Source organism: Paenibacillus sp. OSY-SE, from assembly GCF_000283315.1.
GTDB classification, from domain to species: Bacteria; Bacillota; Bacilli; order Paenibacillales; family Paenibacillaceae; genus Paenibacillus_B; species Paenibacillus_B profundus.
Genome location: NZ_ALKF01000193.1, coordinates 57672 through 115342 on the forward strand (window position 1 = coordinate 57672; position 57671 = coordinate 115342).

The 57671-nt window shown below is 48.1% G+C and carries 66 protein-coding genes and 1 pseudogene (2 of these 67 cut by a window edge); 11 read left to right on the forward strand and 56 right to left on the reverse strand.

Annotated features, from left to right (window positions below):
- Together A372_RS0121100 and lpdA are read right to left on the reverse strand one after the other, a co-directional pair.
- Positions 1-756, reverse strand: partial view of a thiamine pyrophosphate-dependent dehydrogenase E1 component subunit alpha gene (locus A372_RS0121100; RefSeq protein WP_019422889.1) — the 5' portion only. Its footprint begins 276 nt before the window's first position; the window shows 756 of its 1032 coding nt (coding positions 1-756); its start codon is at positions 754-756; the stop codon falls past the left edge of the window.
- A gap of 143 nt (positions 757-899) precedes the next feature.
- Positions 900-2327, reverse strand: a complete 1428-nt coding sequence (lpdA, locus tag A372_RS0121105; protein WP_019422890.1) for a dihydrolipoyl dehydrogenase — start codon at positions 2325-2327, stop codon at positions 900-902.
- A 242-nt stretch (positions 2328-2569) separates the two neighbouring features.
- On the opposite strand from lpdA, the gene A372_RS0121110 reads away from it, so the two are divergent.
- Entirely contained in the window at positions 2570-2869 is a 300-nt protein-coding gene (locus tag A372_RS0121110) for a DUF2627 domain-containing protein (protein WP_019422891.1), read from the forward strand.
- Between the two features lie 115 nt (positions 2870-2984).
- Here the strand turns inward: A372_RS0121110 and A372_RS34460 are convergent, their stop codons facing one another.
- The 3 genes from A372_RS34460 to A372_RS0121125 all read right to left on the reverse strand — a co-directional run bounded on the left by A372_RS34460 (position 2985) and on the right by A372_RS0121125 (position 5807).
- Complete coding sequence (locus A372_RS34460) at positions 2985-4499, reverse strand: VanZ family protein (RefSeq protein WP_019422892.1); 1515 nt, start codon at positions 4497-4499, stop codon at positions 2985-2987.
- A 160-nt stretch (positions 4500-4659) separates the two neighbouring features.
- Complete coding sequence (locus A372_RS0121120; RefSeq protein ID WP_019422893.1) at positions 4660-5361, reverse strand: AIM24 family protein; 702 nt, start codon at positions 5359-5361, stop codon at positions 4660-4662.
- Between the two features lie 11 nt (positions 5362-5372).
- A complete protein-coding gene (locus tag A372_RS0121125; RefSeq protein WP_019422894.1) occupies positions 5373-5807 on the reverse strand; it encodes a cell envelope integrity protein TolA in 435 nt (144 codons plus the stop codon).
- 390 nt (positions 5808-6197) lie between these two features.
- Between A372_RS0121125 and A372_RS0121135 the strand changes: the two genes are divergently transcribed.
- Positions 6198-6482: a hypothetical protein gene (locus tag A372_RS0121135; protein WP_019422896.1), complete on the forward strand. Its 285-nt coding sequence runs from the start codon at positions 6198-6200 to the stop codon at positions 6480-6482.
- A gap of 109 nt (positions 6483-6591) precedes the next feature.
- Here A372_RS0121135 and A372_RS38740 read toward each other — a convergent pair whose 3' ends face one another.
- On the reverse strand, positions 6592-6735 hold the full coding sequence (locus A372_RS38740) for a hypothetical protein (protein WP_019422897.1): 144 nt from the start codon (positions 6733-6735) through the stop codon (positions 6592-6594).
- 72 nt (positions 6736-6807) lie between these two features.
- Here A372_RS38740 and A372_RS39640 point away from each other — a divergent pair, with 72 nt between their 5' ends.
- Complete coding sequence (locus A372_RS39640) at positions 6808-7008, forward strand: Lrp/AsnC family transcriptional regulator (protein ID WP_443146845.1); 201 nt, start codon at positions 6808-6810, stop codon at positions 7006-7008.
- Between the two features lie 234 nt (positions 7009-7242).
- Here A372_RS39640 and A372_RS0121145 read toward each other — a convergent pair whose 3' ends face one another.
- Entirely contained in the window at positions 7243-7548 is a 306-nt protein-coding gene (locus tag A372_RS0121145; RefSeq protein ID WP_019422898.1) for a hypothetical protein, read from the reverse strand.
- A 2-nt stretch (positions 7549-7550) separates the two neighbouring features.
- Entirely contained in the window at positions 7551-7922 is a 372-nt protein-coding gene (locus A372_RS0121150; protein ID WP_019422899.1) for a hypothetical protein, read from the reverse strand.
- Positions 7923-8224: 302 nt separating this feature from the next.
- On the opposite strand from A372_RS0121150, the gene A372_RS34465 reads away from it, so the two are divergent.
- Entirely contained in the window at positions 8225-8797 is a 573-nt protein-coding gene (locus tag A372_RS34465) for a GNAT family N-acetyltransferase (RefSeq protein WP_019422900.1), read from the forward strand.
- A 24-nt stretch (positions 8798-8821) separates the two neighbouring features.
- On the opposite strand, the gene A372_RS0121160 is transcribed toward A372_RS34465, so the two are convergent.
- From A372_RS0121160 to A372_RS0121305, 30 genes are all read right to left on the reverse strand, one after another.
- Positions 8822-9280 (reverse strand): hypothetical protein, encoded by a 459-nt coding sequence (locus tag A372_RS0121160; protein ID WP_019422901.1) that lies wholly within the window; start codon positions 9278-9280, stop codon positions 8822-8824.
- Positions 9281-9499: 219 nt separating this feature from the next.
- Positions 9500-9967: a hypothetical protein gene (locus tag A372_RS0121165; RefSeq protein ID WP_157259640.1), complete on the reverse strand. Its 468-nt coding sequence runs from the start codon at positions 9965-9967 to the stop codon at positions 9500-9502.
- Between the two features lie 197 nt (positions 9968-10164).
- Positions 10165-10410 (reverse strand): DUF4318 domain-containing protein, encoded by a 246-nt coding sequence (locus tag A372_RS0121170; RefSeq protein WP_019422903.1) that lies wholly within the window; start codon positions 10408-10410, stop codon positions 10165-10167.
- Between the two features lie 449 nt (positions 10411-10859).
- Positions 10860-11684 (reverse strand): sporulation transcription factor Spo0A, encoded by an 825-nt coding sequence (gene spo0A, locus A372_RS0121175; protein WP_019422904.1) that lies wholly within the window; start codon positions 11682-11684, stop codon positions 10860-10862.
- A 170-nt stretch (positions 11685-11854) separates the two neighbouring features.
- Positions 11855-13267, reverse strand: a complete 1413-nt coding sequence (gene spoIVB / locus A372_RS0121180; RefSeq protein WP_019422905.1) for a SpoIVB peptidase — start codon at positions 13265-13267, stop codon at positions 11855-11857.
- Between the two features lie 117 nt (positions 13268-13384).
- A complete protein-coding gene (gene recN, locus A372_RS0121185; RefSeq protein WP_019422906.1) occupies positions 13385-15106 on the reverse strand; it encodes a DNA repair protein RecN in 1722 nt (573 codons plus the stop codon).
- Between the two features lie 23 nt (positions 15107-15129).
- Positions 15130-15579, reverse strand: a complete 450-nt coding sequence (ahrC, locus tag A372_RS0121190; protein ID WP_019422907.1) for a transcriptional regulator AhrC/ArgR — start codon at positions 15577-15579, stop codon at positions 15130-15132.
- A gap of 66 nt (positions 15580-15645) precedes the next feature.
- On the reverse strand, positions 15646-16101 hold the full coding sequence (locus tag A372_RS0121195) for a hypothetical protein (protein WP_019422908.1): 456 nt from the start codon (positions 16099-16101) through the stop codon (positions 15646-15648).
- Positions 16102-16237: 136 nt separating this feature from the next.
- Complete coding sequence (locus tag A372_RS0121200; protein ID WP_019422909.1) at positions 16238-17068, reverse strand: TlyA family RNA methyltransferase; 831 nt, start codon at positions 17066-17068, stop codon at positions 16238-16240.
- A gap of 45 nt (positions 17069-17113) precedes the next feature.
- A complete protein-coding gene (gene dxs / locus A372_RS0121205) occupies positions 17114-19012 on the reverse strand; it encodes a 1-deoxy-D-xylulose-5-phosphate synthase (protein WP_019422910.1) in 1899 nt (632 codons plus the stop codon).
- Positions 18993-19619: a hypothetical protein gene (locus tag A372_RS0121210; RefSeq protein ID WP_019422911.1), complete on the reverse strand. Its 627-nt coding sequence runs from the start codon at positions 19617-19619 to the stop codon at positions 18993-18995. The genes dxs and A372_RS0121210 overlap by 20 nt, the downstream gene beginning before the upstream one ends.
- Before the next feature lie 764 nt (positions 19620-20383).
- Positions 20384-21295: a farnesyl diphosphate synthase gene (locus A372_RS0121215; protein WP_026011195.1), complete on the reverse strand. Its 912-nt coding sequence runs from the start codon at positions 21293-21295 to the stop codon at positions 20384-20386.
- Positions 21291-21557 (reverse strand): exodeoxyribonuclease VII small subunit, encoded by a 267-nt coding sequence (gene xseB / locus A372_RS0121220; RefSeq protein WP_019422913.1) that lies wholly within the window; start codon positions 21555-21557, stop codon positions 21291-21293. The genes A372_RS0121215 and xseB overlap by 5 nt, the downstream gene beginning before the upstream one ends.
- A gap of 5 nt (positions 21558-21562) precedes the next feature.
- Positions 21563-22918, reverse strand: a complete 1356-nt coding sequence (gene xseA / locus A372_RS0121225) for an exodeoxyribonuclease VII large subunit (RefSeq protein WP_019422914.1) — start codon at positions 22916-22918, stop codon at positions 21563-21565.
- A gap of 31 nt (positions 22919-22949) precedes the next feature.
- Positions 22950-23807 (reverse strand): bifunctional methylenetetrahydrofolate dehydrogenase/methenyltetrahydrofolate cyclohydrolase FolD, encoded by an 858-nt coding sequence (gene folD, locus A372_RS0121230; protein ID WP_019422915.1) that lies wholly within the window; start codon positions 23805-23807, stop codon positions 22950-22952.
- A 69-nt stretch (positions 23808-23876) separates the two neighbouring features.
- Positions 23877-24359: a transcription antitermination factor NusB gene (gene nusB / locus A372_RS0121235; RefSeq protein WP_019422916.1), complete on the reverse strand. Its 483-nt coding sequence runs from the start codon at positions 24357-24359 to the stop codon at positions 23877-23879.
- A gap of 159 nt (positions 24360-24518) precedes the next feature.
- Positions 24519-24749 carry a DUF2273 domain-containing protein gene (locus A372_RS0121240; RefSeq protein ID WP_019422917.1) on the reverse strand — a complete coding sequence of 77 codons (231 nt, stop codon included), beginning with the start codon at positions 24747-24749 and terminating at the stop codon, positions 24519-24521.
- A gap of 14 nt (positions 24750-24763) precedes the next feature.
- A complete protein-coding gene (gene amaP, locus A372_RS0121245) occupies positions 24764-25303 on the reverse strand; it encodes an alkaline shock response membrane anchor protein AmaP (protein ID WP_019422918.1) in 540 nt (179 codons plus the stop codon).
- Between the two features lie 70 nt (positions 25304-25373).
- Positions 25374-25784 carry an Asp23/Gls24 family envelope stress response protein gene (locus A372_RS0121250; protein ID WP_019422919.1) on the reverse strand — a complete coding sequence of 137 codons (411 nt, stop codon included), beginning with the start codon at positions 25782-25784 and terminating at the stop codon, positions 25374-25376.
- A gap of 99 nt (positions 25785-25883) precedes the next feature.
- On the reverse strand, positions 25884-27227 hold the full coding sequence (gene accC / locus A372_RS0121255) for an acetyl-CoA carboxylase biotin carboxylase subunit (protein ID WP_019422920.1): 1344 nt from the start codon (positions 27225-27227) through the stop codon (positions 25884-25886).
- Between the two features lie 48 nt (positions 27228-27275).
- Positions 27276-27776, reverse strand: a complete 501-nt coding sequence (gene accB, locus A372_RS0121260; protein WP_019422921.1) for an acetyl-CoA carboxylase biotin carboxyl carrier protein — start codon at positions 27774-27776, stop codon at positions 27276-27278.
- 140 nt (positions 27777-27916) lie between these two features.
- Entirely contained in the window at positions 27917-28729 is an 813-nt protein-coding gene (locus A372_RS0121265) for a SpoIIIAH-like family protein (RefSeq protein WP_019422922.1), read from the reverse strand.
- Positions 28730-28775: 46 nt separating this feature from the next.
- Positions 28776-29441: a stage III sporulation protein AG gene (gene spoIIIAG, locus A372_RS0121270; RefSeq protein ID WP_019422923.1), complete on the reverse strand. Its 666-nt coding sequence runs from the start codon at positions 29439-29441 to the stop codon at positions 28776-28778.
- A gap of 206 nt (positions 29442-29647) precedes the next feature.
- Positions 29648-30466: a stage III sporulation protein AF gene (gene spoIIIAF / locus A372_RS0121275; protein WP_019422924.1), complete on the reverse strand. Its 819-nt coding sequence runs from the start codon at positions 30464-30466 to the stop codon at positions 29648-29650.
- A gap of 33 nt (positions 30467-30499) precedes the next feature.
- Positions 30500-31750: a stage III sporulation protein AE gene (gene spoIIIAE, locus A372_RS0121280; protein ID WP_019422925.1), complete on the reverse strand. Its 1251-nt coding sequence runs from the start codon at positions 31748-31750 to the stop codon at positions 30500-30502.
- A gap of 13 nt (positions 31751-31763) precedes the next feature.
- The gene (spoIIIAD, locus tag A372_RS0121285; protein WP_019422926.1) at positions 31764-32153 is read right to left on the reverse strand and encodes a stage III sporulation protein AD; all 390 of its coding nucleotides are present in this window, start codon (positions 32151-32153) and stop codon (positions 31764-31766) included.
- Positions 32154-32206: 53 nt separating this feature from the next.
- Positions 32207-32410 carry a stage III sporulation protein AC gene (gene spoIIIAC / locus A372_RS0121290; protein WP_019422927.1) on the reverse strand — a complete coding sequence of 68 codons (204 nt, stop codon included), beginning with the start codon at positions 32408-32410 and terminating at the stop codon, positions 32207-32209.
- Between the two features lie 11 nt (positions 32411-32421).
- Positions 32422-32970, reverse strand: a complete 549-nt coding sequence (gene spoIIIAB, locus A372_RS0121295; RefSeq protein WP_019422928.1) for a stage III sporulation protein SpoIIIAB — start codon at positions 32968-32970, stop codon at positions 32422-32424.
- Positions 32939-33946, reverse strand: a complete 1008-nt coding sequence (gene spoIIIAA / locus A372_RS0121300) for a stage III sporulation protein AA (RefSeq protein ID WP_019422929.1) — start codon at positions 33944-33946, stop codon at positions 32939-32941. The genes spoIIIAB and spoIIIAA overlap by 32 nt, the downstream gene beginning before the upstream one ends.
- 163 nt (positions 33947-34109) lie before the next feature.
- Positions 34110-34379, reverse strand: a complete 270-nt coding sequence (locus A372_RS0121305) for a YqhV family protein (protein ID WP_019422930.1) — start codon at positions 34377-34379, stop codon at positions 34110-34112.
- A 268-nt stretch (positions 34380-34647) separates the two neighbouring features.
- Here A372_RS0121305 and A372_RS0121310 point away from each other — a divergent pair, with 268 nt between their 5' ends.
- The 3 genes from A372_RS0121310 to A372_RS0121320 all read left to right on the forward strand — a co-directional run bounded on the left by A372_RS0121310 (position 34648) and on the right by A372_RS0121320 (position 36828).
- A complete protein-coding gene (locus A372_RS0121310; protein ID WP_019422931.1) occupies positions 34648-35469 on the forward strand; it encodes a phosphosulfolactate synthase in 822 nt (273 codons plus the stop codon).
- Between the two features lie 61 nt (positions 35470-35530).
- Positions 35531-36253: a 2-phosphosulfolactate phosphatase gene (locus A372_RS0121315; protein ID WP_019422932.1), complete on the forward strand. Its 723-nt coding sequence runs from the start codon at positions 35531-35533 to the stop codon at positions 36251-36253.
- 113 nt (positions 36254-36366) lie between these two features.
- Positions 36367-36828 (forward strand): DUF441 domain-containing protein, encoded by a 462-nt coding sequence (locus A372_RS0121320; protein ID WP_019422933.1) that lies wholly within the window; start codon positions 36367-36369, stop codon positions 36826-36828.
- Positions 36829-36857: 29 nt separating this feature from the next.
- Here A372_RS0121320 and A372_RS0121325 read toward each other — a convergent pair whose 3' ends face one another.
- The 5 genes from A372_RS0121325 to A372_RS0121345 all read right to left on the reverse strand — a co-directional run bounded on the left by A372_RS0121325 (position 36858) and on the right by A372_RS0121345 (position 42096).
- Positions 36858-38111: an aspartate kinase gene (locus A372_RS0121325; protein WP_019422934.1), complete on the reverse strand. Its 1254-nt coding sequence runs from the start codon at positions 38109-38111 to the stop codon at positions 36858-36860.
- A gap of 997 nt (positions 38112-39108) precedes the next feature.
- Positions 39109-39666, reverse strand: a complete 558-nt coding sequence (efp, locus tag A372_RS0121330) for an elongation factor P (RefSeq protein WP_019422935.1) — start codon at positions 39664-39666, stop codon at positions 39109-39111.
- A gap of 124 nt (positions 39667-39790) precedes the next feature.
- Entirely contained in the window at positions 39791-40867 is a 1077-nt protein-coding gene (locus A372_RS0121335) for a M24 family metallopeptidase (protein ID WP_019422936.1), read from the reverse strand.
- A gap of 30 nt (positions 40868-40897) precedes the next feature.
- Positions 40898-41362 carry a type II 3-dehydroquinate dehydratase gene (gene aroQ, locus A372_RS0121340; RefSeq protein ID WP_019422937.1) on the reverse strand — a complete coding sequence of 155 codons (465 nt, stop codon included), beginning with the start codon at positions 41360-41362 and terminating at the stop codon, positions 40898-40900.
- A gap of 116 nt (positions 41363-41478) precedes the next feature.
- Positions 41479-42096, reverse strand: a complete 618-nt coding sequence (locus A372_RS0121345; RefSeq protein ID WP_019422938.1) for a YqhR family membrane protein — start codon at positions 42094-42096, stop codon at positions 41479-41481.
- Between the two features lie 179 nt (positions 42097-42275).
- Here A372_RS0121345 and A372_RS0121350 point away from each other — a divergent pair, with 179 nt between their 5' ends.
- Positions 42276-43223 carry a DUF1385 domain-containing protein gene (locus A372_RS0121350; RefSeq protein ID WP_026011198.1) on the forward strand — a complete coding sequence of 316 codons (948 nt, stop codon included), beginning with the start codon at positions 42276-42278 and terminating at the stop codon, positions 43221-43223.
- Between the two features lie 24 nt (positions 43224-43247).
- The gene (locus tag A372_RS0121355) at positions 43248-43541 is read left to right on the forward strand and encodes a hypothetical protein (RefSeq protein WP_019422940.1); all 294 of its coding nucleotides are present in this window, start codon (positions 43248-43250) and stop codon (positions 43539-43541) included.
- 59 nt (positions 43542-43600) lie between these two features.
- Here the strand turns inward: A372_RS0121355 and A372_RS0121360 are convergent, their stop codons facing one another.
- From A372_RS0121360 to mntR, 3 genes are all read right to left on the reverse strand, one after another.
- Positions 43601-44578 carry a patatin-like phospholipase family protein gene (locus A372_RS0121360; RefSeq protein WP_019422941.1) on the reverse strand — a complete coding sequence of 326 codons (978 nt, stop codon included), beginning with the start codon at positions 44576-44578 and terminating at the stop codon, positions 43601-43603.
- Between the two features lie 152 nt (positions 44579-44730).
- Positions 44731-46317, reverse strand: coding sequence for a family 10 glycosylhydrolase (locus A372_RS0121365; RefSeq protein ID WP_019422942.1), 1587 nt, complete (start codon positions 46315-46317; stop codon positions 44731-44733).
- Between the two features lie 97 nt (positions 46318-46414).
- Complete coding sequence (mntR, locus tag A372_RS0121370; protein WP_019422943.1) at positions 46415-46840, reverse strand: transcriptional regulator MntR; 426 nt, start codon at positions 46838-46840, stop codon at positions 46415-46417.
- A 201-nt stretch (positions 46841-47041) separates the two neighbouring features.
- Here mntR and splB point away from each other — a divergent pair, with 201 nt between their 5' ends.
- Positions 47042-48124 carry a spore photoproduct lyase gene (gene splB / locus A372_RS0121375; RefSeq protein ID WP_019422944.1) on the forward strand — a complete coding sequence of 361 codons (1083 nt, stop codon included), beginning with the start codon at positions 47042-47044 and terminating at the stop codon, positions 48122-48124.
- 62 nt (positions 48125-48186) lie between these two features.
- On the opposite strand, the gene A372_RS0121380 is transcribed toward splB, so the two are convergent.
- The 4 genes from A372_RS0121380 to A372_RS0121395 all read right to left on the reverse strand — a co-directional run bounded on the left by A372_RS0121380 (position 48187) and on the right by A372_RS0121395 (position 51718).
- The gene (locus tag A372_RS0121380) at positions 48187-48903 is read right to left on the reverse strand and encodes a cytochrome c biogenesis CcdA family protein (RefSeq protein ID WP_019422945.1); all 717 of its coding nucleotides are present in this window, start codon (positions 48901-48903) and stop codon (positions 48187-48189) included.
- Positions 48904-48962: 59 nt separating this feature from the next.
- Positions 48963-49766 (reverse strand): metal ABC transporter permease, encoded by an 804-nt coding sequence (locus A372_RS0121385; RefSeq protein ID WP_026011199.1) that lies wholly within the window; start codon positions 49764-49766, stop codon positions 48963-48965.
- A 143-nt stretch (positions 49767-49909) separates the two neighbouring features.
- On the reverse strand, positions 49910-50656 hold the full coding sequence (locus tag A372_RS0121390) for a metal ABC transporter ATP-binding protein (RefSeq protein ID WP_019422947.1): 747 nt from the start codon (positions 50654-50656) through the stop codon (positions 49910-49912).
- Positions 50657-50716: 60 nt separating this feature from the next.
- Positions 50717-51718: a metal ABC transporter substrate-binding protein gene (locus A372_RS0121395; RefSeq protein ID WP_019422948.1), complete on the reverse strand. Its 1002-nt coding sequence runs from the start codon at positions 51716-51718 to the stop codon at positions 50717-50719.
- Positions 51719-52003: 285 nt separating this feature from the next.
- Between A372_RS0121395 and A372_RS0121400 the strand changes: the two genes are divergently transcribed.
- Entirely contained in the window at positions 52004-52816 is an 813-nt protein-coding gene (locus A372_RS0121400; protein ID WP_019422949.1) for an undecaprenyl-diphosphate phosphatase, read from the forward strand.
- Between the two features lie 346 nt (positions 52817-53162).
- On the opposite strand, the gene metG is transcribed toward A372_RS0121400, so the two are convergent.
- The 6 genes and pseudogenes from metG to A372_RS0121420 form a co-directional block, all read right to left on the reverse strand.
- Positions 53163-55172 (reverse strand): methionine--tRNA ligase, encoded by a 2010-nt coding sequence (gene metG, locus A372_RS0121405; RefSeq protein WP_019422950.1) that lies wholly within the window; start codon positions 55170-55172, stop codon positions 53163-53165.
- Between the two features lie 96 nt (positions 55173-55268).
- Complete coding sequence (locus A372_RS39130) at positions 55269-55391, reverse strand: hypothetical protein (RefSeq protein ID WP_272943475.1); 123 nt, start codon at positions 55389-55391, stop codon at positions 55269-55271.
- A gap of 179 nt (positions 55392-55570) precedes the next feature.
- Entirely contained in the window at positions 55571-55837 is a 267-nt protein-coding gene (gene yidD / locus A372_RS36550; RefSeq protein ID WP_083858907.1) for a membrane protein insertion efficiency factor YidD, read from the reverse strand.
- Positions 55834-56295: a Fur family transcriptional regulator gene (locus tag A372_RS0121410; RefSeq protein ID WP_019422951.1), complete on the reverse strand. Its 462-nt coding sequence runs from the start codon at positions 56293-56295 to the stop codon at positions 55834-55836. Before A372_RS0121410 ends, yidD begins: the two co-directional genes overlap by 4 nt.
- Before the next feature lie 226 nt (positions 56296-56521).
- Positions 56522-56932 (reverse strand): annotated as a pseudogene (locus A372_RS0121415) (glycoside hydrolase family 3 C-terminal domain-containing protein); the annotation flags it as partial.
- A gap of 149 nt (positions 56933-57081) precedes the next feature.
- A protein-coding gene (locus A372_RS0121420) for a stalk domain-containing protein (protein ID WP_019422953.1) crosses the window boundary here: on the reverse strand, positions 57082-57671 show its end. Its footprint extends 1561 nt past the window's final position; the window shows 590 of its 2151 coding nt (coding positions 1562-2151); the start codon falls outside the window, past its right edge; it ends in the stop codon at positions 57082-57084.

Genomic DNA, 57671 nt, shown 5'->3' on the forward strand with positions numbered 1-57671 from the left:
CATCATCGCTTCGATCAGCGTCGGTCCTTCACCGCGCACCGCCCGTTCACGCGCTTCTTTCATGACGCGAAATACTTCCAGCACATCACAGCCGTCGACGCGCACTCCTGGGAATCCGTAGCCTAGCGCCCGATCGCTAATTCGACCGGCCACCTGCTTGGCGATAGGCACCGAAATCGCATATTGGTTGTTCTCAACCATGATGATAGCCGGTACTTTGTGGACTCCCGCAAAGTTGCAGCCTTCATGAAAATCTCCCTGATTGCTAGAGCCTTCTCCCAAGGTGACGAAGGACACCGAATCTTCCTTACGCATCTTGGCGGCAAGCGCTATGCCTACAGCGTGCGGAACCTGAGTCGTTACCGGACTGGAGCTGGTAACGATACGCAGCCGTTTGCAGCCGAAGTGGCCCGGCATTTGGCGTCCGCCGCTGTTCGGATCCTGCACTTTCCCGAACAGGGCAAGCATTAATTCGCGCACGGTCATGCCGACAGACAGCACGAAGCCGTAATCGCGGTAATATGGCAAGAAATAGTCTTTATTCTGGTCAAGGGCAAATGCGGCTGCGACTTGGGCCGCTTCTTGGCCGATGCCGGAGACATGGAAGTTAATTTTCCCGGCACGCTGCAGCAGCAACGCGCGTTCGTCATATTTACGGGCAAGCACCATCATGCGGTACATTTCAATGGCTTGCGCATTCGTTAATCCGAGTTCTTCATGCTTCATCTTCTGACGAACAGTCACGTCAGGCGTCATGGAGTCATCCTCCTTTAATATCAACGTAATCCATCCATTCCGGTCAAGCAATTCATTACATAATACCAGGTACTAAGACTTGAGCCTAACACTATTATAACCTTAACCTTTTGAAAAAGAAAACGTCAGATCCGTCCAACTTGTCACATGCTTAACGATCGCCCTTCCATCGCCAACATCGCTTCTCCCATAATTTCAGACAGAGACGGATGCGGATGAATGACATGGCCCATTTCCCATGGCGTGGCATCCAGCCATTTGGCCACTGCCGCCTCGCCAATCAATTCGGTAGCATGCGGACCGACAATATGAACACCAAGCAAGTCGTTGCTCTTCGCGTCGGCGATCACTTTCACAAATCCGTCCGTTTCCCCGTGCACGATGGCCTTGCCAATCGCTTGAAACGGCATTTTGCTCACTTGAATATCCATTCCGGCTGCTCTCGCTTCCTTCTCCGTCCAACCTATAGAAGCCGCTTCCGGCATCGAGTAGATACAACGCGGAATACGACGGTAATCGAGGGAAATAGCTGCCTGTCCATTGAAGTGGCTAACTGCGGCGAGCGCTTCTGCGGAGGCTGCATGGGCAAGCTGGAGTCCGCCAATCACATCGCCAATCGCATATATATGTGGTTCATTCGTCTGCATCCATTCATTGACTCGGATGAATCCATCCGCAGACTCGACTCCTGAATTTTCCAGTCCGATATTTTCAATATTGGCTTGTCTGCCTATACATACGAGAAGCTTGTCTGCAATTATGCTAGATGTCTCTCCACCCACTTCAACGAGCAAATGCACCTCGCCGGCAGCTTCATCCACATGTATTTCTTCAGGTTGTAATTTCGCTTGCGTATGTATACGGGCCCCTCGCTTCTTCAACTGCCGCTCAAGCTCGCGCGAGGTGTCTTCATCCTCCTGCGGCACGATATGCGAGGCAGCTTCGATGACATCCACCTCCACGCCGAAATCGACGAGCATGGACGCCCATTCCATTCCGATAACTCCGCCTCCCACGATGGCGACGCGACGCGGCAAAGCCGTCCATTCCAGCGCCTCATCCGTCGTCACCACATAGGTTCCATCTACTTGAAGTCCTGGTAATGCACGCGGTCTTGAACCTGTCGCTATAATCAACTGCTTCGGAACGAGCGTCACCGCTTCTCCGTTATCACACTCAACGGCTACCGAGCCGCTCTTCGGCGAAAAAATAGACGGCCCCATAACTCGTCCATTGCCTTGGATGACCTCGATATGGTGCTTGCGCATCAGGAATTGCACTCCGCGATGCAGTTGCTCGACGACTTCCTGCTTCCGGGATTGCACGCGCTCAAAGTTCAGCTTTACCCCTTCGATCTCGATACCGAACGTGCTGCTATTCTGTGCTTGTCTATATAATTCTGCGCTCCGCAATAGCGCTTTGCTCGGTATGCAGCCGCGATGCAGGCAGGTTCCGCCCAGCTTCTCCCGTTCGATGACAACTACCTTCTTCCCTGCTTGCGAAGCCGCGATTGCTGCAATATATCCACCCGTTCCGCCACCGAGTATGGCGACGTCCACTTGTTTTGTCATTGATCAACACTCCTTTAGACGATATTTCCGCTATAAGCGCATGTTCAAAAAGGAACTTTCTGAACAACCTCTATAAAACGTACAACTCCAATGGTTCTATTGTACTCTCTTTTTGTTCACCCGCCAAACATGTTTCCCAGATGCGCACACCAGCAGGAGCAGGAAAGATTAGACATGTGCTGCAAATCACGGTAAGATAGGGGGGATACGAATCTAACAATGAACTGACAGGTGATATCATTATGAAGCAGACGCATGTCATCACTCGTTTTATCGCCATATTGTTGCTTGTCCTGCCAGGCATAGCGGCTACATACGGCTTTCTCGTTATGAAAAATGTCATCTTCCAATACATCGCCGACAAAGGGAATGATGCAATCGCCAACCCGGCATTCGGATGGTTGTCACTTTTAGGCGGACTTGTACTGTTCCTCATTGGCGCAGGCTTTATCGGCGGATGGATCTTCTATCGTGACCGTAAGCGCAACTATGTGGCGGCCCGCTTCCGCAAGAAGCGGCCCAAGCCCGCTTCATTGAAATAATAAAGGCCCCTTCCATTCGACTTGACTCGTGGGAAGGGGCCTTACTCTATGGATAGGGCGGTTGCACCTTTCGTCCGTAAGAGTCCGCCCTGTCTGCGCGGCTAGAGCTCCCGCTTTACTTGCCTTTGTCTTCGTCAGCTGGACGGTCCCCGGCAGTACGTTGTGTGCCACCGCTTGTTAATCCATCCTGCTCGGAGCCTGCCGGCGTTGAACCCGATTGCGCCAACTTCGCCTTCAGTCTGGCGAGTTCCTGAGCGATGAACTCCTCTTTTGAGAGCTGTTCCGGCTCGGTACGTTCAGATTCCATTTCGCTCGTTGACGGCAGTTCCTGCGCATCGTGAAGCGGCTCTTCATTTGTATCGTTATACGATGTGTCAGGAGAACGTTTCGTCGCCTCCTCATTCATCGTTTCTTCTTTTTCCGGAGTGGTCGGCAGCAGATCCATATCGCGCAGCATACGCTCCGGTATCATAATGACGTTTCGAGTGCCGCTTATTTTTTCGTAGAAAAGACGCTTATCTTTTTTAAACAAATGAAGCAAGAGATGAATGAACAGCACTCCATTGAAAATGAGCCACGCCAAGAAAATCGCTACCATAACAAGAGGGGAATCCATCACTTCGTTGAAATTCAATACATACCAGAACACGTAGTTGATGCCGCCAACACCGAAATAGAGAATCCCATATCGTTTGAGTAATCCAGAGAAGGATACGACACGTTGTTGTTCTTCTGAATCCAATCGGTCTTCTTGCAGATGAATCCGTGTCACCCATTTACCGAACGTCTTTCCTTCCGTAAATAGCGGCATCACAATGAAGTAGATGAATATGCCCGCTGCCAAATAAATAGGATTCATGCTTAGTAATTCGAATTTCGCCATTCTTTCTTTATATACTAGAGCAGTGAACACGATGTACACGCAGCCCATCACGATGGACAAGACTATTGAATCGAGCCATACGGCGATACCTCTGCGGATAAATCCAACCGGCTTGCTCTTCAAATCGACTTTATCGTCCAATTGATGCGAACGAGGCAGGAAATACGTAATCAGTGGCGCCAGCAAAAATCCGGCCATACCGCCTAACGTATTCAGAAGCAGATCATCCACGTCGAACAAGCGATACGGACAGTCGTAAATGCCATACAACCCGGTACGCTGCGTTACTTCAAAGAACAAGGATACCAGCAATGCAATCACGGTCGTCTGCAAGAAGGAGCGGCGGAAGTAATAGCGCAAGTACACTCCTAGCGGCAGTGTCAGCACCATATTAAACGCCGCTTGAAAAAATGCCCGCTCCTGCAACAAATAGACATAGGTGCTCGGATGTGACCATTCAACTCTGGATTCTTTCACAATATCGCGAACGAATTGAAACGGCCTCAGCTGCTCAAATACGGCGCTCGACCGCTCCACGCAATTATGTGTTTGCGCAGGCAGCGGCAAAATGACGAGATAAAAAGCGGAAATAAAATAAAGCAGCATGGAATACAGCACGAGAGAACGCACTTTATTAACGTAGCCGTATTTGCGGTATTGCACGATCAGAAACGGGAGCGTCAAAAAAAGCGCTACGAAAGGAAATGTAATGAGGGCAATCTTAATCGGAAACAAATATGTGTTCATGAATAATCCTTCCTATATCAAATTGTCGCAAAAATTAATGTACCGACTTCACAGGCGGTTGTCAACCTTTTATCATTGACGCAATAAAACAAATAACCGCCCTTCATTAGCCTTCGTAATGATCTAATGAACGAGCGGTACCTATGTATTCGGATCCGGTCTAACGAATGAATATCCCGCCAAACGGTATCGTCTCCCTCATGATTCTTTTAACCAAGCCGTCCCCTTCTAAATCATGCTCCAATTGACGATCGTTTATGTTCGTTTGCAGCAGGACATGCCCTGTTCCGGTTATTTCCCATTGTACATTCATGTTCTGGCTCGCTATGGAATTACCGTACACGCACGGCTTCAACGTCGCATTCTCAGGATAGGCGACAAGGCAGCCGATATTCACATAGGTGGGTTGCTCCGGATGCAGCTGCATCGAATACAAGGGACCGTTCGACAAGATGCCTAACAATCCATCGTCAGCATGGAACTTCATCTTTACGATTTCTTTTGTAATGAGCACATTTTTCAACTTTTGTATGCGCCGCTCTACATGAATGCCTTCGGTGTAGAACAGAATATGCTTCCATTCAAACAGCAGATCGCTGCCCTCCGTAATATGCAGTGTCTTTAAGCAATAACCGTTCGGCAAGCCGAGCATAACGGAAGACGGTCCACTGATTCTAGATTGTATAAATTTGCGTTTGCGGTACATCCCGGCAATGTCCATGAACCGATCCTCACGATTGGCGGAATTGCCTTGGAAGGCGATAATTTGCCGCGGGTGCAAAATATAAACGGCCTCATCCCCGCTCAGATGCAGGGAAGTCATCTGTGCATGCAATTCTTGGGCTTCTTGAATGACTTCCATCAGCTTCTCCTTTATTTCATCGTTCGGCGCCAGACAAAGATACGCAGTACCCGGGTCATAATAATATATAGCAGAACCAGACCAATCCCTGTAAATACAGTAATCATAATCCGGCGAAATTGCAGCTTCTCCTGCAGCTTCGCTTCCACATCTTTCTGCTCCCATTGATCAATGCGCTGGAGCAATTGCTCATTTTGCTGCCTGAGCGATTCGTTCTCGGCCTGCAATTGCTGCTGCATGGCGTCGGACTGACGTTTTGCATCCTCAAGTGACTGCCGTGTTTCTTCATATTGCTGCTTCATCTTGTCAAAATCAGCCGGAAGCTCTGACAGCTTCTGCAGGAATCCAGCATGAGCGGACGGACTGGGAACAAGGAACATGATACTAAAAAAGAGCAGCATACTTAGCCATAATGCCGGCCTTCCCCTTTTTTTTCTTGGTTGCATACCATCCGCCTCCTTTTGAGATGAATTCAACTATTCACCTATCAATCGACAATTTCAATCAACATTATAGCATATCTTTGTCGGTTGAAAAGGAAATGTAAGGTTACAAAATCGTTAGATAACAGTTGATTTTCGGGGGAAATGGTCAACCACCGGAACCTTTTACAGCACTTTTGCTTACTATATCAGTAATGCAGGACTCATAAGGGGGAACCGTGATGCGTGATGAGGATCAACGAAAAGTACTGCTTATTGTCGTCATTTTATTGGTTATTGTTTTCTCATCCGGTCTTGTGGAACCTACACCTGAACCAAAAGAAACCGTCTCTTAACATGTTTGCAATAGATTCGTCAACCAACATGGATAATTTGACAAGAAGGTGAGTGTCAGTGACCTTTTCGAAAGGACGGCAAAAAAAATGTAACGATAAAAATAAAAACAATAAAAAAAAAAGCAGTACCCCAAAACTGACTGTCGATCAGATCGCGGTCATCGCCGCCTTGTTAACAAATTCACTTAAAGTGCAGTCAATCCTCGTTGACCGAGATCAAGCAGTGGAAGTGCTGCTTATCGGATCTCTCCGCAAAAAGACACAAATGGATCAGCTTGTTGAGCAAATAAGCGACCTCTCCATCGGAGATTTTTTAGACAGCTTGAACAATCTAAAAAAATAACGGGGCGGCATCAATATATCTGGCTATTGTCGTGCAGAAGCAACTTCTGATTGTTCGCCCTGCTTTATACGAAACTGGGACAAGCCTGTTTACTTTTTAATGGAGAATATTACTTTTGGTTGCTGATGATTAGGGCGGGCAGAAGACGAGCGGAAGAAATCGTTAGAGCCGCTTTCTTAGCATGATCGCCATGCGTCCGGATGTCGGTCACTTTGCATTCATAAGCGACGTAGGCATCCGTCAGCACCGGCACATTGACTTCACGACCTTCTTCAAATTGATCAGAAGATTTTGCTGGAGGAATGCACGATAATCTATAACTTCAATTGGTAAGTGTGTAGGGTTAACCCAGCCGGCAGTGACGGAACGTGTCCGTCGATTAGAGGAAAACGGTATAATTACGGATTACCGTACGGTGGTCTCCCATGAAAAAATGGGAATGAATACGGTGACTTTTATGCTCTTTCGTACAACACAATGCAATTCATTTATTGACTATTGTCACCAATTGATTACAAATTGCTAATTCCATTGGTTTTAGAGGAACTATCCACTTCGAGAAACTTGAAATACGGAGCACATCTTCGCGACACGGAGCTGAAAGTGGTGTTAGTATACAAATCCATAGATCAGCACCGGTCCTTTGCGAAGTAGTGCATTACCTTTTTTAGAATTTCGTTCTCTTCTTCAATGTCTCGAATCTTTTTCTATAGTTCATGCATTGCTTGGTTTCGGGCTTCAAATAGACTACTACCGACAATCAAACCACTACTATTTTATATACGGTGTCTAATTTTCCACCAAGTCTTTTATTTAAAGGGATTTTAATATCTCTAGCTAATTCTTTAAAAAAGATAACTGCGTCACATTTTACGTTTTCAGCCAACACGGTTATAACACCTTCTGCAACAATATTCTGATTAAGCTCAGTGGGAACAGTAACATCAATCGGATAGTGCTTTGCTAATGTTTTACTATATCTAGCGAATATCTCAATTAATTCTTCATTATTGAATTTTTCTATTGCCGTTTTTCCTTTATTAGTAAAAACCAAATTAATTTTCATTTTCATATTTCCCCTTTTCTATTTAGTTCAAAACCGAAATCAGTACTTGGCAGGATGACGTAAGGCGGAAAATAGAAAAAATCTGCTTTTCCTTTATTGTTGTAAGCACCACACCAACAAAAAAAAGGAGCGAACAGATGCATTATTAGTATATCAATCTTTTGCTGAACTTGCCAGAGGTTCTGGTTATCCAAATCATACTTGTAAGCCAAAGGAGCAGCCAGGATAGGTCTTAGGGATAAATGATGGCAATTTAGTCGGAAGTTAGACATGTCGTATTCGCGCGATAACATCCAGCTTAAACCTTCGAATGTCTCCGTTATGCTTTCGTTCAGCTTATGAATCTGTTCGATATAGCATTGCGCCAGACACATACGGCTCACCCCCTAGTTTTCACAGACATAGGTCCCGTATTGTAGAGATACCAAATAAAGTAGACGTATAAAATCGTCCATGTTATATAGACCGCTAACCTTTTCCAGAGGACGGTCTATTACTTTTTGTGCAGGACAAATGCTATTTGCCTTATCGGTATATCAAAGTAAAATAATGTTATTCGCGAAGTTCGTGAATTGCACATCTCTTTCAATGTTTATGAGTTTCTTGATTAAGACATTAGCAGAAATTGATGCAGAAGGTTTTAACCAGTAATTCTAATAATAATGGAGGGTATTTTGTGGAGATATTTGGAGAGAAACTATTGCTGTCAAGGATTTCTGTTAATGATTTAGATTTCATTTGCAGGTTAGAATGTGATAAGAACTTATGGTGTTTTGAAGAAGATGTGCCGTCGGATGAACAAGTTGTTCGAGAAAAATATCTGCATAAAATCAATGAAAGCGACCAAACGTGCAGTTATGATTTTATTGTAAGTATTGCAACGGATAAAAGGAAAACGCCCATCGGTTTAGCGCAAGTTTGGAGCTATATCGAATATAGAAAAAGCTGGGAAATAGGGTATGCCATACTTCCGGAATATGGGGGTAAGGGTTACGGAAGTGAAGCGGCCACACTTTTATTGAAATTCGCATTTGAACAATTACATGCCCATAAAGTGGTTGGAATGTGCAATTCAAATAATACTCGTTCCTCATCACTTATGGAACATATTGGAATGACAAAGGAAGCTGTTTTTAAAGAGGAGCTTTTTTGGCAAAACCAATGGACCGATCAATATTATTATTCAATTCTGGAAAAAGAGTTTTTGTCTAACGCCCTGCCTTTCGTGCAAGATAAAAAAAGCACCTAAAGGTGCTTTTTTTATTAATAACATCTAACTGCGAGTGTCTATTACCAGTCTGTACGGTGTGTTAGGATCATAATCCGAAGGGTATCTCCCTCGCACTAATACATACACGTCTTCACCCGGATTAATAGTGGTTGTCAGAAAACGCGGTATTGCAGGACTACCATAGTTGCCCTCATCTTTGAACGAAATAACTTGTCCGTCATTTTTGAATACAATAAACATCAGATCATACGTTCCACCACTATTAGGTGGGGTAAATAACGCTGCTACTGTGCGCATGCCTGGAGTAGTGTTCTTTACATGGTAGAAATCGAGATCATCGGGAGCGTCGAGGTAACCGCCATGCTCATGCACATAGCCAAGGTCAACCTCAATTGCAGTATCAAAGGTATCTGCAACACCTTTTTGTGCAAATGCTGATGGTGCAAAAGTTAGTATTAGCACGGAAGTAAGTAGGGCCGTTATTACCTTTCTTATTCTCATAAACATTCGCCTCCAAATGCAATATGAGTCGGCCGAACCCTCAACAAAATATTTCCAATTAATCAACCTTCTGGTATATAGTGCGATAGGACTAATATTTTGTCGGTTATTAAACATTAATGTAATATTCTACAAAGAAAACTTAATCTAAGTGGATCGTGGACATAGCGAGGGTGTAAAAGCTTTCTTGAATAAATAAAATAGAGCATTCCTTCTCAGTTACTTATATTGATATAAACGAAAATAAAAAACATATTGCTCAGGGACAAATTTCGTAGAATCTATCTTAATGTATACAGTTGCCCACGGAGGAATTATGATGTTATCAATCATTTGAGCATTGCCGGGTCCTATATAATCGGCATAAACCATATTAGAGTTTCTTGTCGGAGTATATTTAATAGTCATCCCAAGTCTAAAGTTACATTCTCTACCTTTTGACGATAAGTATGCACCAAGAAATTTATTTTCTCCAGTTGTATTTGTCCACTTAAACCAATCCTTATCTTCACTGGAATCTAGGTAGAGATCAATGTCTTGAAAAAGATCATCACCACTTGGAGCAGGAAATAACGATATTGCATTTTCTTGCGTATCGCCAACTCCAGTCAGGGCAAAGGCACTCTGTGAAAATACTAAAACAAATGCAAAAACAAAAAATGTTGAAACTATTTTTTTGAATTTCATTTCCATTCCGCCCTTCTATTATTTATTCGATTATCAAGACACCTATATATCACCATTTATTACACTATATAGTATATAGTTCAATTGTACTAATAACTTGAGAGCGTACGAACATTTGGAATACAGGGGCTCGGTTCACAAAAAACCCCGTTTTATTCAACGGGGCTTCTTTCTTTATGCGACCAATCATTGTGGTATTAAATTTCTTTGAAATGAAGCACAAAGCCTGGTCTTCCTGCATTTTCAACTTGGCATTTATAAACAACATTATCTATAGAAATAACTGCAGGTCTATCGTATTCTACAAACTCGTATGCTACCTTTTCTTTCATACAATAACGTTCAATTTCATCTAAAAATTCTTGTTTATTCTTTGGAAGTTGTTCCAATTCGACCGCAAAACCTTTCTTCAAAATCTTTTTCCAAAGAAGATTTTTCATCATGATTGTCCCCCTCTTTTATAATTGATTACTACTAATAATTCTACACAGGATCGAAAAAACCTCGCTATCAATCAAAGACGAGGCATTCATTCGTATTCATTTTAAGCGCCAATTTCCTAACGCACTATGGTTCTGATGAAAGGTTACTTGTGTGGAATTTGCGCGGCTTACAACGGTGAACTTACCTGTTTCTTGAACAGAAAATGTATTGGCGGATGTGATTTATTTTCACATCCGCCAAGTTTTCAATACCTTGTTCGTTTAAAGATACGTATTAAGCAGTTTTAGAGAATGTTCATAAGAAACTATCGGTTTCTTAAACAGTCCTTTCTGTTGACAATACGTTAAAAATTCTAGATAAAACTCTAATTCTGACAATTTCACAATATCGAGTTTATCGGCATTTTGAACTGGATGTTAGACGTCTTAATCCCTTACTCCATACCTTTTCAGCTCACCTTATGCTCAATGCGCAGCTTGTCGGCTACCATCGCGATGAACTCGCTGTTGGTTGGTTTCGACTTGCTAATATTAATCGTATAGCCGAACAGACGGCTGATGCTGTCGATGTTGCCGCGCGTCCAAGCGACTTCAATCGCATGGCGGATGGCACGTTCAACACGGCTTGGTGTCGTTTTGTATTTTTCCGCAATCGCAGGATATAATGTCTTCGTAATGGAACCCAAAATTTCAATGTTGTTATATACCATCGTAATCGCTTCGCGTAAATACTGATATCCTTTAATATGTGCCGGGACACCGATTTCATGAATAATCGAAGTGATATTCGCATCCAAATTCTTCGTCTTGCCAAGCTGTACAACATTGGATTTGGACGATGAAGTCATCAAGCTGCTGGCGCTGGAACCACCCGATAAAGCGCTGTTTGACGATACGCCAGCTAACTGCCGAATGCGATTGGCCAGTATATCCATATCGAATGGCTTCAATATGTAATACGAGGCGCCAAGTTGGACCGCGCGTTGCGTAATGCTCTCCTGCCCAAATGCGGTGAGCATAATGATCTTAGGTTGCGGGGACAAGTTCAAGCTTCGCAAACGTTCTAACACACCTAAGCCGTCTAAATGCGGCATAATAATATCGAGAATGAGCACATCCGGCACCGCTCTCGTCTGCTCCAGGAATTGGAGTACCTCTTCGCCATTATAGGCGACCCCAGTGACGACCATGTCGTCTTGTTCTGATAAGAAATCAGCTAACAAATTAGTGAATTCTCGGTTGTCGTCCGCTAACAGTATTTCGATCTTTTGCAACTTTTAATCCTCCCTTGTCAAAGTTTCGCATATCGGCACCAATGCAATGAGTGTTAAATCCTTTCCAGATCATGTTATTCGACATCAAGAATGAAATTCCTTCTGTCGAAAACTTTTTTTCTTTATTTTTTCGAAAAGATCCATTATAATGAAATATTCATTGTAAATTTCTACACCATTCGCACTGATTCGTAAAGGTTCGACATTGATGTCGATTTACTTGGTAAAAAAGGAGAAGGCGCACGCTGCGCGTGTACCTTCCCCTGTAGCCCCCACGTCTGCGGTGACGATAATACGACACCTGCATCCTGCAGCATCCATTCGATAAAGCATCCATACCCCGAGCTTGGGTCATTGACAAAGACATGGGTAACGGCGCCGATTAATTTGCCGTTCTGAATGATCGGACTGCCGCTCATTCCTTGCACAATTCCACCGGTCCTCTGTAATAGTCGCGGATCAGTTATCCGTATGACCATTCCTTTAGTTGCAGGTGTAGACTGCTTCGTCACATGCGCAATTTCGATCTTGAAGCGCTCGACCTGTTGGCCGTTAACTACGGTCAGCATTTCCGCAGGTCCTTCTTGTACTTCTTCGCTAAATGCTACCGGGATTGGCTCTTTAAATACACTGTGATCCGGAGTAGCCGTCATTTTCCCGAATATTCCGAACGGAGTATTTCGTTCAATATTGCCTAATACACGACTTTCTTTCAGAAAATGGGCTCTTTTCTCACCGGGTTCACCATTTTGACTTTTAGATATCGAGGTTACGTTGGATTGAACAATCTCACCTTGACCGACGACAATGGGCGACTGCGTATCCATATCGGTAATTACGTGACCTAATGCACCATATACACCTTGATCCGGTGCATAGAAAGTAAGCGTTCCTACGCCTGCCGCAGAGTCACGAATGTACAATCCGAGTCTCCACGTCTTATCTTCTGTATCATATGCTGGCGTAAGCTTTGTCTTCACTTCTGCTTCTCCGCGGCGAATAACAAGCTCAAGCGGCTTCTTGCTTTCTCCAGCCTGCCTTACAACATCCGCCACTTTGCTTACATCATTTAGTCGAATCCCGTTCATACTCATAATGAGATCACCTAATCGGACTCCCGCCGCTTCTCCAGGAGAGATTTTGTTATCCGAACTTACTTGGACAAGATGGTGACCTACAACAAGGATGCCCGCTGATTTGACTTTAACGCCAATCGTCTGTCCACCTGGAATAACGCGCAGGTTAGGTACGACATTCACCTTAAGCGTCTTTAACGGAATACCTCCGAATAGCTTCAGCTTAAGTTCGGCCTGCCCTGATTGGGACGATTGTAGAGAAATCGGCTGCTGCAGCGATAAGTTGAAGGAAGGGCGATTCTCGCCATTAACACGCAAAATATCCGGTCGGTCCACCGTAGCTTGAGCGTGTACAGGCATAACGAGATGAAGTTCTTTTTGCTCTCCTTCAAATAATCGAAGCTCGCTCGGCAATGCCGCAAAAGTGCGAAATGGAGCCGTTGTACAGCATAAACAAACGATAATGACTAGCATCAGACCGAGCAGACGTTTAACGTTGGGGTTCAAAGGTGTCACACTCCTTTGTTGGCGGAAGCTTGACGAAAAGGACGTGCCGTTTCGTAACTATAAGGTATCCTTGACCCCTACGTTTTATAAGTGAAAATGATTCCTCAATCCCTTTATTTACGCACCTTTTTGACGTTCAGCCAACTTCAGCATTTCTTGTGCATGATGCAAAGTTCTTTCCGTCACTTCCACTCCACCGAGCATACGAGCCAATTCGGCAATGCGACCTGTTTCGTCTAATTCCGTTACTTGCGTTGAAGTGCGCTCATCCCGCACCTGCTTCTCGATATAATATTGATGATCGGCCATACAAGCCACCTGTGGCAGATGCGTAATGGCGAACACTTGACCACTGCTGGACACCCATGCCAGCTTCTCAGCTATCGCTTGCGCGGCACGACCGCTTACCCCCGTGTCCACTTCATCGAACACGAGCACCGGAATCCGATCCACCTGAGCAAATATGGTCTTCATCGCCAGCATAATGCGGGACAATTCTCCCCCAGACGCAATCTTATGAAGGGGGCGAAGCGGTTCACCTGGGTTAGGGGAAATAAGAAACTCCGCATCGTCCCAACCGTTTTTCGTAAAGCGAACCGACACGCCGTTCACATCAAAGCCCTGTTCGCCTTGCAGCCGATCAAGCCGGACATCTAGCCGTGTTCGTTCCATATGAAGGTGCTGCAGCTCTGCTTCAATGCGAGTCGTCAATTCATTAGCCAATTGGCGTCTAGCATTGGTTAACGCCTCCGCTTTGCGCGCCAGCTTGACGAGTCGTTCTTGCGCTTCCTTCTCTAGAGCAGCGATACGTTCATCCTTATGTTCAATCTTATCCGCTTCGGCTTCAATCCGCTGTAAATATTGGAGCATGTCTTCAACGGTTGATCCATACTTGCGTTTTAATGAGGTAAGCTGATCAAGACGCTCCTCAATTTGTTCGAGACGAACTGGATTGAACTCTATATTTTCACGGTAGTCCCTGAGCTGATACGCTGCATCCTCCAGTTGGTAATAGGCAGACTGAAGCTGCTCCACCATAGGCTGGAATTTCACCGTATCATACACCAATACATCCTCAAGCTTCGATAGTGCAACACTGACTGAATCCATGGCTCCCTGTGCATATAATCGTTCATAGGCGTTGTTCACATGATCCATCAGCTTCTCTGCATTGGCTAGTTTGCGCTTTTCTTCCGATAAACATTCATCTTCGCCAATTTTTAGTTGGGCATTGTTAAGTTCTTCAATCTGGAAGCGATACAAATCAAGCATCTGGTACGCTTGTTGGCTTGTCTCCTTCAGTTGATTCAATTCATGCTGAAGCGCCATGAAGCACCCGAAGTCTTCACGGTATCGTGTCTTGATGGAAGCTAACTCCTCACCGCCGTAAGCATCTAACCATTCCAGATGACGCTCTACCTTAAGCAGTGATTGATGTTCGTGCTGTCCATGTATATTTATGAGCAATTCTCCAACCTCGCGCAGCATCGTCAAGTTGACCATTTGACCGTTCATCCGGCATAAGCTTTTTCCATGCGCCGTCAATTCCCGGCGGATAATGAGCAATTCGTCACGATCGGCTTGGATGCCTAAACGCAATAGCGCATCCCAAACCGGGTGATCTCCTGGCAAATCAAATGAAGCTTCGACCTCAGCCCGATCACAACCGTAGCGAACGAAGTCGGCCGATCCTCGTGCTCCGCCGATAAGCCCTAGTGCATCAATAATGATGGATTTACCTGCTCCCGTTTCCCCTGTAAGAACATGGAATCCACGATGAAAGTGCAGTTGCACCGATTCGACAACTGCCAAATTACGAATGGATATAGCTACTAACATGGAGCACCCCTCCCGAACGCAAGTTATGAAATGTGGCTCATAATCTGGTCTACGACGGCCTGACTGAGCTGCTTCGTTCGGCAAATGATTAGTATCGTGTCATCACCACACACCGTCCCCATAATTTCAGGCCACTCGATGGAGTCCATCAACACAGCAATCGCATTCGCCGTACCTGGCAAGCACTTCATGACAACCAGATTCTCGGCACTATCGACGCTGACGAAGTTATCCAACAACGCACGCTTCAATTTCTGTGCCGGATTGAAGCGCTGATCGATTGGCAGTGAATATTTATATCGTCCATTATCCATTGGAACTTTGATAAGGTGCAGTTCTTTCATATCTCGAGACACGGTCGCTTGCGTAACATGGAATCCGGCTTGGCGCAGCGCGTCAACCAGTTCATCCTGCGTCTCGATGTCATTATTCATAACGATTTCTCTGATTTTAATATGTCGTTGTCCTTTCATGCATGCCCTCCATTAGATCAATCATGTGTGTAGATATCCATTGAAAATCAATATAAAAACTGCTTATCAAGATTGCGCTTCTCCAAAATCCATACGCAACAGACGTACTCGTCGTTCCAATAAATCTACAATAAGCAACCCGGCGCAATCCGGATAAGCCGCAAAATAAGGTGACCATAGCTTGCGCAACCCGCTCGCACTCCAATCCAATTGCATCCGTTCTCGTGCGATACGAACAATATACCATTGTTCGTCCCGTTTGACGACCATATCCCCCCAAAGTCGCGTCGGCTCCAAATTTTCCCCATCGAGACAAAAATGCAGCGGAACGAAAAATTTACCGCCAATGATTTCATAGCCGCTGCTTTCAATTAAAGCAATGACTTCTTCGTCTTGCGGGAACCGGTCACTTAATATTACATCCTCCAGCGGTTCAGACGTACGCACATAATGGCGCAGTCCAAAACCAATCCAAAGCAATAATCCAATTCCGATTATGCCCATCACCCATAGATCGCCCATATGGTCATTCACCTCAGGTTAGGATTAGGATATATGCAACTTACTGTAATTCAGCGAATCGAAGAGCAAAAGAAACTCATCCGTCGGATGCCTGTCCCGGATGAGTTTCTTTTGCTGCTTAGCCTATCTGGATACCTTATGAAGTGCGAAATGTGGAATTAGCTTCCTTGACGACAGCAGCAATCCCGTCGCGGGATATTTGCGGTTCCGGTTCATTCGCCTGCTCAGGCACAGTCCAATAAGCTAAAAATTCAATATTGCCCTCACCACCGGTAATTGGAGAGTAAGTCAACCCTTCTAAATGAAACCCGATGGAAGCCGCAAAATCCAGAACGTCTCGCAGCACTTGCTCATGCGTGCTCGGATCACGTACGACGCCCGATTTGCCAACCTTATCCCGTCCCGCCTCGAACTGAGGCTTGATAAGAGCAATGACACGTCCTCCGGCAGCAAGAAGCCGCTTCAAAGGCGGAAGAATTAACTTAAGCGAGATAAAGGACACGTCAATCGTCGCCGTGTCCGGTTGCGGACCTTCGAGATGCTCTGGCTCCATATAGCGGAAATTGGTCCGTTCCATGACATGAACCCGTTCGTCATTCCGTAAGGACCAATCCAATTGATTGTAACCGACATCGATGGCGTACACTTGGCTCGCTCCATTTTGAAGAGCGCAATCCGTAAAACCTCCCGTTGATGCTCCGATGTCCAGCATAACACTGCTGTCCAAGGACAGGTCGAAGTGGCGTATCGCCTTCTCCAGCTTCAATCCGCCACGGCTGACATAAGGATGAAGCGCGCCTTTTACCTTAATGGAGACATCGCGCGGAACCTTCATGCCCGCTTTCTCGATTCGTTCTTCATTTGCATAGACTAATCCAGCCATAATAGACTTTTTTGCTTTTTCACGACTATCATAGTAGCCCTGCTCAACAAGCAGGACATCAATCCGTTCTTTAGGTATAGACATGCTTTGCTCCTGTCTGACTTCACTCTCTGTAACGGCGTCACTCCGTCAAGCCCGGGTCATCACATTGTTCCCATGTGCGAACAACATCGTATGAACTTCCTTCGCTAGACGTTCAGCCGTCAAGCCAACCTCCAGGCGTTGTTCTTTAATGCTTCCGTGCTCGACGAAGCAATCCGGAACACCTATCGGCTTGATTTTAACTCCGAATAGATTATTCTCCGCATAAAATTCCATCACCGCGCTCGCTAATCCACCGGCTATGGCTCCTTCTTCCATGACAAGAAGAGGGATTTGTTCCTTGGCTAGCTGAATCAACATTGCTTCATCCAGCGGCTTGATGAAACGGGCATTAATGATACGCAATTGTATTCCTTCGCGCCGCAATTGCTCCGCCGCTTCTTCCGCCACTTGCACCATCGGTCCGATGGCAAGTACAACTGCATGATCGCCCTGGCGAACGATTTCCCATGATCCGATCGGTATGGGAGTCAGCACTTCATCCAGCTTCACGCCAACACCGTTGATGCGCGGGTAACGCACTGCAATAGGCCCGGCTTCATAATCCACCGCTGTCTTGAGCATGTGGCGCAGCTCGTTCTCGTCCTTCGGCATCATCAGCACCATGTTCGGGATATGACGCAAGAATGTAATATCGAACACACCATGATGCGTTTCGCCGTCCGGCCCGACAAATCCGGCGCGATCGATGGCGAATACGACGTTGGCATGCTGACGGCAAATGTCATGTACGACTTGGTCGTACGCCCGTTGCAGGAAAGTCGAATAGACGGCGAACACCGGCTTCATCCCTTCCATTGCAAGCGCTGCGCACATAGTGGCCGCGTGCTGTTCCGCTATGCCGACATCGATCATCCGGCCCGGAAACGTCTCAGCGAACTTCAGCAACCCCGAACCGCCCGGCATCGCCGGCGTTACCGCGACGATACGCTCGTCCTGCTGCGCCAGTTCGATTAAGGCGTTCGAGAACACTTCCGTATACATCGGATTGCCGACCGCCTTCAACGGTTGACCGGATTCAATCTTGTAGGGCGAGATGCCGTGCCACTTGTGCGAATCGGCTTCCGCAGGAGAGTATCCCTTGCCTTTGGTTGTCAAGACATGGACGAGCACCGGACCATCCACGCGCTCCGCTTGCTGGAAAATGTCAATCAGCTTATCGACATCGTGACCGTCGACCGGTCCGAAATATTTCAAGCCGAATTCTTCGAACAGCATACCGGAAACGACGAGATACTTGAGGCTGTCCTTCATCCGTTCCGCTGTCTTGGCCAGCTTACCTCCGATGGCTGGAATCTTCTTTAGAAGCTGTTCCACTTCTTCTTTCGCTTTTTTGTAATTGCGGTCAGAGCGTATTTTGCTCAAGTAATTATGTAGAGCTCCAACGTTCGGCGCAATCGACATTTCATTATCATTCAAGACGACCATTAATTTCTTCTGTTCATGCCCTATATGGTTGAGCGCTTCCAGAGCCATCCCGCCAGTGAGCGCGCCATCTCCAATGACGGCAACCACTTTGCTGTCTTCTCCTTTGAAATCGCGTGACAATGCCATCCCCATCGCCGCTGACAAGGAAGTGCTGCTATGGCCTGCTTCCCACACATCGTGCTCGCTCTCCGCACGTTTGACGAAGCCGCACAATCCTTTGTATTGGCGCAGTGTATCAAACCGCTCCTTGCGCCCAGTCAAAATCTTATGTACATAAGCCTGATGACCGACGTCGAATATCATTTTATCCTTGGGACTGTCATATAAATAATGCAGGACAAGCGTCAGCTCGACAACACCCAAGTTAGGAGCCAAATGTCCGCCTGTCGCAGATAATTTTTCGATCAGAAATTGACGAATTTCCTCCGCCAATGGAACTAACTGTTCTTTAGTCATTCGCTTTAAATCGCTAGGTTGGTTAATCTGTTCGAGCAGCACGGGATTTCCCTCGCTTTCGTTGTTTCGATTTGCTGCGTTTCTTAGTGAAGAGCGAAATTTTTAGTTTCGTTTCTAAAACATGAAAGCATTTGCCAATAATCAGCACAATTGGTGTTGCATAATAAATGGCAAATGATTTCCCCAATGCTTTGCCTCCCACTGTCAACGCTGAAACGAGACCAGTGAAGACAACGCTCGTAACCGTCTTCAACAGCGCCGTGTCCGCATCCATTGCATACAGCAGATTCGTTACGACGATGGCTGTTGCCGCTCCGCTAATAACCCCCGTAATATCACCAATGACGTCATTGCAGAAATTAGAGAACCGGTCTGCGTTGCGCACGATAGAAATCGCCTGCTTGGCACCATGGACCTTCTCTGATGCCATGGCGTGGAACGGCGTTTCATTCGCTGCCGCTGCAGCTAAGCCCATCATATCAAAAAACACTCCGATAAGCACGAGCAAGAGCACGATCACCATGCCAATGCTCCAGCCCACTCCTTCCAGCATCGCGGTCGATGTGACGGAGAAGACGGCAGCAAGCGCAAACGTGATGAAGAAAATCAAGACGCTCCATCTAACGGAATGTTTAAATGAGAATTTCATTATATTAGTCGTTCCATCCTTTAAGAGGTTACATTTTATAAATAACGAATTAACTGATGTAATAAATATATTGGGAGTGGTAACTTCTTAAGTAAACGCTGTGGCTTAGGTCCAGTAGGTTTTCCCAGACGACCACCTATTCGTCGCCGAACAGGCAGTTTCCCTTTACGGTCGTCTTGACGTCGTTGCCGATCGTCAGACTGAATTACCACTTAGTCCACACTATAATCCCCAAGAAGTCTCACGCACGTGAACAGTCTAGGAGTTTTCCTCGAGCAGCCCTGAACCAACCCTTAGCCTCTTTTGCAAACCAGATTTCAAACGGCATCCGAAATGATGGCCTTTGGCCGAAGGACATCAGTTCTACACATCCGCTATCCCTGCAGATTCACTCAAGGCAGGCTACGCTACAAACAAGTCGGGTTCGTACAGTACCATTTCATTAAGTAAGAGGAAATGATATGTGCGACTCGCAATGTAGGTTCATACCCCAAGCCGTAATGCGACGCGCGAGGGCGTCGTACCACGCACTTGGGCCTCCGCGGAAGCGGGGTCAACGCCCACATGCCATTGTGGATCGCCCCACAACCTTAACTCCCAGCATCAGCCCCCGACTGGGCGTCGAAAGCCAACACCAGGAACTTCATCGATGTGCCCTTTGGCGAATTTTTAGGCCCGCCTTCAATGTTGGGAGGCCGACTAGAATACTGCACCACTCTACGTAAGCCCTATTATATCACATTTTTTATCGTTTTACGCGCCATTTAATGGTTTCTCTTCATTAAATAGTCAGCCAATTCGAACAAACGTTCCGGTACCGGAAAGCCTGCATCACTTATCGCCTGCTTCGCTTCCCGCGTCAACCGTTCCACTTCTTGCTGTGAAGCTTCAAGACCGATAAAGTAAGGATAGGTCACTTTGCCGCTCTTCTCATCGCTTCCTTTCGCTTTTCCGAGCATCGCTTCATCTCCGACGACATCCAATATATCGTCTTGAATTTGGAACGCTAAGCCGAGCTTTGTTCCATATATCGTTAACGCTTGAAGCTGCGCTTCATTTGCTCCGGCAATCCGCCCCCCGGCGCGTAGAGAGAATACGATTAGATCACCTGTCTTGTGCAAGTGAATGTATTCCAGCTGTTCGATCGTCGTAATCCCTTGTTCGCCCAGCATATCGGCTGCTTGTCCACCGACCATGCCTCTCATGCCGGCATATTCCGCCAATTCTTCCACGATAGCGAGCGCGACCTCTGCAGGAACACCGAATTGGCGGGAGCTCTGCACGATCGTATGGAACGCGTGCGTTAGCAATCCATCACCTGCCAAGATGGCCATAGCTTCGCCATATACTTTATGGTTCGTCGGTTTGCCGCGCCGGTAATCGTCATTGTCCAACGCAGGCAAGTCATCATGAACGAGCGAATAGGTGTGAATCATCTCGACGGCGCAGGCAACGGGCTCTGCAGCCACAGCTCTTCCATTCAAGCTTTCGCAAGCCAGCAATACGCACACAGGCCGAAGGCGCTTTCCACCTGCCATTAGTGAATAGTGCATTGCTTGTCTCAACGGATCGGGCACATACCAGTTGGAAGGCAGCATGGTCGGAAGCAATTGTTCCAGCCTAGTCACTCGATCTTTCAAGTAAGAGGTGAACGATCCGGCGGGATGAGGATTAATCAATGACACCACCCTCTTCTTCAGGGCTGAACGGCTGTCGTTTCAATTCGCCGTTCTGTTCAGTCAGCATTTCGATCTTGCGCTCCACTTGCTGAAGCTTCTCGGAGCAGAACTTGGATAAGCGCATTCCTTCTTGAAATAGATCGATGGCTTGCTCAAGGGGAGCGTCACCACCCTCTAACTGCGAGACAATCAGTTCCAGTTTTTCCATCGCCGCTTCGAAATTCAGTTCTTCCATTATTTCGACTTCGCTCTTTGCCATGGGAGTTATTCACGCTCTCCTTTCATAGACCATACTTGACAATTCAATTGGCCGTCGCTTAATTTCACATTGACCACGTCTCCAAGCTGAACGTCTGCAATGGTACGTATAATTTTGGATTCCTGTTCGTCGTACACGAGGCTGTAGCCGCGTGACATGATCTTGAGCGGGCTAAGCGCGTCAAGCTGGCGCATATGGCCGCCAAGCACCATCTGATGCTGTCTCATCTGAGCCGCCATCGTACCTTGCAACTGCCGCTCAGCATTCGTCAGCCGCTGCCGAGCCGTGCGAATCTGATGGACTGGGGTCTGCTCACGTAGACGGCCGCGCAGTTCCTTCCAGCGTTCTTCCGCTTTGCCGATGTGCAGCATGGACCGATAGTGCAGTTGTTCGGTTAGTCGTTCCAAGCGCTCTGCCTGCTTCAAGGTCAACTGCTCCGGTCTTCTCAACATGGAGGACTGCTGTGCGCGCATCAACCGCTCTTGATTGCGGTTCAGCAGACGGTTCATCCCGTGCTGCAGCCGCTGCTGCATATGGAGCAGATGCTTGCTCAGCTCCTCATGATGGACGACGGCAAGCTCCGCAGCAGCCGTCGGTGTCGGCGCGCGCAGATCGGCCACAAAGTCCGCAATCGTAAAGTCTGTCTCGTGTCCCACTGCCGAAATGACCGGAATGGAAGACCCGGCTATGGCACGCGCCACGATCTCTTCGTTAAAAGCCCACAGTTCTTCCAGTGAGCCGCCCCCGCGGCCAATGATAAGCACGTCCGCCTCTTGATGGCGATTCATCGCTTCAATCGCCGCAGCGATCGATGCGGCTGCTTGGGTCCCCTGCACAAGAACGGGATAGAGCAGCACAGACATTCCGGGCTGTCTTCGCTTCAGCGTAATCATAATATCGCGGACTGCCGCACCCGTAGGTGACGTAATGACACCAATCGCCTTGGGGAATCGCGGTAGCGCACGCTTCCGTTCCTCTTCGAACAATCCTTCCACTTGCAGCCGTTCCTTAAGCTGCTCATATGCCATGTACAAACTTCCGATGCCGTCGGGCTGCATGTGCTGCGCGTAGAACTGGTATTGACCGTCCCGTTCGTATACCGTTACATATCCGCGCGCAATCACTCGAGTCCCTTCCTTAGGACGAAAAGCAAGCTTCTGATTATGGGAGGCAAACATAATCGTTCGAATGCGGCTATCTGCATCCTTCAACGTGAAATACATATGACCGCTGGAATGGTGCGTGAAGTTCGATATTTCGCCGCGCAGCCATACATCCTGCAGCATGGCGTCCCCTTCCAATTTCATACGGATATATCGGTTTACATCCTTAATGGACAGTATTCGCGTTTCTGAGGACACGACTTTTGCCTCCTTTCTGTACCCGCTCCTGTTACTGAATCTGATGAACCCGTTTCGCTGCCTTCAGTGTATTCACCATCAGCATCGTAATCGTCATCGGGCCGACCCCGCCAGGCACCGGTGTTATCCAACTGCATTCCTCCACCACATCATCGAAGTTTACATCGCCCACTAACTTACCGTTCTCCAACCGGTTCATGCCTACATCGATGACGACGGCACCCGGCTTAATGAACGAGCGATCTACGAAATGAGCTTTACCGATAGCGACAACCAATATGTCGGCCATGCGTGTAAGCTCACGCATGTTATTCGTACGGGAATGGCACATTGTGACGGTAGCGTTCTCTCTTTGCAGCAAGAGCGAGATCGGCTTTCCGACAATGTTGCTCCGTCCGATGACGACGGCATGCTTTCCTTCGATTGGGATGCGATTGCGTTTCAGCATTTCCATCATGCCTGCTGGCGTGCATGGCAACAACGACTCATCGCCGATTACCATGTTGCCGACGCTGATCGGATGGAACCCATCGACGTCTTTTTCCACGGAAATGGCATCAATTACGGCCTTTTCGTCAATATGCTTCGGCAGAGGGAGCTGAACGAGGATGCCATGAATGGTCCCCTGTTGATTCAGTTGATCCACAAGACCTAGCAACTGCTCTTGTGTCGTATCATTCGGCAGACGATGCACCTCGGAATAAAATCCAAGCTCGAGGCATGCCTTATGCTTACTGTTGACATACACTTGCGAAGCCGGATCTTCACCAACGAGCACAACGGCCAGTCCCGGCTGAATTCCAAGTTCCTGCAATCGTGCGGTTTCCTGTTTAACCTCTTCGCGAATCGTGCGAGATAAAGCTTTACCATCCAATACAGATGCTGTCATCGTCTACTCCCCCATTCATGAATCCACTGATGTCGTCATCACTGATCTAACCAATCCGATGCCAGCTCTCTACTCTTCGATCTCGGCCTCTTCGGTGTCGGCTTCTGCGGATACTTGCGAGCGTTCGCTATCCCGCATCAGTTGACCGAGCACGCCGTTTACGAACTTGCCTGATTCATCCGTGCCGAAGTGCTTCGCCAAATTGATGGCTTCGTTAATTGCCACCTTCGGAGGAACGTCATCACGGAACTTCATTTCATAGCAAGCAAGACGCAGAATTTGTCTGTCGACACGCGATAGCCGGTCCATTTGCCAATTTTTTAAGTAATGCGCCAAAATCATATCGATTTCTTCGCGCTGCTTCCAAGTAGCATGAACCCATTCTAGAACATGCTTATGCATAGCCTCAGCATGCTCGGGCTTAACGCCGATTTCATTGTCTTGGTTCGATTCCGTGACGATCATGGCAACCGCTTGTTCCGGGGTTACCTCCGTCATTTCAAGCTGATATAAGCTCTGAATAGCCATCTCTCTGGCGATGCGTCTTTTCATTATTTATCCTCCTGCGTATAAAGCGTCCGGCAACCCTATAGCTTCCTTATTTACTAAAAGTGACGAACTGATTCATTTAAAAAAATCCTATGCCCGCTCCGATTGTCTTCCGTCGGTCATCACCGGCGATCAAGGCAGTCGTTCGGAGCGTCCATAGGACTACTTCAACCTTCTCCAACGTTCAGACAACCATGAACCGATACGTTGCCACGGGAACATGGGGCCCAAATGTAAGTCTTTCTGTCTGCCTACATTGTATCCGATGAATACAAGCAGCGCAAAGAAGAGCATATCCCAAAAGCCGACCATCAAATACAGCATGCCAAAAAAGATACCTGCCGCGATGCCGATGATGCGTCCCCCGTGACTCTCCCAAATCTCTTTCCACATGGAAAGCTCACCACCTATTCAACGCGCGCTTTGAAGGTTTGCGTCTGTACGATATTCGCGACATATACCGATACGTATGAGACCGGAATCCCTGTAATCTCTTGAACATAATCTCGAACTTGGCACTGCACTTCCTCCGTCATGCTGGGGATCGCCGTTTCTCCATCGACGACGGTGCGGATCATAATATCGAGTCCCGCTTCATTTGTACGGATGCGAGCCTTCAAATCCTTGACGCCTCTTACGCGAGCTGCCGCTTTGAGAGCTACATTTTCTATAGTTTCCAAAGAAATCTTAATATCGCCGATATCTGTACGCTGATCGATCGACGGCAGGGATGCACGCTCGCGGCGAATGGATACGTAGAAAAAACGCACGCTCAGTAAAAATAAAACGGCGGCCGTCGCAATAACGGTCGTCTGAATCAAGAACGGTTCTGTAAAGTCAATCGGTCTGCCCATTAACCCCAATGCCGCCAATATGGCCGCTACCGAGATGGCACCGATGACAAAACTATACACAAACAACAAAAGCCTGTCCACAATTCTGCTCACGTTAGCCCGTGCCTCCTTGTTGAATGGCAGTAAACCCCCTGCCACCAGGAGGGGGTTTAACTTATCATATTTACTTCACTCGTACTGGATTATCAACTTCCTCCAGCTTCTCCTGCGTCTTGAAGTGCACATCGTGAACATGCACATTCACTTCCACGACATGGAGACCCGTCATTGTCTCGATGGAACGCTTGACATTCTGTTGAATCTCATCAGCCACGGACGGAATGCGGTGACCATATACAACGATAATATTTACGTCCACAGCCGCTTCGCGCTGCCCGACCTCAACCTTTACACCTTTAGACAGGTTCTTGCGACCCAGCAGCTCGGCGATATCACCTGCAAAGCCACCGCTCATACCAGCAACACCCTCTACTTCAATTGTAGCAAGTCCTGCAATGACAGTTATGACTTCTGGCGCAATTTGAATATTACCTAGGTCCGTACGCTCAAAATCCGGAACGATCGTCTGATTCATCCGTCACACACTCCCCATTATTTTATGCCTTGAGGCGATTCTTGTCCGTTATTATTCTAACTATATCATTTGTCCATTTCTATGACAAACGACTCAATGCTATACCTCATGCTCTTCCAAAAACTTGATGTCAAAATCACCTTGTACGAAATTCGGATGCTGCAAAAGACGCATATGGAACGGAATCGTCGTATGGATGCCCTCGATGGCGAACTCGGATAACGCCCGCTTCATGCGCTCAATCGCTTCTTCCCGCGTTGGCGCCCACACGATAAGCTTCGCTATCATGGAATCGTAGTGAGGTGAAATAACATATCCCGGATATGCAGCGCTATCCACCCGCACTCCGAAGCCCCCTGGAGGCAGATAGAAATGAATCTGTCCAGCTGACGGCATAAAGTTGCGTGCCGGATCTTCTGCGTTCACACGGCATTCTATCGCCCAACCATCAATCTGAACATTCTCTTGACGGAAGGATAAAGGTTCGCCTTGAGCTACGAGGATCATTTCTTTAATCAGATCGATTCCCGTAATCATTTCCGTGACCGGATGCTCAACTTGAATCCGTGTATTCATTTCCATGAAGTAAAATTGACCGTCCGGTCCCAGCAAAAATTCCAACGTCCCTGCTCCGGAATAATCAACGGCTAGAGCCGCACGCACGGCAGCTTCCCCCATACGCTCACGAATATCCGGCGTTAAAATGGAACAAGGCGCTTCTTCGATCAGTTTCTGACGGCGCCGCTGAATGGAACAGTCACGTTCACCTAAGTGAACAGCATGACCGTGTTTGTCCGCAATAATCTGGATTTCAACGTGTTTCATCCCCGTCAAAAGTTTCTCTAGATAAACTCCGGCGTTTCCGAATGCTCTTTCCGCTTCTTGTTGAGCCGTAGTCATTTGCTTCACGAGCGAGTCTTCATTCTCGGCAATCCGAATCCCTTTACCGCCCCCACCGGCTGTCGCCTTGATGATGATGGGATAGCCGATGTCACGAGCGATCATTAACGCTTCATCCATATCTTCCACCAGACCGTTAGAACCGGGGATAACCGGAACCCCCGCATCCTTCATCGTCTGCTTCGCAACCGCTTTGTCCCCCATACGCTCAATGGCATCGGAAGACGGTCCGATAAACGTAATGCCGCACGATTCGCAAATATCCGCAAAATCAGCGTTCTCCGCTAGAAATCCGTAACCTGGATGCACGGCATCACATTCGGTCAACGTAGCAACACTCATAATATTGGTGAAATTCAAATAACTCTCTTTGGATGATGTCGGTCCGATACAATACGCTTCATCAGCCAATCGTACGTGCAGAGCATCACGGTCTGCTTCGGAATAGACAGCTACGGTTGCAATCCCGAGCTCTCGGCAAGCGCGAATGATACGAACAGCGATTTCACCACGGTTAGCAATAAGAATCTTCTGAAACTTCATCCTAAGACCTCCTTGGCTTGGCATCTGATTCGGAATGGGGATCCCCCGTCATTCCGGCTTCACCAAGAATAAAGTCTGGCCGAATTCGACTAATTGCCCGTTCTCTACAAGCACTTCAACGATTTCACCTTTGACTTCGGCTTCAAGCTCATTCATCAACTTCATCGCTTCCAATATGCATACAACCGATTTCTCATTGATCTTATCCCCCGTGTTAACGAAAGACGGAGCTTCCGGAGACGGCGCACTATAGAACGTGCCTACCATCGGCGATACGATCTTGTGCAGTCCCGCCTGATCTGCCGCCTGGGCAGCGGACGCTTCCGCAGGCTTCTCTGCAGCAGTCTCTACTGCTGCAGCAGGTTGCTGAGGAGCAACCGATACGACAGGATATGTATGCTGTGCAGGTGCAGGTTGGACGCTAATAACTTCGGTTTTGCCTGGCTTGCGAATGGATAGACGGTAACCTTCGTTCTCGATTTCCAGTTCATGCACAGAAGTCTGGTCCAACAGCTTTATCAACTCTTTGATTTCGCTTATCTTGAACAACGCTTTTCACTCCTCGTGACAATATGTATAAAAGGTAGATTCGTTTCAAAGCGGACAATCTACAGACGTATGTATTATATCACAAACGCATCAAATGGAAAGAGCCCAGTTTTGAACTGGGCTTGTTCCTATTGCAAGCGTTACTCCGATACATATTGCACGCTTACCTTATCTTGAGTCACGTCTAACTCTTTCATCAGCTTGTCGATAATGTCGACCGCTTCTTTCACTTCCATCTTGTCGCTTTGCACGACAACTTTGTATCTATCGTTATCTTGCGTAATGACGGCGTTATCGTATTCCTTCTGCAATTCGGATTCCAGGTTCGTAATCTTCGTTTCACGCTCGTCCAACACGTTCATTTCCTCATAGGCTTGGGACCACTTGTCTCCGGTCGTATTAGAGTCGTTAATCATCGCCATGAGCCGCTCCATATCTTGCTGATACTGCTCATTGCGCTGCATTTGCTTCTCTTCGATCATGCTGCGTTTCATAACGCCTTCGGCCTCAATCTGATCGAGGATGGCCTGTTCCTTGTCTCCCGTCTTTGCGTTGCCTGCGGATGCCGCGCCATCTTCCGTATCCGTCTTCGCAGCCTTATCCTGAGGGGTTGCAGCCGCTCCCGCTTGGTCATCCTTAACCTTGCCGGCATCGGTCTGTGTCGTCGCCGCACCATTCGTTCCCGCTCCCTCACCGGTCATGGCGCTTCCTTCCGCGGCATTCCCTGTGGCCTTCGATTCAGCCTCATCACCAGTGGATACCGGAGTCACTTGAATTTCCGGCAGTTGACTTACCTCGGTCGCATCCCCCTTGAGCTGTTCTCCCATTCGGACGTTATCCGCTGTCTCCTGCAGCGGGGATGGCGTATCTTCCGTAAACAAGTAGTATGCGGACAGCACCACCATTAAGCTCAGCATCGAAACCAGCCATATCGTTTGTCTTTTTGTGTTCATCGTTACACTTCCTCCTTCTCCATTCTCGCGTTCTGCCTATTCTTTGCTACTCGGCGATTTTGCGTGGGACGACCGATATGCGGTACGCTGGCACATTCAATCCTTTTTCCACGGCATCGACAATCATCTGCTTCACCACCGCGTTCTCTGCCCCTTTGGCGACGACGACGACTCCGCGCACTTTCGGCTTGATGCGCTTCGTTACAATCGGAGTCTGATTGCCTGAATCCTGGTACATGACAATTTCACCATCGCGCGTGTAATTGGTGACATTGCGTTTGCCTCCGTTTGCATCAGTTTCGTTCGTCTGCTGCTGATTGTCTTTGTAATTGCGTTGAACGATGATCTCTTCGGTCGAATCAATTGTGACAAGCACATCTACTTGTCCGACGCCTACAATTTCTTCCAAGATGCTTTTGACTCGTGATTCAAACGATCTTTCAACGGATTCGAATGCAATCGTAGAAGCTGCTGCAGCTGAATCCTTCCCATCTACCGTTTCGAACGCACCGACTGCCGGAGGCTCCCTGCCCGTATTTTTTTTGCCTGTAAGCCCCCCATTGCTGCTGTCAAACGGTTGAAACGACCCGTACAAGAGGAGTGCCGCACCTACGAGACCGAGAATGAGCAGCCAGCGGAACGTTCGTACGCGCTTCGAACCGTTTGCACCCTTGCCGATCCACTTTTCGACCTGCTGCAACCATTTCGCCAACGCTATCGACCGCCTTTTGCGTAGAATGGACTTGCTCTCACTTGTCCTATTTTCACCTATACGCGTTTCTTTTGTTTTTATGACCGATTTACGATCGTTTTTTTAAAATTAGTACCTTTAGTGCGTGTTCAAATAGGTCACTTTTCAGCACCAAGAAGTACAAGTTTTCGCAAGAAAACGATATCGGAAGCATTTCTCGAAAAAGATTAGTATTTGTTCGTTTCTGTCCACTGAATCGATACTTGCTCAGGAGAGACGAGCCAGGAAGCCGTTAACGCCCTGATGGCTTGTGTCTCTATCCCAGCGCTGACTTGTTTTTTTATGATAGATGTCGAGGCAGGCGCAGCCGTCGATCGTTGCGTTGTCGGAGAGCTACCGGAGTCACTGCGTTGTGTTGTATCGACGTGTACCTTTTCAACATTTTGAACGTCTTCAATCGCTTCAATAGGCAATGGAGACACACTTTCCTGACGCTCACGGGCGGAAGGTGCAGACGATGAAGCCGGAACTTCGGCAACCTCTTTCATAATGACCGTTATCCGCTCGATAACAGGCTGCCCCTGCTTGACATCGCGGGACAGCGTTACGTCAATATCCGCTACTTCCGCATGCAACGCTTGTTGAGAATCGGACTCCGAACCCGATTTATCCGATGACCTGAGGGCCACACTGAGCTGTTCCTTCATGCGGGATTCGATCTCCAGAGCGGCTAGACGAAGCGCATCTGCCTGCCGTTCCCGCGCCAGCTGCTCCCCTTGCTGTTGTATATTTGCTAAGCTTGTCCGCTCATTCCCCGCAGCTTGCGTGCCGGAAGACAACATCGTATTCCACTGTTCGGCTAATTCATCCGTTACTTTCGCATCGAACAGCTTCAGCACGGGAGACAGCAGCGTAAGTAATATAATCAGGCTCAGCATGAGCTTAACATAACGCTGCATCGTGCGATTCGGCAGCAGCAAGTCTATGAATGTCGCCAGTAGAATGATCATTATTATTTCTTTCAGCCATTGACCTAACCAGCTCATGCCACGAGCTCCTTCCCCACATGCTTGACAACGCTACCTCATCATGACCGTGACGTTACCTGCGGTTAACAGTATCGTAATGGCGAGAAAGAACATTAAGCCCACAGCTGCCATAGCGGCAAACACGTAGATCATGCTGTTGCCGACTGTCTTGAGACATCCGACGACAGGACTGTCGCCGAGCGGCTGCATGACGGCGGAGGATACGTTGTAAATAAGCGCCAGCGTTAAAATTTTGATAGCCGGAAAAGCGCATAAGAACAATAAAATGATGACCCCTGTCAAGCCGACTGCATTCTTAACCAGCAGCGATGCCGAGATGACCGTATCCGTCGCGTCAGAGAATGCGCGTCCCACGACGGGCACGAAGTTGCCTGTAATGTACTTTGCTGTTCGAATCGTGACACCGTCCGTTATCGAGCTCGTAACACCTTGCACGGAGATCACGCCCAAAAAAATGGTAAGCAGCACACCTAGCAGCCCTACGCTAATATTGCGCAGCAAATTGGCAAGCTGCGTCACCTTATACTTGTCCGACAACGCACTGACGATATGAAGAACCGCTGAAAAGAATAGCAGCGGAAACACCCCCGCATAAATCAGCGTGCCGATAATGTGCACCATGAAGACGATGAGCGGATGCATGACGGAGACCGTAACCACATTGCCCATCGAAGCAAGCAGCGTGAATAGGAGCGGCACCATCGCCATCATGAAGTGAATCATGCTCGAAATCGCATCCTTCGCGTATCCAATCGCGATGTGGAAGCTATTGATCGCCAATATAATAATGACCATGTATGAGATGGCGTAGGCGATTTTACTGACCGCATTTCGTTCAAACGCGGTCTGCAACGTCTCCAACACCATGCTGAATACAGCTAATATAACGATCGTCACGATGAGCTTGCCGTTCATGACCACTTCCTGCATTAAGAACATGCTAATCGCTCTCAGCACATTGCCTATTGTAAGCTTCTCCCCGCCGGGAAGCAGGATGTCCACGAAGCTGGGCATGGCATCCTTCGGAAAAAAGCCGCCATATTGGGTCAGCAAATCATTCCAATAGCGCTCAACTTCCCCCGTCTGCAGCCGGTTGGCTTGCTGCTCCACCCAGGCTTTCGTCGCTATGGAAGAAGCAGGCTTTTCCTTATGGGACAGCTCGTCCGGAGCGGCAAATCCAACACCGATAAAGGCGAACAGGAAACAGCACATCATGGCGATCCACGTCCACTTGAGCCTATTCGACTTAGTCAGCGACCTTTTCAATTGGCTTCGATCCATTCGCTCTCCATCCTTACGCCGGAAGCAATCTCATCACCGTTTCGATAATGACACTAATAATCGGGATGGCCAGAACCATGATAAGCACTTTCCCTGCAAGCTCAATCTTTGAAGCGATACCTTCTTGTCCAGCATCGCGCACGACTTGGGCCCCGAATTCTGCGATGTAAGCAATCCCGATTATTTTCAAAATCGTCTTTAAATAGACGGGTTGAATTCCTGAGCGCTCCGCCAAGTCCTCAAGCACATGAATGACGGTTTCTATCTTCCCGATGAGGAAGAGAAAGATTAATATCCCCGCAAAGGCAGATATTAAAAAAGCAAACATCGGTTTCTGCTCTTTTACGACAAGTACCAGAATCGTTGCGAGCAGCCCGAGACCTACCACTTGAATGATTTCCATGAAATCACCTGCCGAGCAGAATCCATTTTAGACCCACTTTTGATCACACATTATCATTGAAACAAGAAGATGGTCTTAATCTCTTGAAAAAGGTGATCCAGCAAGCGGACGACCATGAATAAGACCACGACAAAGCCGATTACCGTCACCCAATGGGCCATATCTTCTTTTCCCATTTGCTTCAGCACGGTATGAATCATCGCAATGATGATGCCGATTCCGGCAATTTGGAAAATGGCGCTAACATCCACACTCATCCCCTGGCACCTCAATACATCAAAATAACAGCTAACAATCCGCTTAATACGCCCAGACTGCGGCACATCGTACCGTACCGTTGATGTTCTTCCCTGGCCGTGCTTTCCTCCTGCTCCAACTGCTTGACGGCATGCCGAATGTGCTTTCTCTGATCCTCGCGATCGCTTACGCCTAAGCTGTAGCCGAGCTCGTTCAAAATTCGTATGTCGTCCTTGGCAAGCGCCGTCTTCCTTCCATTACGCCGCCACGCGTGTTCCCAAGCTTCCCGGGCAGTCAATGGAGGACCATCGGCACCATTCATCGCTTGAGCGGCCTCCGAAAAGATAAGTTGAAGCGGAGGAGGCATTTGCCTGCTGATGTCGGTAAACGCGGTCGAGAGCGGCGTATGACCGTACACAATCGCCGTCTCCAGTCGTTGAAGAGCATGATTGAGCAAGCGCAGCTGCTTCGGACGCGCCGCGTATTGCGCCGCCTTCAACCAGCCGATGCTGGAGGCCGAGGCGATGAGAAGCGCCGCTCCAATAAATTTAACGATCGGTGCCCCCTCCCTTCTTGACACCTTGGCTATCCTGCCCCTGCAGTGCCCTGCGCTTCTCGTCGTACACTTTCCGCTGCCATTCGCGCTTGGAACGCTTCAGTACGACGATGCGGCCAAATGCCCCTTCGTCCATCAACTGCTGAATGCTTGGACGCTTTATCAGATCGTCTATATCCGCTCCGTGAGCCGAGGCAATCAGCCTTACGCCCGCATGCATCGCTTCGCGCATCGCATGCAAGTCCTCGTCCCGCCCGAATTCGTCGACGATGAGCACATCAGGAGACATGGAGCGAATGAACATCATCATTCCTTCCGCCTTCGGACAGCCGTCCATGACATCGGTCCGGTAGCCTAAATCATAGCTTGGTACGCCTTTGATGCACCCGGCAATCTCCGAACGCTCATCGACGATGCCCACCTTCAACGCTTTCCATCTTGCTTCAGGATGATTCCATGCCCCCGTGCCAACTGCACGCGCAATATCGCGGAGCATCGTCGTCTTCCCATGCTGCGGTGGAGAGACAATCAACGTGTGATACACGGTCTGATGTCTGAAATCAAGCATCATCGGCATAATGGAGTCGGCAATTCCTCGCACTTCTCTTGCTATTCGAATATTAAATCCTGTAATCTCTCGTAAATGACTGACACTGCCCTGTGTTAACACGGTCCGTCCCGCCAAGCCGATGCGATGCCCTCCCGGGATGGTCACGAACCCGCGGCGCAGCTCCTCTTCCATCGTATATAGCGAATGATTCGTAATGAAATCGAGTAATTGATGACCGTCCTCACGGCTTGGACGATAGGCCGCATCGGGGTCCTCCGTCACCGTGCCGAGCGGGGTCACTAAATAGAAGTCTCCCATCACGCCGATTTCAAGCGGCCGTCTTTCCCGTATACGAATTTCTTCCAGTTCGGCAAGCATCCGTGCAGGCAGACGCATCAGGACGGATTTCAGTTCCGGAGGCAGCACTGCTGACCAACTCAGAGTATTCATATCTGTTCCCCCCATGCAAACACGCTGCAACGCTGTGTGAGGAGGCACACGTTTTCTGCGTGTAAGGCTGCCTCTGCTTCGACATTGACTGTGTCGCTGCTCGTATCAACATATGTATGGTTCTTGTCCCTCATTTATGCAACAAGCCGCACTATCTATATGTCTATTTCTTGAGAATGCCGATAAGCAGACAAGTTACCCCAACGACGATCCACGCTATTTTGTTCCAGTTGAGCTTGTCCGCCATACCAATTAGTCCGATCGTCGTCGTCGCGATTAATACCATCGGCCCAACCAAAGCAAGCAGCGAATTCACCGCCAGTGCCCGCTCCGGTTGGTTAAGCCTCAGCATAATGATCGCCGCCGTTATTTCCAAACATCCTGACATCACTCTCAGCCCGGCCATACTTGCGACAAATTTATCAATCGACACGGTTCATTCCCTCCTTCCGGATCACATGCGCAGCCCTGAAGCCGCATAAGTTACTTCGTCCCGCTGCCTGTCCTCTCTATGCTGAAACCATTCTATGCTTGCCCATGCCGTTTTAGAGCATCCTCCAGCGTGTTCATCACACTTTTCACATCGTTCTATTCCATCAAATACGGACTTCACATGGTTGAACTAGGCACCTGTCAGGGGCGAACCGCATATATTGCTTCCATGATTCGACTATCCTGCTGACATGAAGGAGATTGTGAACATGAGCTTGACGGACAATCAAATCGAAGCCTGGCCAAGTGCCTTATGCGATCCGAGCGGAGAACGTGAACGCAAGCCGAGAACGTCAGGATTAACGATGGTTATGGACAAAGGGCTGGGGCTAGGCGAATTTACGGATATGCTTGAACTGGCCCATGAGCATATCGATATAATCAAGCTGGGCTTCGGCACCTCAGCTGTTATCCCTCATCGCCTGCTTACCGCCAAGCTGAACGCTGCCAAGCGATACGGAATTACGGTCATGCCCGGCGGAACATTTCTGGAGATCGCGATCGCAAAAGGCATTGTCAAAGATTTTTTTCATATGATGGGAGAAACGGGATTCACAGGTGTGGAAGTGTCAGATGGGACGATTACGCTGCCGCGCCAAGTGCGCAACACATTGATCGGGCGGGCACGTGAGCTAGGGTTTCATGTGTGTACGGAGTACGGAAAAAAAGATTCCGTATCATCATTTCACTTGGATGACTTGCTGGAAACCTTCACAGAAGATATCGCGCACGGTTCCGCGTGGATGACGCTCGAAGGAAGAGAATCCGGTATCGGGGTGGGCGTATATGATGACAGCGGCAGCTGTGACACCGCTCTCGTGACCCGAATCATTGAAGCCGTTCACACACCGGAACGGTTGATGTGGGAGGCGCCGCGTAAAGATCAGCAGGTAGCCATTCTTCACACGGCCGGACTCCGCGCCAATATTGGCAATATCGCCCCGCAGGAGATTATCGCGTGCGAGGCGCTGCGTCGCGGCCTTCGTTCCGATACGATGAATCAGCCCGATTTGCTGCGAGGTACAAATTAACCATTTCAGAACGAAAATTCAGAACGAAAAAAATTAATAATCACGGAGGAGGTGGTGATGGTTGCAAGTCGATGTCATTGCAAGCGTAAATGAAGCTCGAGCCATTGATCTTACGCATCGCACCGTCATCGTCATCGACGTTCTGCGGGCGACAAGCACCATTGTTACGGCATTGTCCCACGGTGCATCAGGCGTCATCCCCGTAGAGACGGTCAGTCAGGCTAAGCAGACCGTTCAAACCGGTGATGTGCTTGGCGGTGAGCGTTACTCCAAGAAGATTACCGGATTTGACACCGGCAATTCTCCTTTCGAGTACATGGTGAACGATTATAATGGGAAACGTATCGTCTTGACGACCTCGAACGGAACCCGTGCCATCCAGAAAGCGATGAAAGCCGATCACGTGTTGGCAGGCGCAATGATCAATGCTGCCGCATGCGCTAACGCCGCCTATAAGCTTCGCAAAGATATTGCCCTGCTCTGCGCAGGTACACAGGATACATTTGCTTTCGAAGACGGTCTTTGTGCCGGGCTAATCCTAGCTGAGTTGTATCGTTGTGGGGAAAACGTGCAGGAAATAGTCACGAACGATTACGGCTCTATGATGTATAGCGCCTATCGTTTCCATGAAAACAATATGGTTCAGGCATTAATGAGCTCTTCCGGCGGTAAACGACTATCCAAGCTCGGCTACGCCAAAGATGTCGATTATTGCGCACAGGTCAATGTGAATCCGCTTGTGCCCATCCTAGAGAACAACATCATGAAGCCATTCAATCTATAAGCATTGGGGCAGAGGCGCACATTCTTTCCTGTTCTAAAGTGAGAGGGCTTGTTCATAAGTTTAAATAACAGCACCTTTTCTGCGGAACAACTCTCTTCTGAGGAGCATATTTTATGAATGGCGAGTTCGTATTGCTAACACTTATTATTGTCGGGTTGGTGAGCAGGTCCCCTATTATTACGACGGCCGCTTGTATTTTGTTAATTATTAAACTTGTCCATTTGGAACGATTCCTGCCGACTATTGAACGGCGCGGTCTGGAATTCGGGTTGCTGTTTTTGACCATTGCAGTCCTCGTGCCCTTTGCCGCTGAACGGATCAGCACGCAAGACTTATTGCAGACGCTTACCTCCTGGCCCGGCCTCTTGGCGCTAGCTGGCGGTGCGATTGCAACATCGATGAATGGCAGAGGACTGGATCTATTAAAAAACGATCCGCAAATGATTGTTGGGCTTGTCGCCGGTTCAATCATCGGGATCGTCATGTTGCGCGGCATACCGGTCGGACCGTTAATGGCAGCCGGTATTACCGCATTATTACTGCAAATCAGCAGGTGGATTATAGACAAGTTCTAATATGAGAAATGCTGCGTCTTGACCGTTGCTTAGCGTCGATCTTTCGGGCCGCCGACGAATGCCTGCTCCAATGTGTCCAAGCCATAAGCTGTGTGGAGCGCGCGGATAATATCATGGATGTTGTCCGCAGCCACCACGCAGGACACTTTAATCTCGGACGTGCTGACCATCTTGATGCTGACCCCTGTCTCGGAGATGACTTTGAACATCTTCGCTGCAACACCTGGATGACTGACCATGCCCGCCCCTACGATAGAAATCTTCACCAAATCAACTTCGGACGTAACTTCCCGATACGGAACCTCTGCTCGAATCTGTTCAAGCACGGCAATCGCGCGTTCACAGTCATGAAGATCCGTCGTAAAGGAGAAGTCTGCCTCACCATCTTGCACACCGCTCTGAACGATAATATCAACATCAATATGCGCATCTGCGAGCGCTCCGAACATGTTCGCCAACACACCCGGCAGATCAGCAACGCCGAGTACACTAATTCGTGCTACGTTCTTATCATAAGCGATGCCGCTGACGACGACGCCTTGTTCCATAATCGCTTCCTCCTTCACATAGGTCCCTTCATTATGGTTGAAGCTTGAGCGAACAACGATGCATACGTTGTTGTGCTTCGCATACTCAACCGCCCGCGGATGCAGAACTGCCGCGCCTAAATGAGCCAATTCCAGCATCTCATCATAGGAAATCTCTTTTAATTTGCGGGCACATCGTACGATACGAGGATCTGTCGAATAGATTCCGTCCACGTCCGTATAAATCTCACAGACATCTGCTTCGATGGCTGCAGCTAGGGCGACGGCCGTCGTGTCTGAGCCTCCACGGCCCAAGGTCGTAATCTCACCGCTGTTCGTCATGCCTTGAAATCCGGCTACAATTACAATTTGCCCGTCATGCAATGCGTTCTTCACTCGTTCTGGCTGAATATCCTGAATGCGGGCTTTGCCGTGCGTTTCATCTGTGCGGAAGCCTGCCTGCCATCCCGTCATCGATACTGCATCATGACCTTGTTGATGGATGGCTATGGATAGAAGGGCGACAGATATTTGTTCCCCTGTCGTGAGAAGCATGTCCATCTCGCGCGCAGGCGGATTCTCATTCAAATTCCTGGATTGATCGATTAATTCGTCCGTCGTATCCCCCATCGCGGAGACGACGACGACGCATTGGTGGCCTTGTTCTTTTTTTTCAATGATTCGTTTGGCAACCCGCTTCAACCGTTCGAGATCTCCGACAGAACTGCCCCCGAATTTCATGACGTATAGTGCCACGCTGACTCACTCCCACCCATGTAAACTGTATGATGCTTTCATTTAATTGCATATTATAGCATGTTTTTATTCGTATGGTGGAAAAAATATATGAAAATCTGCACGGTCTGGCATGTTCGGATTCTGACCTGCGGGGAGAGTGGCTCCAAGCAATGAGATAACGTGTTCGTTTGGCAAACACAGACTGCCCTAAAAAAGCATTCACGAAATCACTTTAGGCATGCTCACATTTCCGTTATCTAAAATGGATTCTGTACAGAAATTACTCCTTGAAAATTTGAAATATATTCCTTTCCACGCTACGCTTATACTGTAAAGATAGATCTTGACCGAACAAGTTGAGTGTTGACTTCTTGTGAATTTAAATTTAAGGAGGTCTTTATGGTAACAAAGACACACAAAATCCTCTTTGCATGTAGTTTAATAATTCCCTTCCTCCCTGTATTGTTTAATACGTTTCAAACTTTAAATAACAGCACCCGGTTACTTGGATGGCCATTAAAATTCATCTGGTATAGAGACACAGACTTCCCATCGCATGCACTGTATTTGTTCAGCCCAGACCTTTTTCCAAAACCCAATATAAATTGGAGCTGTACTTTCTGGATGTAATCATTACTTTTTTCGCATTGCTTGTAGCATCCAAGCTTTATGTACTATTCAAGCACAGGTTTAAAAAAGTTAATTCTGATATTTTTTGAACGATATAAAAATGCACCTGGCGTTGATGGTTCATTAAGAGATAGTAAGTCCCTTAACCATTTTTCGCGAAGGTGCAATGTTTGTTTAAGTCAGTTTATTTGACTAAGCATTTACACTAAATATAAAATCCCTCGACCAACTATCATTAATCTTGGCTCCAATTTCAAAGCCACCTACTGTTACACCTAACAAATAATACCCTTTCACGTTAAAGTTTATTCCTGAACCCTGATGTTACATCAAAACAGAAAAAAGCTATGAGCACAATTACACTCATAGCCTTAGTGCACTTCCATTATGCGCGTGAAATATATTTGCCTTCACGCGTATCAATCAAGAGAACGTCGCCTTCGTTAATGAAGAGCGGCACTTGGACGTTCAATCCGGTTTCCACAGTCGCATTCTTCGTCGCGCCTTGAGCCGTGTTCCCTTTTACGCCAGGTTCAGTCTCGGTAACTTGCAGTTCAACGCTATTTGGTAAGTTAATACCTAAAATTTCGCCTTGATAGCTAACAATGTTAACGATCATGTTGTCTTTCAAGAAATTAATTTCCCATTCCAATTGCTCTTTGGTCAAGGAGAATTGGTCATAAGATTCGTTATCCATAAACGTATATTCGTCACCGCTGTTATACAAATATTGCACTTCGCGATTATCGATTTGCGCGCGTCCGATCGTTTCTCCCGCACGGAACGTCTTCTCAACTACGTTTCCGTTGCGCAAGTTACGCAATTTGGAGCGTACAAACGCTGCGCCTTTACCTGGCTTTACATGCTGGAAGTCTACGACGGAGAAGATGTCACCGTCCACTACCACTGTCAAGCCTGTCTTAAAATCGTTAACTGATATCACTGTAAATTCCCTCCTACATGCATGGCAACCCCGTTTATCCATTATGACGCCGAGAACCGTCAAGAAGCGGGTTCATCCATTGCCTGCGTAAGGCCATGCCGAACCCGCACTGCCGAATCGGTCATTACATGTCTAATACGAGCAGTTGTTTCGTGGATTGTGTTATTATTTCAATCCCGTTGTCCGTGATGACGATATCGTCTTCGATTCGCACCCCGCCGAATCCAGGCAAGTAAATGCCAGGTTCCACCGTTACGGTCATACCGGGAGTTAACACCTGATCGCTAGTATGAGCCACTCTTGGAAACTCATGAATTTCCATGCCCAAGCCATGTCCCAGACTGTGACCGAAATTGTCTCCGTAACCATATCCATTGATAACATCGCGCGCGAGAGCATCAGCTTCGCGGCCCGTCATTCCCGGGCGGATGTGCTCTAGCGCCTTCAGCTGCGCTTCAAGCACGATACTGTAAATCTCGTTATGCTTGTCGCTCGGTGTCCCGAGCACGACGGTGCGGGTCAGATCAGAGCAGTACCCTTTATACAGCGCACCAAAGTCGAATTTGATGAATTCATTGCCTTGAATGATGCGGTCGCTTGCCACGCCGTGCGGCAAGGCGGAACGCTCGCCGGAAGCGACAATGGTGTCGAAGGAGCTCGATGTCGCGCCGTTTTTGCGCATGAAGAATTCCATCTCCAACGCTAATTCCTTCTCACTCACACCCGGCTTGATGAAGTTCAGGATGTGACTGAACGTCTTATCTGCAAGCTGCGCTGCTTCTCGCATGACAGCCAGTTCATCGGCATCCTTAATCATACGCAGATCTTCGATAATACCGCTGACTGGCACGAGTTCCACAGGCTTCAATTGCTCCTGATAAGAAGTATAAGTCGAATAAGTCACATGATCCTGCTCGAAGCCGAGCCGCTTAATATTCATTTCCGACAGAAGCTGCTTCAGCGTATCCGTCATCCGAAGCGCATGTTCAACAACCTCGAATTCCTTCGCTTGCTCGGAGGCTTGCGTCGTATAACGGAAATCGGTCATGAACACGGCGCGGTCTTTCGTAATGACGACGTAACCAGCTGAGCCTGTAAATCCGGACAAGTAGCTTCGATTCACCGCGCTCGCGATGAACATAGCTTCCAAGCCTTTCGTCTCCATTGCATGTCTTAATCGAGTCAATCGTGGTTGGCTCATCTTCTCATCATCTCCTGACGCACTTCATATTTACGTTTCGGACGGGGCCGCAGCCGTATGCGAAGACACATAACGGTGCAATGCGATTAACCCCAATTCATAGCTAAGCGACCCAAATCCAGCGATCTGACCGACAACGACGGGTGCAGTTACCGAGACGTGACGGAATTCCTCACGCTTATGTATGTTGGACATATGAACTTCTACGGTCGGAATACTTACGGTGCTGATGGCGTCCCGCAGTGCATAACTATAATGTGTTAACGCTCCAGGGTTGATCATAATGCCGTCACATTTGCCGTAAGCAGCGTGGATGCGGTCAATGATTGCGCCTTCGTGATTGCTCTGGAACGTCTCTAATTGAACGTCCATCTCCTGCGCCATTTGTTCAAGCCGTGCTTCAATCGCAGCTAACGATTCGCTGCCGTAGACACCTGGCTCTCGAATGCCGAGCATATTTAAGTTCGGACCGTTCAGTACCAAATAGCAAGCCAAGCAGATCCCACCTCTCCAGCGTATCGTCAACAGACGAATCCTCACGTATTTTATCATACGAAGCAAGAAATGAGAAGAACTAAAGCATAAAGTTGAATGAAAACCATTTCATGGATTCACATGACCGGTTCAGGCTGCTTCCCTTCCGAATTTGAGCCGTAGCCGCCGCCAGACTTATCATTGCTCCCAGAGGTCGGTCCCTGATCGCCGCCTTGATTACTGCCTTGTTTTTGCGATTTGGCATCATCGGGCTCACGCAATCGTTCATCATTGAATTCTGTAGCAACCGTATATCCAATGAACAGCCCCCATAAAAGCATGGTGCAGGCTTCCGTCCAAATCGTATTCCACGTTGTCTGCCGTACGGGAGGCATGAGCCCTATCCACGGACCAATAGCGACAAATAGCAGAAACCACCATGCCAGCCCATACAACATGCCTGCCCATGGACCTGGAATCTTCCGCATGAACAATGTATACAAAATGGCTGCCGCTATAGAGAAGAAGATAAAGAAAACCAGACCTGCAGCCTGCCCCTTTATCGTAGTCAAGTACTCATGCTTGTAAAAAGGTTCAACCAGAAAGCCAGGTACAACGATTGTAAATTGAAACAAATAAGATAGCCAATGCAAGCCCCCCCATATCAACCCTGCAAAAAATCCGAGCTGAAGCGCAAATTTTAATGGGTTCGTCCGCTTCTGCTGTCTTACCTGTCTAGCTTGCTGCTGATTCATCCGTTGAAGCCCACCTCTCATGTGCGATCTTTCGTTTGCATGTAGTATGCTCCACTGTAGAATTATAGATTACAATCATGAGTACAATCATGGTGTGGAAAACGGCAAAGAAATTCGTTACAATAAAATTATTACAATTTGGATTTATCGGGAATGCACAATTAAGGATGGTGAAACGATTGTCTCAAGAAACAAAAGCAAATTACGGAGGACAGGCCGTTATTGAAGGCGTAATGTTCGCCGGCAGACATGTAAATGTGACGGCCGTTCGACGTAAAAATAACGAGATTACTTTTTACGAAGTTCCGCGGCAAGATAAGCCCTGGATGAATAAGCTGAAGAAGATTCCGTTCATCCGCGGCATTGTGGGCATCTTTGACGCCAGTGCCAAAGGGTATCAACATTTGAATTACGCTGCAGAGAAGTATGCGGAAGATGAGGAAGGCCCGGAAGCGAATCCGCAAGACAAGCAAGAGTCCAAGTGGAATCTGGCAATGATTGTCGGTGTGGCGGTAGTCGGCGTATTGTCGCTCGTATTCAGCAAGATCATCTTCACTGCCGTTCCTGCCATAATTGAAGAATTGCTGCTCGGCAAGGCATTCGACAACCGTGTCGTGCACACATTGATTGAAGGTCTTATCAAAATCGCCTTTCTGCTCGGCTACCTATGGCTGATTGCCAAGACACCGATCATTAAGCGATTGTTCCAGTACCACGGAGCAGAGCATAAGGTTATTACTGCCTATGAAGCAGGCGTTGACCTGACAGTGAAGAACGTTCAGAAGTTCAATACATTGCATTACCGCTGCGGCAGCAGCTTTATTATCTTATCCGTCATTATTGGTGTCGTGATTTACTCATTCATCCCATATGATAACTTATGGGAGCGCGTGTATCCGCGCCTGCTGCTTATTCCGGTCGTCATTGGCATATCATACGAATTTTTGCGGCTGACCAATGCGCTGCGAGACGTCCCTGTCTTGCGTTGGCTCGGATATCCTGGTCTGTGGCTGCAGCTCTTGACGACAAAGCAGCCTGAGGATGACCAGGTTGAAGTATCCATTGCTTCCTTTAACCGTATGCGTGAATTGGATAAAGAACTGGTAAGCAATAAAGAAGCTTCCTAAACCCAAGCGAAAGGGATGAAGACGATGGCTCCACGTTGGTTATTATATGTACTCGTCCTATTCGTCGGAATCGGTATATTTAGTAGCTTTAGGCAGGATCCGCTATACGTCCTCATCCCTATTGTGCTTATTGCAGTGATTTGGCTGCTCTACCGATTCGGACCGAAGCGCAACACCCCGAGAATGAAGAAGTCTGCTCAGACAGAAGCGAAGCTAAAAGGAACACAGTCAAAAAAGCGCGTGCGCAGCCGTTCACAGGCATCGCTGCGTGTCATTGACGGACAAAAGTCAAAAGAAACGAAGAAGCAATCGAAATAAACAAAAGACAGCGCAGCAGACGGGAAATTCCGATGCTGCGCTGTCTTTTTGTTGCGTGTCTATACTTTGATAACCTTCGTGCAGAACGCTTGATACATTTGTTCGTAATTGCCGTAATCCCACTCGTCAAAAAATTTCGTCCCCGCACTCAGGCCGGATTCGTACAACGCCATGCTTTCTTTTAGCGTCAAATCGAATTCCGTCGTTCCGATGCCAAGCGTCGGGATTTTAATGGTGCGAAACCGATTCTGTTTATCGATATAACGCTGATCATGAGCCGACATCATCGTTTCGAACATCGCCTGCAGCATCGTAATAAGCCCTGTAATCCGGTTGGGCTGATTTTCTTTCTTCCCCACCATTTGGAACCCGATCGTCGGCATGATGCGCCTCGTCTTCGGATCGCGCTCATCGTCGAACAGCCACAACGGAAAGTTGCTTAGCATCCCGCCGTCGACAATATAGGCGAACTGCTTATTGAACGGCTTGCTGCGTCCGCGCGGAGTATGATGGGCATAGCGAATGATGACAGGATCAAAAAAGTACGGAATGCTTGTGCTCATTCGAACCGCCTGGCTGATAAGCATTTGATTTGGCTCAATGCCATACTGTTTGATATCGTCAGGCAAGACCAGCAGACGGCCATTCGAAATATCCGAAGCGATTATACGAAGCTGATTGTTCTTCAAATCGCCGAAGGTGCGGATGTTTTTTTTCAATAGACAAGCATGAATCCACTGCTCCAGCCGTTCACCAGAATATAGCCCCTTCTTGAACAGCAATCTGGCTGCAGGTCCAATCCACTTCACTTGAAAAATGGGTGCACGCTGTAAAAACGATGAGAAGGGCATATCCAAAATGAGCCGCTGCAATTCTTCAGCCGAATAACCGGCTGCGATCAACGCAGCGACGACGGATCCAGAGGAGGTCCCTGCGACGTGCCTGAATCGGATACCGTTCAACTCCGCCGCACGAACTGCGCCTGCTAACGAAATGCCCTTAACGCCTCCGCCCTCAAATACGGCATTAATGTACATCGCCCATGACCCCTTCCCGCCTGCCTACTGTTATGTATGCACGGCGGGAGGAGGATATGTCCATTTCCCGTTACAACTTTAATAAAAAATTATGATTACCATTGAAATGCGTTTAAATAAGGTCACGTTTCAAGCTAGACGCGATAAAATTATTATTGTTTATAATATTGCTGTAAACGATCCGATACCTGCTTCGTGTTCTTCATTAAATCTGTAGCGCTAAAGAAAATGCTGCCTGCGATATTATTGTATTGCTTGTTGTAATCAAGCTGTTTTACGAGCACATCCGCACTGCTCCAGTCCTTCTCCTTCGCATCTGTCAATTTATAAGCGGCATGTCCGATATATAAATCAACGCCGGTACCCGCCGTTTCTTTGACCCACCAATCTACAAGCGTATCGTATGAAGCGGCCGTATGTCCGATATGCCAATATACTTGCGGAGCGATATAGTCGATCCAACCATTCTTAATCCACGTTCTCGTATCTGCATATAAATTGTCATAGCTGCTTACCCCTGCTTTCGTTGCTGAGCCTGTCGGATCAGCACTGGAGTTCCGCCAGACGCCGAATGGGCTGATACCGAATTTTACTTGCGGTTTCGACGCTTTAATGTCCTCGCTCAGCGTCTGCACGAATTGATTGACATTGCTTCGCCGCCAATCCGCTTTGTTATTGAATACTTTGTTGTATTTGCGGTATGTATCCTCATCCTTGAACGGTTCCTTATCTTCACCGTACGGATAGAAGTAATCGTCCAGATGAACGCCGTCGATGTCATACTGTGTCACGACCTCCATAATCGTATTCGCAATGAAGCTTCTTGCTTCCGGTACGCCTGGATTATACAGCAGCTTGCCGCTATGTTTGACGACCCATTCCGGATGCTGCTTCGCCGGATGATCATCAACAAGTTTATCAAGATTGCCTTGAACGCTAATGCGATACGGATTAAACCAAGCGTGAAACTCCATCCCTCGTTTATGAGTCTCTTCTACCATGAAGGCGAGCGGATCATAACCCGGGTCTTGTCCCTGTTTGCCTGTCAGCCATTCCGACCATGGCAGAAGCTTCGATGGGTAAAAGGCGTCCGATGTCGGGCGAACCTGAACAAATACGGCATTCATTCCCATCTGCTTCAGCTTGTCCAGCATATCGACATATTGCTGCTTCTGCTGCTCGGCGTTAAAGCCGGACTTGCGCGGATCTTGCGGCCAATCGATATTGTAAACCGTCGATATCCATGTTCCTTTCAAGCCGTCCATATGGATTTCTTCGCCGACATCCTCGCTGCTGCTCCCAGTCACTAGCGTAACCGTTCGTGTGTTCTTGTCCCAATTAACCGACACGCCGACATTTTCACTAATGAACCGAAGAGGAACCATCGTGCGGCCCGCATTCATCGTGGCGCCGACATCCAATTCCTTATTTTCACCGTTTACATCCGCCAAGCTGCTGCCCAACGTTAACTTGATTACGGTGCCGTCCTTGCGGAACTCTACCTGCCTATTAGTTGGGTCCCAGTCGACTCCCGCTCCAATCGCTTCCCCGACGGCCCGAAAAGGCAGCATTGTCACATTTTTGCCCGGAACGATATAGGGCGCTGCATCCGTCTCCAGACGGCGCTGATTGACGAAGATGCTTACATCGTCGGCTGCCGCTGCCGCAAGCACAGGCAGCGACGTGCTCAGCATCATCGCTGCGCATGTGCCCATCAGTATTCGTTTGACATTGTTCATGATCCGTAACCCTCTCCCTTACATGTGATGAGTAAAAACTGCTCTCCTTGTATTAGACGCAAAAAATAAAACATCTGTTTCGCTTGAAACAGATGTTTTACGATTCAACTTCCAATTCACTGCGCACGCTGTTCAACGCTGCCACTCGTTCCGGATCACGTTGGAAGTATTCAACCAGCGCTTCAATGCAAGTAATCGAATCCCAGCTTAAGTGATGCTCGATTCCTTCCACATCTGTATAAATATGCTCGTCCTGCACTCCAATCAACTCTAAAAAATGCTCGAGCAGCTGGTGTCTGTCAACCAAGCGCTTACCGATCTTCTTTCCTTTGCTCGTAAGAACAAGGCCCCGATATTTTTCATATATGAGATATTGATCTTTATCGAGTTTCTGAATCATCTTGGTTACGGATGACGGATGTACCTCCAGTCCTTCCGCGATGTCTGATACGCGAGCGTAGCCCTTTTCGTCGATCAGTTTATAGATGCGCTCCAAATAATCCTCCATGCTTGGTGTAGGCATCAAGATTCCCTCATTTCATTCCACATTAAAAAAACTCCAGCCGGAGCAGAATAGTGCACCTCTAAGTTTACATTGTTTCTCGAACAAGTTCAACCTTCCCCGTAAATACGACATTTACCAGTCGATTACTCCACTTCGAATACACAAACTATATTGGACTGCACACACATTGCTAATACAAAAGGAAGGGAGGATATGCGTATGCCAACCCAGAAGGTTGTTCCGGCCTCCGCCACCACAAGCCGCTCCCCTCGCGCCACGTTGAAATTCGTGCCAGAGCTCGTCTATTTTGAACCAGATGCGTTAGATTATCCGAAAGGCAAGCAAATTATGGATTGGGTCACAGCGCAAGGGATTGAGTATCAAATGACCACCTCTCATAACCGAATTACTAATTTGCCCGGAGAAACCGATGTAGAGAAATATCGAATCGCCAAACGCACGCTTGTTGTCGGTGTGCGCAAAACATTACATTTCGATCAATCTAAACCATCGGCGGAATATGCAATTCCTATCGGAACAGGCTGCATCGGGCATTGCCATTATTGTTACTTGCAAACAACGCTAGGCGCCAAGCCATATATACGGGTATATGTCAATACAGATGACGTGTGGAATGCGGCAAAGCGTTATATCGAAGAAAGAAAGCCTGAGGTTACACGGTTCGAAGCGTCGTGTACATCCGACCCGTTAAGTCTCGAACACATTACAGGCAGCTTGTCTGATCTGATCGAAAGAATGGGACAGGAGGAATTCGGACGCCTTCGCTTCGTCACCAAGTATCATCATGTTGAACCCCTGCTTCACCTGAATCATAATCGCCGCACAGACGTCCGCTTCAGTGTGAATGCCGATTATGTCATACACCAATTCGAACCTGGAACCTCACGCTTCGAGGAGCGTATCGAAGCTGCAGGCAAAATCGCTCGTGCCGGTTACCCGTTAGGCTTTATCATCGCACCAATTTATTGGTATGAAGGCTGGGAGGACGGATATACAACTTTGATTAAGCGACTAGCGCAATCATTGCCGGAGGAAGCGAAATGGGACTTGACGTTTGAGCTCATCCAGCACCGCTTCACGAAAACAGCCAAATCTGTCATAGAGAAGCGTTATCCGAAGAGCAAGCTTGAAATGAAAGAAGAGGAACGCAAGTACAAATGGGGCCGTTGGGGACAAGGGAAATATGTTTATCCGGATGAGAAGGCCGGCGTGTTAAAGTCATTCATTTCGGAACAAATTTACGAGCATTTCCCGACTTCCCGCATCCTTTACTTCACGTGATGAAAAAAAACCGTGTGCTCTTAGTAGGAATAAGAGCACACGGTCTATCGGTTAATGAATGTCTATGTAAGATTTCGCAACCAATCAGGCGTAATTTGCTGCAGCCAAATATTGAGCTGGTTCAAATGATCCGTAAAGAGTAGCACTCCCATTATGATCATGATGCCACCGCCTACTTTCATCATGATACCGGAATATTTCGTAAGCCAGCGGGTCGAACCAATAAAGAACGATAAAATAAAAAACGGCAAACCGAATCCGATGCAGTAAGCTGTGGTCATTAAGATGCCCATGCTGGGCTCTGAGGCGGTCAGAGAAAAAATGGCCCCCAAAATCGGCCCTACACAAGGCGACCAGCCTGCTGAGAAGCCCATTCCGAATAAGAACGAACCGAAATAGCCCCCTTTTTTGCTGACATCGAGCTTCCAATCCTTCATGAGCATCTGCGGACGGAATATACCGAGTAAGATGAGCCCCATCACCAAAATCAATATCGCTGAAATTTGCCGCACCACATCCCTGTATTGGGACAAAAAGGATCCCAAGAAGGTGGCACTCAGTCCTAACGTGTAGAACACAACGCTAATTCCGAGAATGAAGAACAGCGTATGTGTCATCGTCTTCCATCTGACTGCCCGCGTGTTCTGCTCATTCTTCAACTCATTGACCGACATTCCGGTAATAATCGAAATGTACGAAGGATACAACGGCAAGCAGCAGGGAGAAATAAATGATACCACTCCCGCCCAAAATGCAATCCACACCGTAATATCCGCCATTGAAACCGCCTCCTCCCGCTCAAGCTTGCATAGAGCAGTATTTCGTCATGCAAGCACCGTTATACTTTTACCCCGCGGCGTATTACTAAGGTCAATATTAACACGGCAATGAGCAGAAGGACAATCGTTGCCCCTGGTGCCAAATTCCAAATACCTGCTGTCAGCAGTCCAGCAACGACGGCGAACTCTGCCACCAACACAGACGTAATGACCGCTTGCTTGAAGCCTCTGGCGACTAACAGGCTCGTGGCGACCGGGATCGTCAATAATGCGGATACGAGCAGAGCCCCCACAATCTTAATCGCTGCGCTGATGACGAGTGCGGTCAGCACGGTTACGGCTAAATTGAGCCAGCGTACCGGCAAGCCATTGACGGCTGCTGCATCTTCGTCAAACGTCAGCATGAACATCTCTTTGAAGAAGATAAGCATAAATATAATGACAATGGCCGTAACGACTCCAACGACCGTCAAGTCCGTGCTGTTCAGTGTATAAATGCTTCCGAACAAATAATTGGTCACATTTGCATTAAAGCTCATACCGAGCGTAAAAAATAACGAAGCCAGCGCTACCCCGCCTGACATAATAACCGCGATGGACAATTCGGCATAGGTTTTGTACGCTTTGCGAAGCTTCTCAATCGCTACCGCACCGAGAAGCGCAAATACGATCCCCATAGCTAGAGGATACACACCGAGCAAAAAGCCGAGCGCTACGCCGGCTATCGTTACGTGCGCAAGCGTGTCGCCGATCATCGATAAACGGCGCAGCACAAGGAACATTCCCATTAACGGCCCGGTCACTCCAATAAGCAAACCACCGATAAGCGCCCGTTGAAAAAATTCAGAACTGATAATATCCAACAATCGTAACGACCCCTTTAAATACGTGTTCAAAAAGACCACTTTTCAGCACCGAAAAGGTTGCAAGAACCCTGCTTCGTGATAAAAGGAGGGCTTTTTGAACTACCCCTTAAATTCAATCCAAGTGCAACACGGCGTTACTCTTAACTGAGCACGCCGTGTGTTAAATCTGGTTCCACACACTCCACATTGTGCGAATGCTTGACATAGAAATTAAGCTTGCCGCACGTTCCCTTCGGATCACTGCCCAACCACGAATTGACCAGATCCAGATCGTGCGACACCATAATGAACGTCATATGATGATGCTCGTGAAGATGCTGTAATAAATTGAAAAATTCCTTTTGCGTTTGTGCATCTATTCCAACCGTCGGTTCGTCAAGAATGAGCAACTCCGGCTTATTCACCATCGCTCTGGCGAGAAACACACGCTGTTGCTGTCCGCCTGACAACTGCCCGATGCGCTTGTGTGCCAGGTCCTCGATCCGCATCGCACGCAGTGCGTCTTTTGACTGATTGATGTCTTCTTTGGTCAGTCGCCGGAACAAGCGGCTCCGGTTATACATCCCGGACTGCACCACTTCCATAACGGTAGCCGGAAAGAGTGGATTGAACGAGTTTTTCTGCGGGACATAGCCAATCCGCTCCCATTCTTTGAACCGTTGAATCGGTGTGCCGAATAGCTTAACCTCGCCCGATGAGGGACGCAGCAACCCAACCAATAATCGAAGCAACGTGGTCTTGCCCGCACCGTTCGTTCCGATGACACCGACAAAATCCCGCTCATATACCGTAAAATTCACATCTTGAAATACTTGCTGTCCTTCATATCCAAATCCTACGTGCTCTAATGAAATCACCTGCTCATGACAGGTGTCAATCGTATTCATCCTCGATTCATCTCGCTTCCTCGTTCAAGCTGTATAAGAGACCGCGTTGAACGTCCATTCTTATTGTAACGCGAGAAGGAGATTTTGCAAATTGCGTTCCATCAACGTCAAATAGTTGTCGCCCGCATCCGCCTGTTCTTTCGTCAGCCCTTCGAGCGGACTCAGCACCAGGATATCGGCTTTCGCTTCGCTTGCTAACGTTTTTGCCAATTGATCCGACACCAACTCTTCGAAAAACACGTATTTAAGCCCTTTCTCTTGGACCAGCTTCGATAACCGCAGCAAATCTTGCGCTCTTGGTTCCGCATCCGGCGTAATCCCCATAATTGCATGCTGAATCAATCCATAATCACGGCTTAAATATCCAAATGCGTGATGGGATACGACGATATCACGATGCTTCACATTTTTCAACGACTCTTCGTATTTGGCATCGATAGCTTCAAGCTTCGATTTCAGCTTTTCATAATTACTCTCATACTCAGCTTGGTGCGCCGCATCTTCCTGCACGAGCGCAACTTTCACATTTTTCGCCATTACGAGCGCCGATTTCGGACTCACCCAAGTGTGCGGGTCAGTGCTGCCATGGTCGTGGTCATGCTCATGACCCTCTGCATCGCCATCCTCATGCCCTTCCTCATGGGCATGATCAACGGATTCTTCATGAGCGCCGTCCGCTTCAATGAGAGCAACGCCCTTGCTTACCTCGATCGTCTTAATTGTCGACGTGGAATCCAATCCTTTCACGAAATCGTCTAGCCAGCCTTCAAATCCGGCTCCGTTCACCATGAGCAGCTGGGACTTTGACGCATTTTGCAAATCGCGGCTTTTTGGCGTCCAATCATGCGGCTCGACACCAGCAGGAATTAAATTAATGGCATTCACATGTTCGCCGCCTATTTCATTAACCATATAATAGATCGGATAAAAGCTCGTAACGACATTGACTTTGCCCTCGACGATGCCCTGCTGAGCGCCGTTCCCGCAGCCGGCCAGCACGAGCATGAAGCTGCACACCAGCACTGCCAGTTTACGAATGTGGGTAGGAGTACGTAGATTCATTGCTTAACTTCCTTTCCATTCCTCTAATTTCCTCTCCTATGCTCATATGTATGAGTGAGCAAGGTGTTCTATCTTCTTCGTAATTATTACTATTAAGATTATAGGCGTGGTTAATTCTATTGTCAATCCCCTTTTTCAATTCATCCCCCTTCTGACTTTGACAACTATCTAGCCACGATTATAAGATGATTACGTGTCTCTTAATCTAGCAGACAAGCAATTTATTAATATTGCGTGTTCAAAAGAGGGCTTTTTGAACTGCATCTAATTAGGGAGTGAATATTTTTGGAATGGTTGGATTGGCTTAAATATGCAGTGCTCGGTTTGGTGCAAGGGTTCACGGAACCGATTCCGGTATCATCGAGCGGACATTTGGTAATTGCCGAAAAGTTGTTTGGGTTACATATGGAAGGACTCAGCTTTGAAGTGCTCGTCAACTTTGCATCCTTGTTAGCTATTTTGCTCATTTATCGCAAAGATATTGTCAGACTGGCTATAAATACGTTCCGCTTCATTTTTAAACGCGATCCGGATGCAAAATCGGACTTTATGTTTGTCGTCTATTTAATTCTTGCTACGATTCCTGCAGGTGTCATCGGCGTTGTATTTAAAGATACGATTGCCGATGTATTCAAAGGATTAAAGATTATTGGCGCTACCCTGCTCATCACCGCTCTCGCATTATGGCTCATTCGCAATTTGCGCGGGCGCAAAGGGGACAAAGACTTGTCCTTCGGGGAAACGTTCATCGTCGGTTTGGCGCAATCCGTTGCGCTCATTCCCGGGATCAGCCGTTCCGGGGCCACGATAGTGGCTGCCATGGCATTAGGATGGAAGCAGGAAACGGCACTGCGCTTTTCTTTCTTCCTTTATATCCCGGTCAGTGTGGGAAGTATGATACTTGAAGGGAAAGACATGATAAAGGACCCTATGATGGGTCAATTGATCGGTCCTTATTTGCTCGCTTTTATTTGTTCCTTCGTCGCTTCCTACTTTGCATTGAAGTGGTTCATGGGCTTAATGGCGCGCGGCAATCTGAAATGGTTCTCCGTATACTGCGTCTTCGCCGGATTGTTCGTGCTATTCTTCTTGAACTAGCATTACTAATCGCATTGCAGTCAAAAGAGGCTGTCCCGACAGGTCTGAAGCACCTGAGGAACAGCCTCTTTTTTATTTGCCGCCATTGGATTTCGTCCAGTAGAAAAGGAGCATGTACATCTTTACGATAGGTTACATTGGAATTCATCCAGTCAATGGACACGTACAACGCGGCAATCATCGAAGAGCAGCCGAATCCGCAGGATAAAATGCAGTACACATGACTTTTAGCCGTCTAGTTCGTTCATTTCACTGTATATTTTCCAATTGGGTCCTGGCTAAAACCGAAAAAAATGGCAGAGCAGAAATCACTCTCTGCCCCACCATCTTCGTCACAACTATAATTCTACTTCACGATCGCGCCGTTTGGCATGGCGTCCGGAACCATGGCGAGCGTCAATTGGCCATCCTTGGATGCCGCCAAAATCATGCCTTGAGACAGTACGCCGCGCAGCTTCACCGGTTTCAGGTTCACCACGCAAATCACTTTGCGGCCTACGAGCTCCTCCGGCTTATAATACTGCGCAATGCCAGATACGACCTGGCGTTGCTCGTAGCCGAGATCAAGCTCTAAGCGAAGCAGCTTATCGGCCTTAGGAACGGGCTCACAATGCGTAACTTGGGCGACGCGCAGCTCCACCTTCGCGAAGTCGTCGATCGCAATCTCTGCCTTCGCATCCTCCGGCGTGCCTGCTTCCGGCTTCGCATCAGTCGTTGCTTTCTCCACCGCAGCTGCTTGCGTGCCTGAAGGCGCTTCTCCCTCTTTCTTGCCTCCGCTCATCGCTTCGGCAATGGCAGCCACTTCCGTCTCTACGTCAAGGCGCGGGAAGATAGGCTCCCCTTTGACGACCTTCGTCCCGTCAGCGATTACGCCGAATGTGCGCGCCGCATCCCATAGCGTGCTCTCGCCGGCTTGCAGCCCAAGCTGCGCCCATACCTTGGCAGGAGCTTGCGTCAAGAACGGCTGTAGAAGAATCGACGCGATGCGCAAGCTTTCTGCCAAATGCGTCATAACTGACGCCAGATCGCCAGCCTTCGCTTCATCCTTTGCCAGCACCCATGGCTGCGTCTCATCGATATATTTGTTCGTCCGGCTAATAAATTGCCAGATCGCCGTAAGCGCGACGGAAAATTCCATATTTTCCATAGCTGCTTCCACTTTATCCACCGTTTGCGCCGCAACATTGGCCAATTCTCCATCAAATGCTGTCACTTGTCCTTGATAGGCAGGAATGTGACCATCGAAATACTTGTCGATCATGGCAACAGTACGGTTCAGCAGGTTGCCGAGGTCATTGGCCAAGTCGAAGTTAACGCGCTCCACGAACCCTTCCGGCGTAAACGTTCCGTCCGAGCCGAACGGAACCTCGCGCAGCAAGTAATAGCGCAGCGCGTCCAGCCCGTAACGGTCAATCAGCATGACCGGATCGACGACGTTGCCTTTGGACTTGGACATTTTGCCGTCTTTCATCAGCAGCCAGCCGTGACCAAATACCTTCTTCGGCAGCGGAAGTCCAAGCGCCATCAGCATAATCGGCCAATAAATCGTATGGAAGCGGATAATCTCCTTGCCGACCAGATGCACGTCCGCAGGCCAATACTTCTCATACAGCTCTGGGTTGTCTGTGCCATATCCGAGCGCGGTAATGTAGTTCGACAAAGCATCGATCCACACATAGACGACATGCTTCGGATCATCCTTTACTTTGACACCCCAGTCGAACGAAGTGCGGGATACCGCCAAATCTTCCAGCCCCGGCTTAATGAAATTGTTAATCATTTCATTTTTGCGGGATTCCGGTTGAATGAAATCAGGATGAGCTTCGTAATACGCTAACAGTTGATCCGCATATTTGCTCATCCGGAAGAAGTAGCTTTCTTCCTTTACCAGTTCCACCGGCCGTCCACAGTCCGGGCAGTTGCCGTTCTCAAGCTGGCGCTCGGTAAAGAACGCTTCACAAGGCGTACAATACCATCCTTCGTACGTGCCTTTGTAAATGTCGCCTTGCTTCAGCAGCTGGTCAAAAATGTCCTGCACAACCTTTTTATGCCGCTCTTCCGTCGTACGTATAAAATCGTCATACGAAATATCGAGCTTTCCCCACAACTCTTTAATTCCGCTTACGATATCATCGACGAATTGCTGCGGCGTCTTGCCGGTCTCCCCTGCTTTGCGCTCGATCTTCTGTCCATGCTCATCCGTTCCCGTCAAATACCGAACTTCAAAGCCACGGAGCCGCTTATAGCGCGCCATTGCGTCACCTGCTACAGTCGTGTACGCATGACCGATATGGAGCTTGTCGCTCGGGTAATAAATCGGTGTCGTAATGTAAAACGTCTTGTCTGCCTTTGTCATCATAACAGCCTCCTAGCAAAAATAAAAAAAGCCCGCGTCCGCTTTGGGACGAGAGCTTATTCTCACGTGGTACCACCCAACTTTCTGCCGCTCCGATCACGACCGATATATGACGGCGTGAACTCCAATAGCGACAGCTTCATTGTGACCGGATGAGCCGGTCAACCATTCGATATCGAGAATGACTCGCCACAGGCTTGTGCATAAATGATTCTGCACTTGCAAGCGGTTCCTCCAGGACCATATTCGGAAGACTTCCCATACCGGTTCGCAGCAATCCCGGCTCTCTGTCATGGCACACTCTTCGTACTCATCCGTTCTTCGGATTTTTATATTTTCCATGTATAGGATAACAAAAATAGAACTATGCTCAATATAGCGTAGCTATTGTCCGCCTGTCAAGGACGCTTTGACGGAACTGGGTCAAAGCCTCCGGGATTGAAGGGATGGCATCTTGCAATTCGCCTCATCGTGAGCCAAGAGCCCTTCAACGGTCCATGAACCTCCAACGCTTCCATAGCATAGGCGGAACAGGTCGGATAGAATCGGCACGTCGGTGGCTTAAGCGGTGAGATCCATTTGCGGTACACTCTCACCGGACCTTGAAAAGCTCTCGTCACCCATCTTGGACGAGCTGAAGCCGTGCCGTCGTCGGGCGAAGTCATGATGCACTGCCCTTCGTTTCATCGTTCGCTTTCGATTCTTGTTCCTTATCCATACAAGCTTCGCAATATCCGAACACCTCAAATTTATGCTTAACGACCTGGAATTTCTCAGGCACATCCGTTAATGGCATCGGGCAAAAATGAATCGGATACGTCTTCTCGCACTGCAGGCAAATCATATGATGGTGATGATGACTTTCCGCACAGTGCACACGGAATTTCACGCCATCCTCGAATACAATTTGCTCTAATACGCCTAATTCATGCATTACACGCAAATTGCGATATACGGTGTCGAAGCTAAGTCCGGAATAGCGTTTTCCCATGAAATCATAGACATCCTTCGGGGTTAGAAAGCCGTCGGTATCCGCGAACAACTTCGCCAAAGTTCGACGCTGGTCCGTTATTCGCAACCCCTGCTCGGCCATCTTTTCGAGTATTTGCTCTGTGCTCAGCATCGAAGTTCCTCCTCTGTATGCAACAACCGGTTATTATTATAATGCTCCAAATGCTGGCGGAAAGTCAAGGAAGGCGCTTACTGGAGGCGTATATATATTTGTGTGGAAATAAGGAGGAAAAAGAGCCTGAACCTTGATAGTGTTAGTGGTGATACACCAAAACCACAAAGAAAGCTCTTCTATATAAAAAAATTCGACCACAGGCTAGACCGTCGAGTGCGTAGATTCAACGTGTTCTGCTATATCGTTCCGTCCGTTCGTCTCGAATGACACCGTTCCAATTGAGGCCATATCCAAAGTCGAACACATGGTTGTCAGCGTCCACATGACATTCCATGTCGTGTGCGACATCTTCGAATTGTTCCTCTACGGTTTGCATGTTCGCAGGCATCTGCATGGGAAGCAGAGCTGACGGCTCAACAGCTCCAGTCAGCACTTCTAGAATAGCCTGATCCTGAACACCGAAGTTGACAACGATCGCATCCACTTCTGCTTCGAATTCTGCCACAACCGTTGGAGTGGACAGGAGGAGAGACACAACCACCGGCTTGTCTTTCATCTTTGCTTTGGTCTCCAGAATGGCCTGCAGATCCGACGTATTTTGCGGCGTCACCGACTTTCCTTTGTAGGAGCGGTTGTGCATCCGTTTCATCGATTCATACTACGGGCGGTTGCCAGAGGGAGTTACTGGGAGAGTGAACAAAAGGACAGCCGTTAAGCTGTCCTTTGATTAATGAATGATGAATAAGTGCCGATTCAAAAATGCTGCATTACGTTGAGCGCGTGTTATGAACGCGGTTTTGGCATCGGGAGGAAGAGCAAGTTCACAGGCAGGTTGCTGCCTGCGGCCGGAGAGAACAGAATTTCTACCTTTTCCTCGTAATCGCCCGTACGATATACGACGCTGGCTTCATCCACACCGCTGATCAGTCCATGGTTCGGCGTGTTCACCGTCTGTCCGTTTACAAGCATCGCACCCGAGTAGGATCCTCCGCGGGAGTTAAAAGCGATGAGTGTATGCGGCGCCACCTTCTCCAGCTTCACGCGATAGAGCACACCATAGTTCCCTTTGTTAACCATATCCTGGTACGTCAGCATGTCAGTGCCTGTAAGGTCTTTGTCGTTAATCTTATCTGCGAACACCAAGCGTTCGCCCTTGCCTACTTCCTCTCTGACAGTGAAGTTGCGATCCGCATTAATGTACGTGCCGCGAATATGTTCGTCCGTAGCCAACGGCTGCAGATTCGGCAGCTCGGTCAATACGTCTTTATCCGCATCCAACGCAACTACGGTATATTCCAACGTGGTGCTGCCATAGAAATCAGCATACAACGTGTACGTATCATCTGGTTTTAACGGACGCTGATTCAATTCCG

Excerpts from the sequence above, each read along its gene's own strand:
- lpdA (WP_019422890.1), bottom strand. The coding sequence starts at position 2,327 with ATGACAAAACAAGTGGACGTCGCCATACTCGGTGGCGGAACGGGTGGA.
- A372_RS0121110 (WP_019422891.1), top strand. The coding sequence starts at position 2,570 with ATGAAGCAGACGCATGTCATCACTCGTTTTATCGCCATATTGTTGCTT.
- A372_RS34460 (WP_019422892.1), bottom strand. The coding sequence starts at position 4,499 with ATGAACACATATTTGTTTCCGATTAAGATTGCCCTCATTACATTTCCT.
- A372_RS0121120 (WP_019422893.1), bottom strand. The coding sequence starts at position 5,361 with ATGGAAGTCATTCAAGAAGCCCAAGAATTGCATGCACAGATGACTTCC.
- A372_RS0121125 (WP_019422894.1), bottom strand. The coding sequence starts at position 5,807 with ATGCAACCAAGAAAAAAAAGGGGAAGGCCGGCATTATGGCTAAGTATG.
- A372_RS0121145 (WP_019422898.1), bottom strand. The coding sequence starts at position 7,548 with ATGAAAATTAATTTGGTTTTTACTAATAAAGGAAAAACGGCAATAGAA.
- A372_RS0121150 (WP_019422899.1), bottom strand. The coding sequence starts at position 7,922 with ATGTGTCTGGCGCAATGCTATATCGAACAGATTCATAAGCTGAACGAA.
- A372_RS0121160 (WP_019422901.1), bottom strand. The coding sequence starts at position 9,280 with ATGAGAATAAGAAAGGTAATAACGGCCCTACTTACTTCCGTGCTAATA.
- A372_RS0121165 (WP_157259640.1), bottom strand. The coding sequence starts at position 9,967 with ATGAAATTCAAAAAAATAGTTTCAACATTTTTTGTTTTTGCATTTGTT.
- A372_RS0121170 (WP_019422903.1), bottom strand. The coding sequence starts at position 10,410 with ATGATGAAAAATCTTCTTTGGAAAAAGATTTTGAAGAAAGGTTTTGCG.
- recN (WP_019422906.1), bottom strand. The coding sequence starts at position 15,106 with ATGTTAGTAGCTATATCCATTCGTAATTTGGCAGTTGTCGAATCGGTG.
- ahrC (WP_019422907.1), bottom strand. The coding sequence starts at position 15,579 with ATGAAAGGACAACGACATATTAAAATCAGAGAAATCGTTATGAATAAT.
- A372_RS0121195 (WP_019422908.1), bottom strand. The coding sequence starts at position 16,101 with ATGGGCGATCTATGGGTGATGGGCATAATCGGAATTGGATTATTGCTT.
- A372_RS0121200 (WP_019422909.1), bottom strand. The coding sequence starts at position 17,068 with ATGTCTATACCTAAAGAACGGATTGATGTCCTGCTTGTTGAGCAGGGC.
- A372_RS0121210 (WP_019422911.1), bottom strand. The coding sequence starts at position 19,619 with ATGAAATTCTCATTTAAACATTCCGTTAGATGGAGCGTCTTGATTTTC.
- xseB (WP_019422913.1), bottom strand. The coding sequence starts at position 21,557 with ATGGCAAAGAGCGAAGTCGAAATAATGGAAGAACTGAATTTCGAAGCG.
- folD (WP_019422915.1), bottom strand. The coding sequence starts at position 23,807 with ATGACAGCATCTGTATTGGATGGTAAAGCTTTATCTCGCACGATTCGC.
- nusB (WP_019422916.1), bottom strand. The coding sequence starts at position 24,359 with ATGAAAAGACGCATCGCCAGAGAGATGGCTATTCAGAGCTTATATCAG.
- A372_RS0121240 (WP_019422917.1), bottom strand. The coding sequence starts at position 24,749 with ATGTGGAAAGAGATTTGGGAGAGTCACGGGGGACGCATCATCGGCATC.
- A372_RS0121250 (WP_019422919.1), bottom strand. The coding sequence starts at position 25,784 with ATGAATCAGACGATCGTTCCGGATTTTGAGCGTACGGACCTAGGTAAT.
- accC (WP_019422920.1), bottom strand. The coding sequence starts at position 27,227 with ATGAAGTTTCAGAAGATTCTTATTGCTAACCGTGGTGAAATCGCTGTT.
- A372_RS0121265 (WP_019422922.1), bottom strand. The coding sequence starts at position 28,729 with ATGAACACAAAAAGACAAACGATATGGCTGGTTTCGATGCTGAGCTTA.
- spoIIIAF (WP_019422924.1), bottom strand. The coding sequence starts at position 30,466 with ATGAGCTGGTTAGGTCAATGGCTGAAAGAAATAATAATGATCATTCTA.
- spoIIIAE (WP_019422925.1), bottom strand. The coding sequence starts at position 31,750 with ATGGATCGAAGCCAATTGAAAAGGTCGCTGACTAAGTCGAATAGGCTC.
- spoIIIAD (WP_019422926.1), bottom strand. The coding sequence starts at position 32,153 with ATGGAAATCATTCAAGTGGTAGGTCTCGGGCTGCTCGCAACGATTCTG.
- spoIIIAC (WP_019422927.1), bottom strand. The coding sequence starts at position 32,410 with ATGAGTGTGGATGTTAGCGCCATTTTCCAAATTGCCGGAATCGGCATC.
- spoIIIAA (WP_019422929.1), bottom strand. The coding sequence starts at position 33,946 with ATGAATACTCTGAGTTGGTCAGCAGTGCTGCCTCCGGAACTGAAATCC.
- A372_RS0121310 (WP_019422931.1), top strand. The coding sequence starts at position 34,648 with ATGAGCTTGACGGACAATCAAATCGAAGCCTGGCCAAGTGCCTTATGC.
- A372_RS0121320 (WP_019422933.1), top strand. The coding sequence starts at position 36,367 with ATGAATGGCGAGTTCGTATTGCTAACACTTATTATTGTCGGGTTGGTG.
- A372_RS0121335 (WP_019422936.1), bottom strand. The coding sequence starts at position 40,867 with ATGAGCCAACCACGATTGACTCGATTAAGACATGCAATGGAGACGAAA.
- A372_RS0121345 (WP_019422938.1), bottom strand. The coding sequence starts at position 42,096 with ATGAATCAGCAGCAAGCTAGACAGGTAAGACAGCAGAAGCGGACGAAC.
- A372_RS0121355 (WP_019422940.1), top strand. The coding sequence starts at position 43,248 with ATGGCTCCACGTTGGTTATTATATGTACTCGTCCTATTCGTCGGAATC.
- A372_RS0121360 (WP_019422941.1), bottom strand. The coding sequence starts at position 44,578 with ATGTACATTAATGCCGTATTTGAGGGCGGAGGCGTTAAGGGCATTTCG.
- A372_RS0121365 (WP_019422942.1), bottom strand. The coding sequence starts at position 46,317 with ATGAACAATGTCAAACGAATACTGATGGGCACATGCGCAGCGATGATG.
- mntR (WP_019422943.1), bottom strand. The coding sequence starts at position 46,840 with ATGCCTACACCAAGCATGGAGGATTATTTGGAGCGCATCTATAAACTG.
- splB (WP_019422944.1), top strand. The coding sequence starts at position 47,042 with ATGCCAACCCAGAAGGTTGTTCCGGCCTCCGCCACCACAAGCCGCTCC.
- A372_RS0121380 (WP_019422945.1), bottom strand. The coding sequence starts at position 48,903 with ATGGCGGATATTACGGTGTGGATTGCATTTTGGGCGGGAGTGGTATCA.
- A372_RS0121390 (WP_019422947.1), bottom strand. The coding sequence starts at position 50,656 with ATGAATACGATTGACACCTGTCATGAGCAGGTGATTTCATTAGAGCAC.
- A372_RS0121395 (WP_019422948.1), bottom strand. The coding sequence starts at position 51,718 with ATGAATCTACGTACTCCTACCCACATTCGTAAACTGGCAGTGCTGGTG.
- metG (WP_019422950.1), bottom strand. The coding sequence starts at position 55,172 with ATGACAAAGGCAGACAAGACGTTTTACATTACGACACCGATTTATTAC.
- yidD (WP_083858907.1), bottom strand. The coding sequence starts at position 55,837 with ATGACTTCGCCCGACGACGGCACGGCTTCAGCTCGTCCAAGATGGGTG.
- A372_RS0121410 (WP_019422951.1), bottom strand. The coding sequence starts at position 56,295 with ATGCTGAGCACAGAGCAAATACTCGAAAAGATGGCCGAGCAGGGGTTG.